We start from the raw sequence: 57,671 nt of genomic DNA on the forward strand, positions 1-57,671 counted from the left end.
AGTCGCTTTAAACAAGATCAACCCGATATGGGTCTGTGCTCCATCCATGTCCTGCTCGTCTGGTAGCACCTCCTTTTCATCACCAGGAAACAGAATGAAACTCGCATAAGTGACAGCGATGGCAATCAGGAAAGTTTCCAATATGAGCCAAGGTAAGTAGGTGACGGCGATATGAAACTGTAGGTTGACGGTAAACGTGATGACAATAAACAAAAGCAGAAACGTCGCCAGCATATCCTTGGGATCATTATGGCTGCGATAGAAGCTCCAAAACAGCGCCAACCAACAGAACAGACCAAAGCCAGTAGGAGAGTCCACCAGCACTTGCCCAACAAGAAGAACGCCTAAACTCGTTACAGCGATTAACACAAACAATTTAGCCATCATACTCACTGGCGGTCTCATCGGCATGATGGTCAAAAATATCACCACAAACAACGGGGCAAGAACTGGTAGAACAGCCCCTTGTGCAATCTGATAAAAGAGCAACAGAGTCGGTGCAATGACTAACCGAATGATCGGGTTCGCGGTACTATGAAACATAAGTCCAGATACTCACGACTCTCATCCAGATACCCGCTAGAAACTCTCCGAAGCCACTTTGCTCGGTATAAAATGCCACGGTAGCTTGAGAACCGTAACGAATGTTGCTGAGTTCCGAAAGATTATCGAACTCTATGTTGACAGGATAACGCTGAGGCGTTGTATTGCCTTGACTAGCATTCAGAAAGCCCGTTTCCGGATCGATGCTATTGCTTCCACCCGTGCCCCATCCGATGCTCTCGACTTTACCAGACAGCACTCGACCAGGAAGCGCGTCCAGAACAATTTTTACGCGTTGACCCGGCTTGATGTACTCCATCGAATTTTCACGCACAAGAGCAGACAACCAGACATTCCTCGGGTCGATAAACGTCAGCACGGGCGCACCAGAAGAAACATGCTGACCCGTGGTCAATTGCATGTTAGTCACAACACCTCTTGATGGCGCGACAACTTCCGTCTTCCTTAGGTCCAGTTCAGCTTTCTCTAAACTCGCCATTGCTGCCAAAATTTGTGGATTATTTTCACCTGTAGGACCGAGGTTTTGTTTCGCTTGAACTAACGAGGCTTGCGCCGCATCCAACGACGCTTGGGCGCGCTCTTTTGCTTCATTAGCGTTATCAAGATCAGACTGACTTAATACACCTCGAGCAGCAAGCTGCTTGGTTCGATTTGCTTGCTCTCTGGCATTATCTCTTGCAGCCAACGCATCGACGACTTTAGCCTGCGCAACCTCTACAGCAGCGGTGCTTGCGCCAATATTTTGCCCTGCTATTGCTAAGTTTGCTTGCGCCGATGCCAATGCAATCTCATAGTTTCGCGGGTCGATGCGAAACAACAATTCGCCTTGCTCGACCACTTGGTTGTCGTTCACATCAACAGAAACGATGTTGCCCGACACTTCTGGTGCGATTCGTACCAAATAGGTATGCACCTTAGAGTCTGTGGTAATCGGAGTAACACGATCCGACCATAGGCTGTATAACCAAACCGTAAGAACGGTACAAATGATATAGAGACTTAATTTACGTGAGGATTTTTCTGCAGAAGACATGGCAAACTCATCAAATTTAACTTGCCAATACTGTACTCTCAGAACAAATTTGTTGCCATTAAAAGGCATACTTTTAGCCTAAATAACTCGAAGTTGCCGTATTTTTTAATAAGAAGCCAAGTACATTTAGGGCGCGATTCAGTCAATCTACAACGAGCTGTTAGTGTGATATTGAAAGCGATAAAGATTGGAAATTTTGGAGCGTACTGCGGGAATCGAACCCGCATCATCAGCTTGGAAGGCTGAGGTAATAGCCATTATACGAAGTACGCATAGAAATGATGTTGCGATGTCTTGGAGCGTGCAGCGGGAATCGAACCCGCATCATCAGCTTGGAAGGCTGAGGTAATAGCCATTATACGATGCACGCATCATCGTGAAGACAGTTTCAATATGCCACAGATAACTGAAAAGAAAAGTCTTTTTTGACGTATTTGGTTTGACTGGTGATTTGATCACCACTTCGGTCTATATTTGACGTCACTCTGCTGATTTTGTTTTCACTGACAAGATCTCAGCCAATTGAGTGAGGCACCTTCCACTAGGCGGAAGGTGCCAGCGTGAATTAGATGTTCGCTGCTGCGATGTACTGATTCAATTCTTCGTTCGATACTGTCGTCACATGTTGATCATTTAGGTAAAACGCAACGCTGTCACTTGCCTTTTCACCGCGAAGGACTTGAGTCGTACCATCGATGTATGAGATGTCCATCTGCATGGTATTTTCATCGATTTGATGCATAGTCGCTTTTTCGATGTTGCCATTGTTCGCCAGCGGTACTGTGGTTAGTGAGCTGTCGAGTTGATCATTGACCTTGATGTAGTTTTTTGTCGGCATATCCACTACCGCAGGAGACTTACCGGTAATTGGGTTTTTGCCCGTCCAGAACTCAACTGCGTTAAAAATAAATAAGTCTGCTGCACCAGCGATACCGTAAACCGGTGAAAGAAGTAGGAACATGCCTTCACGACCATAACGGTTATCAACCACTTCTAGGTTGAATTTAGAGACCATACCCGTGATGCCCATTTGACCCATACAACCCGTTAGTGAGGTTAATCCAAGGCCCGCAACAACCGCCATTTTAATAGCATTCGATTTCATAATATTTACCCTTAATTAAGATGGCGCGCATCCTACTCCTCAATCATTTATAATCAATCTCCCCCACTCCACATTTGACAGAAACTTAACTGTGTTAAGGCTCTGTTTTTAATAGCTTATTTTGCAACCAACCCAGACAAAATCGCTCATTCACCCAAGAAATCTAACTCATCATTAAAACATCACCCAATATGCATCGGGTAACACATTTGTTATATACAAATCACTAATAAATACGCCAAAAAACTGGCTGTTATCTGGTCAAATTATAAACAGATAGTTTTATCAACCATGCAAATGTTAAAAATAATGCATCACACCAGCGGCTTGTGATTGGTCTATATCTCTACATAAACACATAAAAGCAGCGAAAAAGTTTAAAATTACCGATCATTGTTAGTAAAAATCAGAACTGTTTTCTAAGTCATGTTTTCCGACAAAGATGTTGCGAACTAATAGATAAAATGAATAATAGCAGTTGTTACACACATGTAACAAAACACAACATCATATAAATATTATTCATATAAACTTTAATGCACAGGCAGGAAAAGCATGACAAAGCGTATCTCGCTTGCCCTTTTGGCGAGCACATTTGCAGGTAGCGCTGCGGCTTCCAACTTGGATGACAAGATCAACGAAGTAGTAGCACCCATCGTCAACCCATTTGTAGGAATGATCTTCTCGACCATTCCTTTCCCTTTTACTGACGTACAGGTGCCGTGGATCGTTCTTTGGTTGGTTGTAGCAGCTCTTTTCTTCACGTTTTACCTTGGCTTCATCAATGTTCGCGGTTTCAAGCACGCGGTGCAGTTGGTGTCTGGTAAATTCTCTGATCCAAAAGCAAAAGAAGAGGGTGAAGTATCCCATTTCCAAGCTCTAACAACGGCGTTATCGGGCACCGTTGGTCTAGGTAACATCGCAGGTGTTGCGGTCGCTGTCTCTATTGGTGGCGCAGGTGCAACATTCTGGATGATACTTGCCGGCCTACTTGGTATGTCCAGTAAGTTTGTAGAGTGTGCTCTTGGTGTGAAATACCGAAACACAAACCCTGATGGCTCCGTTTCAGGTGGTCCTATGTACTACCTGAGCAAAGGTCTGGCGAATCGCGGCAATGCAGCATTTGGTCGTACTCTTGCGGTACTCTTCTCTGTGTTCGCAATTGGTGGTTCTCTTGGTGGCGGTAACATGTTCCAAGCAAACCAAGCGTTCAAACAGGTTGTAGGCGTAACGGGTGGCGACGCTTCATTCTTCGCAGACAAAGGTTGGTTGTTCGGTCTGATCCTAGCGGTTATCGTTGGTATCGTTATCATCGGTGGTATCAAATCTATCGCGAAAGTGACTGAGAAAGTTGTTCCATTTATGGCAACGATCTACGTTGGTGCAGCGCTGGTTATCCTACTGATTAACTTTGATAAGATTGATGACGCATTTGGCGCAATCTTCCACGGTGCATTCACTGGTGAAGGTATTGCAGGTGGTGTTATCGGCGTGCTTATCCAGGGCTTTAAACGTGCAGCGTTCTCGAACGAAGCGGGTGTCGGTTCTGCGGCGATTGCTCACGCAGCAGTAAAAACCAAAGAGCCAATGTCTGAAGGTTTTGTCTCTCTATTAGAACCTTTCATCGACACGGTTGTTATCTGTACCATGACCGCATTGGTTATCATCATTACCGGTTACCTTGATACTGACCACGGCCTTGCGGGCGTTGAGCTAACTTCAGCGGCATTTGGTAGCGCAATTAGCTGGTTCCCATACGTTCTTGCCATTGCGGTTGTTCTGTTCGCCTTCTCTACCATGATCTCTTGGTCATACTACGGCTTGAAAGCGTGGACTTACCTATTCGGTGAGAGCAAAACAGCAGAGCTTATCTTCAAGGTGAAATTCTGTGTGTTTGTTGTTATCGGTGCGGCAATGAACCTAGGTCCTGTTATCGACTTCTCAGATGCAATGATCTTCGCGATGGCGTTGGTGAACATTGTTGGTCTATACATCTTGGTTCCTGAAGTGAAACGTGATCTAGCGGATTACCTAGAGCGTTTCAACGCGGGCAAAGTGTACAAAGTACAACAGAAGCAAAACTTAACGGAGCAGCCAGAGTCTTAATGGCAAGCTCTTAGCAAAACAGCAGGTCTTGGCCTGCTGTTTTTGTTTTGACGAGTTTGATTTTATTTACTGGCAATACTTTCGATTACAGGCAATAACTCTATATCTATTGAACCCAAAAGCTTCAAACTGGCACTTCCTGCTGACAAATCACTTAATGTAAATCGTGATTTACTCTCTCCCTCAAGACAAAATTAAGCACAATTTAACATATTGGTTACACTTACCTTAAACCGTAGATACCAATATTCATTGCTAGATTGTTGTGTATTGGCAGTTGAAAAGTACGTGGTGAGAATCATCTTTGGTAATTTGTTTCAAATGAGACCTCCACGACTCACTCAAAGGTATCTACCTTGGCTAAAGCCGAAACATGGCGTTAGTCAGCTATGCGTTTGATTTGGTGCGATCCACCGGACAAAGGCGATGAAGGAGATTCCGATGAACGTACAAGCTCTACCCATGCTGCGATTTATCGACCATTTGGGTGAATCTGTCAATCAATTACCAAGCTGGGCAGATTCCGCAACCTTAACGCAGTACTACAAAGACATGGTAATGTCGCGAACCTACGACAACAAAGCCGTCGCACTCCAGCGCACTGGCAAACTGGGCACCTACCCCTCTCACTTAGGCGCCGAAGCGTATGGCGTTGCCATTGGTCATGCCATGCACCCAAACGACGTGTTTATCCCCTACTACCGAGATATGCCAGCGATGTGGGTGCGCGGTGTGCCAATGGAAAAAAATTTGCAGTATTGGGGCGGTGATGAACGAGGCAGTGATTTCAACGCCAAAGATGGAACACCCAGTGCAGATTTGCCTTTCTGTGTCCCGATTGCCACTCAATGCACCCATGCCGTTGGCGTCGCTTCCGCGCTGAAAATCGAAGGCAATCACCGAGTTGCTCTTGTCACCTGTGGTGATGGCGCAACCTCCAAAGGCGACTTTTTAGAGTCCATCAACTGCGCAGGAGCATGGAATTTACCCTTGGTCTTTGTCGTCAACAATAACCAATGGGCCATTTCCGTCCCTCGTCAGCTCCAGTGCGCGGCCGATTTTCTTGCCGAAAAAGCCAAGGGCGCAGGTATCGAGGGTATCACGGTTGACGGCAACGACATTGTCGCTATGCATGATGCCGTACTTACCGCCTTAGACCGAGCAAGAAAAGGCAAAGGCCCGACTTTGATTGAAGCGATCAGTTATCGCCTTAGCGATCATACCACCGCCGATGATGCGACTCGCTACCGCAGCGACGACGAACTCAAGCAAGCGTGGCAATATGAACCCATTTCGCGCCTCAAACAACACCTGTCCCAAACGGGGGCATGGGATGAAAGCCAAGATGAGTCGTGGCTCAAAGCATGCAAAGAAACCGTTGAGCAAGCCGTTGCCAACTACTTGAGCATTGTCCCCGAGGCACCAGAAACCGCGTTTGACTACCTTTATGAAACCGCCCCTGTCGAACTCAATGAACAGCGAGACGCTTTGATCAACAAGGCAATGCGAATGCAAGGAGGTCATCATGGCTGAAATGACTCTCGTTGAAGCGGTCAACCTCGCCCTCCACCACGAAATGGCAAAAGATGCCAACGTGATTGTGCTTGGCGAGGATGTCGGTGATAACGGCGGCGTATTTCGCGCAACCGTAGGCTTAAAAGAGAAGTTCGGCTTACGACGCGTGATCGACTCCCCTTTAGCAGAAGCGTTGATAGGTGGCGTAGCTGTGGGAATGGCAACCCAAGGTTTGCGCCCTGTTGCTGAGTTCCAGTTTCAAGGATTTGTTTTTCCGGCTATGGAACACTTAATGTGTCATGCAGCCCGAATGCGCAACCGAACTCGTGGCCGACTCACCTGCCCTGCGGTCTTCCGTGCTCCCTTTGGCGGTGGGATTCATGCCCCAGAACATCACTCTGAAAGTATCGAAGCCTTGTTCGCTCATATTCCGGGCTTCAAAGTTGTGATTCCTTCTTCGCCCCAGCGCGCTTACGGTTTGTTGCTCGCCTCTATTCGCAGCAATGATCCGATTCTCTTTTTTGAACCCAAACGCATCTATCGAACCGTCAAGTCAGAGGTGGTCGACAGCGGCGAAGCGCTCCCGCTCGACACGTGCTTTACGTTAAGAAAAGGGCGCGACATCACACTTGTCACATGGGGCGCGTGCGTTGTTGAGTCGTTGCAAGCGGCCGAAACCCTATCCAAACAAGGGGTTGAGGTTGAAGTCATCGATCTGGCAAGCATCAAACCTCTCGATATGGACACCATATTAAAGTCACTGGAAAAAACCGGACGACTGCTCGTGGTACATGAAGCGAGTCGAAGCGGCGGCGTTGGCGCAGAGATCATTACTCGGGTGGCGGAAAAAGCGTTGTGTATTCTCAAAGCGCCACCAAAACGGGTCACAGGGATGGATACCATCATGCCCTATTACCGAAATGAAGATTACTTCATGATTCAAGAGCAAGACATTGTCTTAGCAGCCAAAGAGCTAGTGGAGGGCTGGAAATGAAACGCTTCTTACTACCCGATTTAGGCGAAGGATTAGCCGAATCAGAAATTATCGAATGGCATGTCAACGAAGGCGATCATGTCGAGTTGGATCAAACCGTATTAACAGTGGAAACAGCCAAAGCGGTTGTCGAAGTTCCTGCGCCTTATAGCGGCACGATCATCAAGCGATACGGTAACGAAGGCGACGTCGTCAACATTGGCGCGTTGTTGTTGGAAATTGAAGAGAGCGAAGCCGCGGTGTCGGTTGCCTCGACTCAAACGGCAGACGCAGCAACGGTTGTCGGCAATGTTTCTCAAGCGGCTCACCACGTTGCCGTGGACAATTTTTGGGTCGGAAATGACAGCAACCATAATGATTCATCACCCGTGATCGCCATGCCCTCGGCACGCTTATTGGCGAAAAAACTCGGCGTGAATATTGATAGCATTGAAGGTACGGGTGATAAAGGCTTGATCACCGACGATGATATCTATCATGAGGCAGGAAGGCAGCAGCCCGGTACCGAAGTGCTCAAAGGGGCGCGTCGCACTATGGTTTCAACCATGACAGAATCCCACCACAATGTTGCTTCCGTCACCATCACTGAGGAAGCCAATTTAATCAATTGGCCAGAAGGCGAAGACATCTCCTCTCGGTTGATTCAAGCTGTGGTCTACGCGTGCCAAAAAGAACCCGCTTTGAATGCCTGGTTTGATGCCGATACCATGACGCGCTGCGTGTATAGCACCGTCAACATCGGGATCGCTGTCGATAGTGCTCACGGTTTATACGTTCCGGTACTTCGTCACGCTGATACGCAGAATCCAGAGCAAGTCCGGCAGTGGCTTAATGAAACCGTCAAAGGCATTCGAGAGCGAAAAATAGGCAGAGAGCAACTGCAACACGCTACTATTACGTTGTCAAATTTTGGTGCCATCGCGGGTATTTACGCTACGCCCGTTGTTTCGCCGCCACAAGTTGCTATTGTTGGCGCTGGCCGAATCATCGACAAACTCACTCTGGTTAACAACCAGCCTGTGATGACTAAAGCAATGCCACTTTCTATCACCTTCGACCATAGAGCCTGTACCGGAGGAGAAGCCGCGCGCTTTACCAAAAAGTTGGTGGAACACCTCGAGAAATAGCACTGCAACCCAAAAAAACGCCGAATCAAAATTCGGCGTTTTGCTAACGGTTAGATTTTGAAGTTGCCCACCAACCCATCGAGTTGTTTGGAAAGCTGCATGAGATGTTCGCTGCTGGCGTTCAATTGTTCAGCGACCTGAGCGGTTTCACCCGTGAACTGATTGATTTCTTCAACGTTGCGATTAATTTCACCCACCACGCTCGATTGCTCTTCGGTTGCCGTTGCCACTTGAATATTTTGATCACTGATATGAGTGATGTGCTGCTCTATCTGCTGCAATGATTCGTTCGCTTCAGCCGCACTGGTGACCACAAGCAAGCTTTGATCTCGACCATTTACCATTGCGCTCACCGCACGATTGGACTCACCCTGCAAGCGGTCAATCACGCCTTGAATTTCCTCAGTCGAGTCCGCCGACAAGCTGGCTAACTTTCGTACTTCATCCGCTACGACAGCAAATCCTCGACCTTGCTCACCCGCGCGGGCGGCTTCTATCGCAGCATTGAGTGCCAGCAAGTTCGTTTGTTCTGAAATTCCGCGAATCGTATCCAAAATCGAACTGATATCTTCAACTTGATTGGCGAGGGACGTCACCACTTCGCTCGCCTGCTCTAGCTCTCGTTTTAGCTCGCTAATTTGCTCACCCGCACTGCCAACAACGTGCGAACCCGATTGCGCTTGGCATGTCGCTTCTTTGGCGACTTCGGCGGCTTGCGCTGCATTGGTAGCAATTTCACTCACTGTCGCCCCAAGCTGATGAATCGCTGTCGCGACTTGTGTCGTTCTATCGCGCTGGTTGGTGCAATGCCCTTGCGTAAGCCCTGCATGTTCAGAGACTTGTCGCGCGGTCATCGCCAGTTGTGTAGAGTTCATCGCCACATCTTTGATCGACTCATGCACGCGGCTTACAAAGGCGTTAAAACTGGCCGCTATCGATGAAAGCTCATCTTTACCGTCTAGCTCTAAACGTGTATCCAACGCCATGTTATCCGCAGCATGGGAAATGGAGTTTTGTAAGTAGGCGACACGACGCTTTAGGCTCAACACAGTAACAGCGGAAATAATCAATGAAATGACTAACCCCATCCCGATGATGGTGAACAGCTGGGTTTGGCCAACACTGTAATCTTGTTCACTCTGCGCGTATTGGGCCTCGGCCTGAACCAGCAAGGTATCGAGAATCTTGTTGGCGTGATTTTTCAGCACACCATAAGTTTTCGCATATTTCGCTTTGTAGATTTGGCGAGCACTTTCGAGATCATTGTTTTCCAGCACGGCAAGCATCGGCGTAAGCTCCTCTGCGACCATACGTTCAAACTCACGTAATAATTTGCTCACCTCTTGCTTAAGCTCGGGTGTGGCTTGCGCTTGTACCGCGTATTCAATCGCTTGGCGCATTTCGGGGATGTCTTCTTCTCGCGTTTCCTTCACGCGAGTTAATACACCTTTTTTGTCACGTAGGGAGCTATCTTGCAGCAGCATCATATCGATACCCACACGCATTCGCGGGATCCGCGAGGCCACTTCAGCCATGGATCGCATCGGCGCAGACGTGTTGAGGAAGAGTTTCTCTGATTGGAGCTGAATTCGAGACATACTGTTGAAACCCGTGATGCCGATGATAATCAGTGCTAAACATGGCAGAAGTACCGCAAAAATAAGGCGGCTTTGTAGGGTAAACTTATTGGCAAACATTGTCGTTCCTTCTTACAACTTTATTATTATTGTTACAATTTATACTTTTGATGATAACGACATGCTTGGGTATGAGACACCTTTCTTAATGCTGTTTATGTCAATCAATGACGTTTATGGTTTTTATGTACAAAAGCCTTGAGGCGACCTCCAAATCGCGCTCAAGGCTTGCGGTGAAAAGCGCTCTGTTAGTGAGCCAGTAAATTGTTGAGTTTGGGCAATATTTCAAACAAATCGCCGACCAAACCGTAATCCGCCACCTCGAAAATCGGCGCATCTGGGTCACTGTTGATTGCAACCACCACCTTCGATGCCTTCATGCCTGCAACATGCTGAATCGCCCCGGAGATTCCCACCGCGATGTAGAGATCCGGCGCAACAATCTTACCAGTTTGACCCACTTGCAGATCGTTGGATACGTAACCCGCATCGACTGCGGCCCTTGATGCGCCAATCGCAGCATGTAAGCTATCCGCAAGGGATTCAACTAGGGCAAAGTTCTCTTTACTGCCAACACCTCGACCGCCGGACACAACCACACTGGCTGACGTCAAATCCGGTCTAGCACTCTCTGTTCGTTGCTGCCCCACCAGCTCAGTGTTAATCACGGGCAGGCTCACCTCGACAGGGACAATTTCACTGTTTGGTTGAACGCCAAGTGACACCTTATCAAACGCGGATTCACGCACCGTGATCACCACTTTGTTATCCTGAGAGGTCACTTTAGCCAGGGCATTGCCGGCGTATATGGGGCGTATCACCGTTCTAGCTGATTCAATGGCAATCACATCAGACAACTGCCCGACATCAAGCAGCGCGGCGACACGCGGTGACAAATCTTTGCCAAATGAGCTTGCCGGCATCAATAAATGAGAATAAGGCTCCGCCACTTTGGCAACAATGGGCGCGAAACACTCGGCGAGTGGTGTACCTAGCGCTGGGTGAGCCGCAGCCAAAACTTTATCGACCTGTTCAATGCTCGCTAATGACTCACCAAGTGACGTGTGGTTTTCACCCAGCAACAGAACATCCACGCCAGAGCCTGAGATATGCTTTGCGACTTGACGCGCGGCTTCAATGGCCGCGAGCGTGCCAGAAGAGATAGACTGACCATCATGTTCAGCTACAACCAAAATTCGTTCACTCATGATGCCCTCCTTACTCGATCACTTTGGCTTCGTTGCGCAGTTTGTCGACCAGTTCCTCGACGGAGCTCACCATCACACCCGCCTGCTTAACGGGTGGTGCCATCACAGCTTCGATGGTTTGTGTCGGTTGATAGCTAACGCCTAAAGCCTCAAGACTAAGTACCTCCATTGGCTTACGTTTGGCTTTCATGATATTGGGTAACGACGCATACCTTGGTTCATTTAGGCGCAAGTCGGTGCTCACAATTGCGGGTAACGTAAGCCTAAGCTGCTCTAATCCTCCATCGACTTCTCGTTCGACTTCCACATAATCACCGTCGATATTCAACTTGGAAGCAAAGGTCGCTTGTGGACGCTGTGACAAAGCCGCTAACATTTGTGCGACTTGATTATTGTCAGTATCGATAGATTGTTTGCCCAGCAAAACCAGTGCTGGCTGCTCTTTACTCATCAGTGCGTTCAGTATTTTCGCAACGCCAAGTGGCTGACATGTGTTATCAACCTGAACATGAATGGCTCTGTCTGCGCCCAATGCTAAGGCTGAGCGCAACTGCTCTTGGCACGCCTCATCCCCCAGCGATACCACGATCACCTCACTGGCGTGTCCAGCTTCTTTGAGTCGTATCGCTTCCTCGACGGCAATTTCGCAAAATGGATTGATGGTCATTTTTACATTTGTGTCTTCAACACCGCTTCCATCGGCTTTTACCCGAACTTTGGTGTAGGGGTCGATAACTCGTTTTATGGCGACTAGTACTTTCATATACCCTCCGGCCAAGTGCGTTAATTTGAAGCTTAGTAAAGTTTACGTTTACGTCAACTGTAACTATATTTACTCCAAGCTGCCGATTTTCGAGTAACCCTTGTGGTCTTCAAGCGGCTTGTTGTCATGAAACCAAGTAAAGGTGAAATGCGATGGAAAGAGAGAGTATGGACTTTGATGTCGTCATCGTCGGCGCTGGCCCTGCGGGGTTATCAGCGGCGTGTCGGCTGGCTCAATTGTCTCAAGAACACGAGCATCCGCTTTCCATCTGCGTTGTCGAGAAAGCTCCCGAAATTGGCGCGCACATCCTTTCCGGCGCAGTATTTGAAACCACCGCACTTGATGAACTACTACCCAATTGGCGACAAATGGAGGCGCCGCTCTCAACGCCAGTCACGCAAGAGCACTTGGTTTATCTGACCACCGAGCACAACCATCTATCGATTCCCGAGTTTCTTACGCCCGAGGCGATGAAAAATGGCCCAGAGAACAGAGTAATGAGCCTGAGTAAAATGTGTCGCTGGCTTGCTGATCACGCTCAGAATCTTGGCGTCGAAATCTTTCCTGGTTTTCCGGCTAAAGAGTTATGCTTTGATGCTCAGGGGCAAGTGACAGGAATCATTACCGCCGACATGGGGTTAGATAAATCAGGGGCAGCCAAAAACACGTTCCAACCCGGAGTCGTACTTAGCGCCAAGCAAACCATATTTGCAGAGGGGGCTCGAGGTCACCTTGGAAAGCAGCTCCTAACTCATTTTTCGCTTGATAAGGACTGCCAACCTCAACACTACGCTCTGGGCATTAAAGAAGTGTGGCAACTACCCAATGGCGACCCGCGTTATCAACCTGGTCTTGTGCTCCATTCGATTGGTTGGCCGCTCAGCGAGAGCGACACAACTGGTGGCGGGTTTTTATATCACCTTGAAGATAATTTGGTTACCGTTGGCTTAATTACAGACCTCAACTATCAAAACCCTTACCTCAGCCCATTTGATGAGTTTCAGCGCCTTAAGCACCATCCGCAATTTTGTCAGTACCTTGAGGGGGCTGAGCGCATCGCATACGGTGCACGTGCGATCGCAAAGGGCGGACTGCTTTCATTACCCAAACAACAATTCCCTGGCGGGTTACTGATTGGGTGTAACGCGGGTACACTCAACCCTGCGAAAATCAAAGGCTGCCACTGCGCGATGAAGTCCGGTATGTTGGCTGCAGAGGCCATATTCAGTGCACTGCAAAATAATCAAGACGAAGCCGATTACCACAGTTTATTTCGTGACTCTTGGCTTTACCAAGAACTTGACCAATCGCGTAACTTTGCGGGAATGGTGAACAAGTTTGGTCCTATATTGGGCGGTGCTCTCTCCTTATTTGAACAACAAGTTTGGCAACGAATGACAGGTGGAACAAGCCAATGGAATGTAAGCGACCTACTCGCAGATCATGCCCAGCTGTTAGCCAAAACCAAGTTTCAACCCATCGACTACCCTGCGCCAGATGGCATCATCAGCTTTGATAAGACCTCTTCGGTGTACCTATCATCCACCTTTCATGAAGAGAATCAGCCTTGCCATCTGCACATTGGCGACCAGCTCATTCCGATCAAACTGCATCTGCCCATGTTTGATGAGCCGAGCCAACGCTACTGCCCAGCTGGAGTGTATGAAATCATTGAGGTGGAGGGGCAAAGCCAGCTTCAAATTAACGCGAGTAACTGTTTGCACTGCAAAACCTGCGACATCAAAGATCCGTCCCAGAATATTACGTGGGAGCCGCCAGAGGGTGGCGGCCCCAATTACTCCATCATGTAACGTGACTAAAGGGAAAAGTCTTGAAGTACTTTTTGATGAAACATCATGCTTCGATTGAGCACATTAACGAGGTTTTGTTGCTCTAGCACCGTCAAGTCGCTCACCGTCAGGTTGTCGTTGATGTGTCTTAAGTCACTGTACTCAATCACCTGATTCATAAAACGCAGATGCCAAATGTGATCAAAGATGTAGACCATCTCTCGGTACGTTCTGGCATCTATTTCCTGCGCGGCAAACAACCCTTTCAACCGTTCAATGGTGTTGCATTCACGAATGTCGTGTTTAAGCGCATAGAGACGGCAGAAGATTTCCATCGGTCTTAAGCAATCTTTTAGATTGATCATCGCTCGCCCTTCACTCTTTTCCGTCACCAATTGGCCATCGCTATCTAGAGGGATCGCATGGTTCATACAGTTTTGCGCATACACATTGATAAACTCGGGGTTCTGCTTAAGTAGATGCTGGATATGGCTCTGAATGTTATCCGCCAGAGCGAACTCTCCAAATGTAGAGCGTATATCGAAAAACACGTTGAGCTCCAAAATGCCCTCAGGTGTTGCTTGCTCAATCCAGTGAGAGAAGTTGGCTTGCCACTCCTTTTCACTCAAACACCATTGATGATTCGACGCCATGATCAAGCCATCACAATAGCGATAGCCCGCTTGGTTCAACATCGCGCACACCTTTTCTGCTAGGTGCAGGAAGTAGCGTCGCGTTGCCTTGAGATCTTGGTCATCGGGCGTTTCAAAGACGATGGCGTTATCTTGATCGGAGAACAACGTCATGTCATGGCGGGCATTACTCCCAAAAGACAAAAACGAGAACGGCACGGGTGGCTCACCAATCTCTTCAATGGTTAACTCAATAAAACGGCAGATTGCCGCGTCGTAGGTTTGCCCTATTAACCGTCTTAGATGATCAGGTCGCGTCCCAGCAGCAATCATTTCACGAATCAGATCGGTTAATCGGTTAAGTGATTCAACCACATGGCTATGACTTTCTCCTTGCTCAATATCCGCCACGATACTGCTACTGGTCTTGCGATAGTCAGAACTGGCCGTCATCGAGTGGAAACTAGCGCCATAGACTTTGCGCACAATCGGACGAAATGAAATCACGTGACCGAGCTTTTCGGAAAGGAAAATGCGTGAAGTGCTAAGGATAATGTCAATTTCACGGCCACTTTTGGTCACGATTTGCGCTTCAAACTCGTTGGGCTCGGCTTCATGGCTAAATAGCTTAAGGAGATGTTCAAGAACCTGGGAGTTTTGTTCCGCTGTCGAAAACAGCTGCTGCCAGATCGTTTGTGATTTTAGCTCGGTGTCGGTGTAGCCAAGCAGTTGGTGCAGCCGAGTATTGGAAAAGACAATCTTGCCATCGGCCTCCAAAATGTAGCCCTCATTCGATGACTCGACCAAAGCTTTATAACGGTTTTTCGCTTCATGCAAGGCAACTTCGGCGCGCATTTTGCGTTTTTCCATCGCTTTCGACTGGGCGATGACGTAGAACATGATAAGGGCTAAGCCGAGGGTAATCGCAACGAAAACGCGATACAGCGTGCTCTCGAGATGATCAATTTCCTGTTGTACATCTTCTAGGTAAACCCCAGTCCCAACGACCCACTGCCACTCTTCAACCCCTTCAACGTAGGTCATTTTGGGAGCAGTGATCGTGGCGTCATCTTTCCACTGCCAGAGGTATTCCAAATACCCTTCATGAGAGCTTTCGACCAGCTTTACCAACTCGACAAAAATAGGAAAATCCGAGCTTTTTTCGCTTTCGTAGTAATGGGTTAAATCTTGGTTGGTCAAGTCGCTGCGGTAGGGGTGCATGATCATTCTTGGATGCATGTCAGTAATGAAAAAGTAGTCCTTGTTTTCCGGACCGTAGCGCATCGCTTTTATGTCTAGCGCCGCTTTACGTTGCGCCTCTTCTAAACTGATTTCACCGCGTTTTTCCATCTCGACGTAGCGGTCAACGACACTCACCGCAGTGGAGGTGAGCTCTTTGAGCATCTGCTGCTTTTGTCCCACCATTGACGCTTCCACTAAAGGCAGGATGAGATAAATGATGGCGGTGACAAACAGGATAATGGCACTGATGGTTGGCAGCACAATTCTCAAACCAAAACGGCTTAAAGGGGAGTCTTGCTCACTTTGCACTGCGCTTAAGCCGCTGAAATAGTCAGCCAGTTCGGATTCATCAAGCACGTCGCCAAGTTGGGCGTGGTGGCTAGTATCGTGGTATTTCGCGGTGAAAGAGCCGTTTTCAAAATCCGCTCGGGTCGGTAGATAGCCGTGGTAATCGTCACGTATATGAGTTTCGAGCACATCTTTGATCTGTTGGCTGGTGTACTTATCACCGAACTCTTGGATCGCTTCTGCGAGTGCTTCTTTGCAATGACGAAAACGACGATGGGAATAAGGATCGAAATCGACTTTTTTCGCCATCGTCTCGTTGTGGCCTTGACCACTGTAATCGAAAAAACCGTCAATCCAACGGTGGATGTCTTCCGCTCGTATCCCATACAGATGCTCTGTGCGATCGGCGTGTTCTGAAATTTTCATGCAGTATTAGCCACTTTCTTGCATATTGATAAATTAGTCAAAAATGTGTGGTGCGTAGCATTTTTATTACGAAGTAATCATCGTACCAATGACACCGAAGCATTATTTAATCGAAATCAATAATCACGTCATACCCCTTTCTTAGTATGAGGCCAATGTTTCGAAGTGATTTTTGACAAGATGCCCAAGAGTTGTCTTGTCTTCACCAACGAAGTGAACCTATGTTAGTCCCGCCTTTTCAATAAGATAAGGCTCTTGGTAGCGTCTGGGATGTCGTCTCGTACTGATCGAAGGTCAGTATACCAAGTGCAAGTGGAGCACTCATTGACATGGTTCAACTTCGTCTCATTACAAAGGAAGACGAAATGTCTAACAAAAGTAAAACCTTTTATAGGGATATGCGCAAGAAAGCGCATGAGTTTGAGAGCCGTGAAGAGTTTCTCAATCATGATCTAAAAATCATGAACTTCCGCCGCTGGGGTATTCATTTACCGTCACGCGATTACAGTGTCGAGCTTGAAGACTTAGTGCCAGCATTGGCGGCAACCATTGGTAAGGTGGTGATGGTGACGGCCATGGTCGCGGTATTTGCTGCACAATTTGGCTTATCTCCGGAGTTTGTCGCAGAAAACGTTCGCTATGAACTGCTGATCGCAGGTGCGCTGTTCGTTATCCTTTTCTCTGCAATTTTAAACCCTAACTCAAACTTGGCGGGCACTCATGGCCCGATGATTCCGTTAATCCCCTTGATTGCCGCAGCCGGTGGACACCCGCTCGCTTTGGGGATCATGGTCTGTATGTTCGGTTTTATCCTCGCCTATACCAAAGGGGGATCAAAGCTGATGACGCTGACAGGTGTTGGCGTTCGGGGCGGTTTGCTTATCTACCTTGGGGCGGTTGGTCTGATTGGTCAGATCAATAAAACCGAAGCGTGGGCAGCCAGTACCGATCAAGGCTACATCTCGTTTGCAGTCATTGGTGTCACCCTAGCCGTTTACGCCTATCTTGCGAAAATCAACAAGCGTTGGTTGGCGATTCCACTATGTTCACTGATTGCTGGTATTGTTGCTTATGTGCTAGGGGCAGAGTTCGCCTTTACTACAGAGCCGGGTCTGCCGCACTTCAGCCCATTCTACTGGTGGGGTGAAGACACAGGTTGGCAACTTGGCTGGCCAAATCTAGAACACTTTATCGCGGTAACTCCGTTTGCGTTGCTTGCAGTCGCGATGTGGTCGCCCGACTATCTTGGTCACCGTGTTTTCCAAGAGCTGAACTACCCGAAAGAAGCCAAAGGCGTTCTTATGGACGTTGATGACACTATGATGGTGGCTTCGATTCGCCAAGGTATTGGTTCATTCCTTGGTGGTGGTAACCTAGCCTCTTCTTGGGGTACGTACATGATTCCAGCGGCTATCGCAAAACGTCCGATTCCGGGTGGCGCGCTACTCACAGGTATTATGTGTATCGCCGCAGCTGTCATTGGTTACCCAATGGATCTGGCGATGTGGGAACCGGTTCTGCGCGTTGCCTTGATCGTTGGTGTATTCTTACCTCTTCTTGAAGCAGGTATGCAGATGATTCATAAGCACAAAGACTCTCTCAGCGCGGGTATTTGTATCTTTGCGTGTGCTTTCGTTAACCCTGTATTTGGCTGGGCAACCACCATGCTGCTCGATAACATGGGTCTAATTGGCGACCATGAACGTGCAAAAGAGCTGTCAGCGAAAGATAAGTACCTGATCCCTGGATTGGCGTTCGTGATTTGTGTCGGCTCACTGGCGATTGTTGGTCAATTGCCTGGAATTCCAGCACTCATTGGCTAAGCCATAAATCACTCTGAATCCATCAAAAGCGCAGGCCATTTGGTCTGCGCTTTTTTATTGTTCGCGCCCTTCTTCTGATTGGACAAGAAACATCCAATTATCGGTTATTCTCACCGCTTTCTACTCATCAAATCTATCAATAGAAATCGTTTTCGCTACAAAAAATCAACAATATTTGAAAAATATACGATTAAGTTGAAAAAGAGATTCCAATCACATTTTATTTGGTTATAATTCGCGCCCATTGCGCTTTATGTTGATAAACGCAAACTTAATTTGAATTAATCGACTGTTAACCCCTCCTCTCCCCAGAGGACAACCGAGAATAAAAATGAGCAAGATTGATAAAGCTATGCGCATCCTGCTAGCAGGTTTCTGTATCAACCTTTGTCTTGGCATCCTGTATGCTTGGAGTGTATTCAACAAAGCACTAGTGACTGAATCAGGCTGGACGGCTGCTGAAGCATCTGCGCCTTACGCGACTGCAACTATCACTTTCTCTATCTGTCTTCTTGTTGCAGGTATTCTTCAAGACCGTATGGGTCCACGTTTGATTCTTATCCTAGGTACTGTTCTAACAGGTCTAGGTATGATCGCATCGGGCTTTGTTAACTCTCCACTGATGCTAAACATCACTTTCGGTGTGATCACGGGTGCAGGTATCGGTTTTGGTTACGCGTGTCTTTCACCTTCTGCGATGAAGTGGTTCCACGCATCGAAGAAAGGTATGGTTAACGGCATCATCGCCGCAGGTTTTGGTCTTGCTGCTATCTACCTAGCGCCTGTGACTTCTGCGCTGATCGACAGCATGGGCATCCAAACAAGCTTCTTAGTGCTTGGTGTGGGTATTCTTGCTATCGCGGTTCCTCTAGCAGCGACAATCAACAACCCACCAGCGGATTACACGCCAACTGAACCTAAAGTCAAAGAAGGCCAAGCACCTAAGGTTGTGAAGAAGTCTGACGACCTAACTTGGAAAGCAATGCTGAAAACGCCTCAGTTCTACTCTCTATGGATCATGTACGCGTTCGCCGCTTCTGTTGGTCTTATGATCATCGGTAACATCACAACGATTGCAAGCGTTCAAGCGAACCTGCCAAACGCGGTTTACCTAGCGTCTATCCTTGCAGTATTTAACTCAGGCGGTCGTGTAGCAGCAGGTATGCTTGCAGACAAGATTGGTGGCGTTCGTACACTTCTTCTAGCGTTCGTTCTACAGGGCATCAACATGGTTCTGTTTGCAACGTTCAAATCTGAATTTACGCTGATCATCGGTACTGCAATTGCAGCGGTTGGTTACGGTACGCTTCTAGCAGTGTTCCCTACTCTAACGGCTGAATTCTACGGTCTGAAGAACTACGGCACTAACTATGGCGTGCTATACACAGCATGGGGTATCGGTGGTGCAATCGGTGCTGCTGTGGTTGGTTTCTCAATGACTAACGGTGACGGCTACGGTCTTGCTTACACGATCTCAGCAGCGATGATGGCGGTTTGTATTGTGCTAGCGTTCATCACCAAGCCGCTGACTGAAGCGAAAGTCGCGCAGCTGAAAAACGCATAATCGATTGAATTACGATGAGAAAGGCTTAACCTAAGGGTTAAGCCTTTTTTATTGTCTATTGGTTATGGAAAACACGGTCGAGCTCGCCCCAGATTACTACCTGGATAACTTTTTCAAACTCACTCATCACGCCACCCAGTGGTACAGCGATTTACTTAGCCAAGATGAACATCAATGGCTTGCGACGTTCGACGCGATCAGCAAAGGGGCTCAATGCCTGCTTGTTCGTCTTTATAGCCGCAAAGGGCATTGGTTTCGTAGCGACAAACTCAACTATCCAGAAATCGATACTATCCAGTCGGCTTTGGCTGAATTGGCCGCTCATGATTTTGTCTCGCTCTCCCCTGAGCTCACAAACCAAGAATTAGCCGTAAATCTACTAACCAAACCTGAGATCCTAGCGCTTTATCCTCAGTATCCGAAATCCCTCAAGAAAGACGCATTAGTTGCGTGCCTAAGCGAAGAGAATTTTGACCAATTTGAGGCGCTTGAGTTTACCGTGATCAAACTCAACTCCGCCCACATGATTGATCTCTTGCTCACGCTCTTTTTCGCCAATACCCATCAAGATCTGAGTCAGTTTGTGCTGGATGATTTGGGCTTGCATAAATTTGAGCAATATCAGCTAAGTAAAGCTCGACGTTTTTTCGAGAGCAGAGAACAAATCGATCGCCTTATCGAACTCAGCCAACTGTCTAACCTCTATTGGCAGTGTGACAGAAAAAACAAAACCAATCTCGACACCTTAATCGGAGCTATGCCCGCTCCTGTTGAACACCGATACGTCGACCGTAAACGCGAGCACATGATCAACGATATCGCCCGTGATTACGAACGGTTAAACGAATTTGAGACGGCTCTTACCCTGTTTGAGCAGACCAAACTGACACCGAGTAGAGAACGCCGCGCTCGCATCTACGACAAGCTAGAACAGAACGACTTATTTAGTGACATTGTCACAGAAATGCTTACCTCCCCTATCGATATTGCTGAGCTTGAAATCGCAGAAAAGTTAAAACAACGCGTTATGCGCAAACAAGGTTTTAAAGTCCCACGCGCAAGCAAACCAACGTGCAGTGAGTATCGAGTTGAACTGGATCTATCCCAACAACGTGTTGAACTGGCGTCCAAAGCCTATTTTGAGAACCTAGGTTGGACGGTTTTCTACAGCGAGAACATATTGTTAAACAGCTTGTTTGGATTGACGTTTTGGGAGGCGATCTTCGCGCCAATTGAAGGGGCATTTATCAACGCCTATCAGCACCGTCCACTCGACTTGTACCATTCGGATTTTGCTAGTAAGCGGCAGCAAGCAATCAATGACGCACTCGAGAAAATTCGATGTGGGGATACGCAATCGCTGTTTGACACTTATCGAGCCAAATTTGGCATCAGTAACCCATTTGTCCATTGGGGTCTGTTCGATGAGGCGCTGTTAACCATGGCGTTAAGCCACATTCCAACTAACATGCTCGCTGAGTTGTTCACCGTCATGTTGAGCGATCTAAAACTTTTCCGCAGTGGTATGCCAGATCTTATCGCCTTCAAAGACGGGACCTTTGAGTGGATTGAAGTAAAAGGACCTGGCGACAAGCTGCAAGACAACCAGTGGCGATGGTTTAATGAATTTGAACGATTCGACGTCCCATTTTCGGTCTGTTACGTCAATCAATAAATGAGGTTAGTTCGTTGCATCTTGGCCTTGGCGCTGATTTCTGAAATATAACCTCGATTGGGCGATAAACTTGTTCGGGTCAACAAACTGGTGAAAAATCGGGTGTTCGGTTGTGTAACCTGTCATCCAATTGCTACGCCCACTTGTTGGGTAGTCAGACGGTGATCCGAGCCGTATCGAGAAGTGCAAGTGTGGCACTATACCAATACCATAACCTTCATCCGTTTCTGCAATAAATCCAATGAGCTGCCCTTTGGTCACAGAGGCTCCCTTTTCAATCAACCATCGTCTCGCCGACACGTGACCATACAAAGAGTAAGCTCCTTTGGGAGTATGTTCGATGATAATCACGCCGCCATACGCCGCCTCATGGTCCGAGAAATAGACCGTTCCATCAGATATTGCATACACTTTCGTACCGGGAGCGGCAAAGTAATCCACCGCTGAGTGATAGAGATTCGGAAACAACGACGCCTGACCAAATTCTGCGAAATCTTGGAGCACGCCAGTTTCCTCCAGTGGCCATTGATAAGGCCCATTAGAGGTCGCAATGATATTCTCCAAAATCGGGGCGACGTTTTGCTCTTGGCGCTCTACCGCTTGCTCTTTTTTGTCGCTTATCAGCTTTGCTAGCCAAAAAGTCACCATGAGCAGTAGAACAAAGAGATAAGGAAACCATTTTCCGCGTTTAATCATTTTATTTTCGCCAACGGGTTGTTTTGTCACAGCATAACTAACCCAAGTTGGCGAGCAATAGGAGCCATCCCATAAGGTGAAAAGTTAATCTAACATTAATCATACAGCGTACTTATTAATGCCTTATCCCATCAAACTCGGAGTTTTATTTGATTCTATGTCGACTTTCTGCTGCAATTTAGCCTCCATAAGACTTGAGCACTTATAAGCATGAATTTACGGACATTTTTTGTAATGGCTGCGGTCACTCTGTTCGCAGGGTGCGCGACCTACGCAGGGCTAAATTTCGACCAACTGTTTGGCGAAGCCGAAGTGGTTGAGCGCCGCGTCGACGCACAAACTCATGAAGGCGTGTTCTTTCTTGACGAAGTTAAACCGATTATTGATAAACGCTGCGTCGTTTGCCACGCCTGCTATGATGCCCCCTGCCAACTAAAAATGTCTTCTGTCGAAGGCATCGACCGCGGCGCGAGCAAAGAATTAGTCTATCAAGGTACGCGCTTAACAGCGGCAAAACCGAGTCGACTGTTTGAGGATGCGCAATCAACACAAGAGTGGCGAACCATGGGATTCCACCCAGTGCTCAATGAACGCATGCAAACGCCAACCGCCAATCTAGAAGCGGGCTTGGTTGCAAAGATGTTGATGCAAAAAGAAGCCCACCCACTACCAAACGAGACTCAACTGACTGGTTTTGATTTTTCCGTCGATCGCGACCAAGTGTGCCCAACCATTGAAGAATATCAGCAGTATCAAAATGACTACCCGACGTGGGGGATGCCCTACGGAATGCCAAACCTGACCAAACACGAATACTCAACACTGATCAATTGGCTTCAAGACGGCGCCATCATGAACACGCCACTGCCCCTGACGCAAGCGCAGCAACGCCTTGTCGACGAGTACGAAGTGTTACTGAATAAGAGCTCACGCAAAGTTCAACTTGCCGCACGTTACATTTATGAGCATCTGTTTCTGTCGCACCTTTACTTTTCTGATCTAAATGAGCCAGAGCCAAGATTCTTTACGTTGGTGCGATCTAAAACGCCACCTGGCGAACCTGTAGAGCGCATTGCGACCCGCCGACCGTATGACGATCCCAACGTAGAGCGCGTCTACTACCGCCTAATACCAGAACAAGGCACAATTGTTGACAAAACGCATATGCCGTTTGCGCTTAACAAAGAGCGGATGCTCAACTGGAAAACATGGTTTATCGACGCTGACTACACAGTTGCTCAACTACCAGGCTACGAGCCAGAGGTTGCCGCTAACCCAATGACAGCGTTTATTGACTTGCCAGTTAAAGCGCGATTTAAGTTCATGCTTGATAATGCGCAGAACACCATCAACGCCTTTATTAAAGGTCCGGTTTGCCGGGGACAACTGGCGCTTAACGTTATCAATGACCGTTTTTGGGTGTTTTTCCTCGACCCAGATAAGTCCGACATACCAGAAGTCAACGAGTTCTATCGCTCTCAGGCTGACAACCTTAAGCTACCGGCAGAGCTAGAGAGTAATACCCTACCGATAACCAGTTGGGTCTCCTATTCACGCCAACAAGCGCGTTATTTAAAGGCAAAATCGGAGTTCGTTAATGAGTGGTTTAAAGATGGTAAGCACCTGACCACCGATGTCATTTGGACCGGAAATGGCACCAATCCGAACGCCGCATTAACGGTGTTCCGACACTTTGACAGCGCCTCGGTGGTGCAAGGTTTGGTTGGCACGCCGCCTAAAACAGCTTGGGTGCTCGATTATGCGTTAATTGAACGTATCCACTACTTATTGGTTGCCGGTTTCGACGTTTATGGCAACTTTGGTCATCAACTTATGACACGCATGTTCATGGACTTTTTGCGCCTAGAGGGTGAAAGTAATTTCGTGGCGTTGCTGCCAAGAGATGTGCGCCATCAAGAGCAGTCAAGTTGGTACCAAGATCAAAGCCCGCAACTGAGCGACTTCTTACAGCGTAATGTTGCGCCATTTGATCAACCGACCCAAGTCGCTTACCAAACCGATAACCCGAAAGCAGAGCTCTACGATATCCTCCGCACCCAGCTTGCGCCTGTCCTCAACAATCGCTATGACATAGAGCAAACTGGCTTCTCTATCGCCAATGAACAGCGATTAAGAAGCATCAATCACATTAAGGGCGAAGGTCTACTCTATGTACCGCAAATTAGCATGGTGATGATCCGCTCTAAGCAGGGAGACGACCAGCTCTTCACCCTACTTCATGACAACGCGCATACCAATATATCCAGCCTGTTTGATGAAGAGAGCAATCGCGACCCGAAAAACGATAGCCTTACTCTAGTGAGAGGAGTGATCGGCAGTTACCCAGCCGCGTATCTATCTCTCGAGGAGTCCGACATTCCACAATTTGTAACTTTGCTTAGTAACATTGAGAGTGAAGAAGACTACGTTAAGTTATTGGATAGATTCGCTGTTAGACGCAGCTCTGATGAATTCTGGCCCTTTAGCGACCGCGTTCATCGCTGGTATCAGCAAAATCAACCGATCGAATTTGGATTGCTAGACTATAATCGTTTTGAAAATAGGTAAAACCAACTAACAAGCAGTGCCGCTGCTCATGGGAGGTATTATGGGAATTCAAGATAGCATTAAGATTTTGGAACAGCAGATCTATGTGGCGTGTTCGGAAGGAGACTACGACACAGTCAAAATGCTAGAACATCAATTGGATAACTTACGCACCAAAGCGGAACACCCATTTGATGAAGACCCGTATGCTCCAGAGGGAAAGTTCTTCCCGGAGGATGACTGGTACTAATACCAACACCCCACAATCATGTGGGGTGTTTTGTTTTTGCGTCAGTGAGCATCAGTCCGTTTGATAGTAGGATGATTTGTCGCTGTACATGGCAGTGTCGGCTTTTTTGAGTAGCTGACGTAAACCTGAATGGGATTTAATGTCTCGAGCAATACCAATAGCGACGGTGACCTCAACCTCCTCGCCGTTGGATCTCTTTACACAGACGGTCGACAATTGAGATTTAAGCCTCTCTACTCCACTCAAACCGAGCCGGCTGATGACAATAAACTCGTCACCACCGACACGATAGGCGTTTTCCTTCGTCAGGCGTTTAATCTGCTTGGCAACCGCTCGCAATACTTCATCACCGAAATGGTGACCGTACGTGTCATTAAACTGTTTGAAACGATTGATATCGAGATAGAGAACCGTCCCATTTTCCACCGTTGATTTAGCAAGGTATCGATCTAACGCTCTTCGGTTTTTCAGTCCAGTAAGCTGATCGGTGGTGGACTGGTGATTCAAATAGAGCAAAGCGCAAGTGGCAAACAAGACAAACATCACGAACAACACCCTAACTTGGATATTGAATTTTTGCTCGGCGCTGTACAAATTACGCCAAGCGGGCTGAATGTTGTACATGTTGGCAATAGATTGAATATCAATGATATCCTGCACTTGCGAGAAGGCTTCTGCCAAAAGTCTCCCTTCCTCAGTTCGATTAAAACCAAATGCAATGTTGGACTCAAAGAACACACCTAAGCTGTCGTCTTCCTCAATGTTCAACAACTTATCTTTTCGTAGCATTCGATTCAAAGCGGCGCGATCAACCACAATGTAATCCACTTCACCGGCAACCAAAGCATCAATCAGAGCTTGCTGATTGTCGACAAAGTAAAACTGCTTTTGGGGCAAAGCGGCTTGCAGTTTTTTGACCGCATAATCCTCTTTCACTACCCCGATCCGCTCTGTAATAAGTTCCGATACATAGCGATAGATGCCATCTTTGTAGCCGGAACGTTTCACCAAAATGGTCATAGCCCGGTAGTGTGGCTTCGCAAAGTAGGTATACGATTCACGTGACGGAGAAACATGTATCGGCGCAATCACATCGATGTTCTGCGCTTTGAAATCAGTGTACATGCTTTGCCAAGACTCATCAGCCCGGCTCGTCACCTTACAATTGAGCTCGAGCATTTGACACGTTTGCTGCAAAATCGTGTAAGTCACCCCTTTGATTGCCCCGCTGGTTTGATAAATCACGTAGGGATACACAGGCTCCAACTTGACTGAGAGAGGTTTTGTTTGGTCTAAGCCATGGCGAACGAGGTTTTTCTTAATCGCAGTCAAGCGGATTTGTTTTTGATAGTGGATCATGGAGTCATGGAGCAACCGTTGGACAGGCTCTGTCTGTGCATAACGAACAAACTGTTCAACCAATGTTACGTCGCTATCTTTTGCCACTGCAATGGTGACAGGAGGCGCACCAATTTTGTTGTTGATGACTTCCGCTTGAAAACCGGCACTGTTAAACGCTTTCAGATAGTTGATACCGGCAACAATGGCATCAACTTGGCCACCGTTGAGTAGCTTTTTCGCCTCTTCTACCGTTGAGTATTCATAGATTGCGATGCTGGGGTAATGACGCTTCACAAGGTCTACAAATATGGTTCGTACCGGTACGGCTACACGTTTGACGTGCTTAAAATCGATGTTGTCTTTGTAAAACAGGTAGGTGTATTCAATGTTGGTCGGGGCGGGCAAATGTAGGTATTTCGCCCGTTGTTCACTGTAAGTCGTGTTCGGTGCAAAATCACTCTCTCCCGATCTGATCGAATCGAGCACTTCGCCGAAGGTATCAAAATGTCGATAGGTAAACTGGAGACCAAACTCTTCACTTAATGCGCCAAAAAGCTGCTTGGCGACAAAATCATCGGCGGTAATGGCGACGTCATAGTTTTGCCGCTGCTGAGCAGGAGCGGCGGCGGCTTCTATGCAAAAAACACAGAGGCTGAGCAATAAAAGGTGTATTCCCGACTTCACTTATTTTTCTATTTATTATTAATTTTGGCATATCGTACAGTATCTTAAGTGAGATAAGCAATCAGTTGATTGGTGGTTCCTTTTCAGCCTTATCAGCTAATCGAGCTATAGAGTGGTGCTGTCCTCCGCGGATGTTCACCACTCTTAATCGGTTACTGACGCTATTTTCTATTCTTGCTACTTTGCACTTTTAAACGATTCTTTATCAATATCGTGCTTTTTCATGCGTAAATAGAGCTTTTTACGCGGCACTTTTAAATAATCCGCAGCGTCGCTAACTCGCCCTGAGTGAAGGAATAACGCATCTTCAATCACGCCCTTTTCAAAATCATCGACCAGTTCGTCAAGTGGCAGCATGGTTTCAGCTTGGGTGTAAATTTTGTCTTTTCCCGTCAACTTAACGATGCCTACCGCAAACAACTCGGCCACGTTTCTTAGCTCTCGAACGTTGCCCGGCCATAAGTGACCGCGTAACACAGAAAGGTAATTGGGCTCGACTTTTGGGATGACTTTGCCCAGCTTGAGACAGCTCTGTTTCAAAAAGTGGTGGAACAACACCACGACATCATCGGGTCTTTGGCGAAGCGGTGGCATCTCTATCACCCCCTGATTCAAAACGTAATAGAGCTCGGGGATGAGGCTTTGTTCAGCAATGAGCTGTTCTGGATCTTTGCCAAATATCGCAATCGCTCTAAACGCCTTCCCTTCCCTCTCGTTGGCGATCAAATGCTGCGCCAGCATTCGTTGACAGGGCTCAGAGAGTTGCTCTGCGCCATCAAGCAGCAAGGTGCCTACGGTCACTCTTGCGAGCATCTCGCTTAATTGTGACTCCGATAAATTAGGGTCAGCGTGTATCGCCTCGCATCTGTTTGGTTGTGAAGACATGGTATGCAATAAATTCGCCGCTAAGTGTCGCCCGCTTCCTGACTCACCCCAAATGACAACATGGTTTTCAAGCAACAAGTACTGAGAAAGGAGATGACGAATTTGCTCCAGTTGGGCGGATTTACCCACCAGCGACTTGTCGATCGTTGCCACCATTTGTTTCTTCTGCTCAACAAAGGCGCGGCGTAGGTCAAGGTGAGATTTTAGCATCTCGAGCAGTTCCGCTGGGTTAATCGGTTTCTCTATAAACTCGCACGCCCCTTTTCTGACAGCATCCACAGCCATCGGAATGTCACCATGTCCTGTAATCACTATCACCGGAATGCGATCATCAATCTGTTTGATCTTTTCCAGTAATTCCATGCCGTGCATTTGCGGCATATACATATCCAGCAATACCACACCGGGCCAGTCTCGTTTCAGATACCCAGTTGCCTCAGTCGGGTCAAGGAGTGCTTTTGCCGTTAAACCTGCAATATCCATCAAATGTTTATAGGAATCTAAAACATCCTGATCGTCATCCACAAGAAGAACAGAGTAATTAAGAGTTTGCATGAGGTAATTCCAATATCACAAGAGCGCCTTTGTCCAAACCAGAGGCTAAAACTATATTGCCAGCGTACTTTTCCATTAAAGATTGGCTGATGTTCAGACCTAAACCAAGGCCAACTTCTTTTGTTGTGGTAAACGGTGTAAACAGTTTATCGACGATATGACTATCAAACCCTTGACCACTATCGAACACACCAATCGCATGATGTGAACGGGTGCTGTAGAGACTTTCTACTCGAATCTGACGTAACGGGCCATTGTGCTCTGCAATCGCATCACAACTGTTGACCAGCAAATTGATCAACACTTGCTCAATCGCCAACGCATTGCCATGGACGCGCAGGTCTTCATCAAGTTGATTGTCTATCTCAACCATCTGACGTTTGGCTTTGGGGTTGACTATGGTGATCGCTTGTTCCGCAATCTCTTTTAGATTTTGTTCTTTGGCCTGCTGTTCACCATCAGATTTCTTGGCAAAGTTGCGCAAACTGGAAATGATCTTGCCCATTCGCATTGCCAAGCCTTCAATGTGCTCAAGCGTTTGATTCAGTGCCTTCTCGTCACCCGATTGCGCTGAAAGCTTGGCGCTGTAGAGGTAGGTCGACATGGCATTCAAGGGTTGATTCAACTCATGTGCCATACTGGTCATGGTTTGCCCAACCACCGCCATTTTCGCCGCTTGAATCAGCTCACCTTGAGTCTGTTTTAAGTTCTGCTCAGTGCGTTCACGCTCGACAATTTCTTCGGACAGACGCTGGTTTTTTTCAATTAAGTCCGAGGTTTTTTCTGCCACGCGTTTTTCTAACTCACGCGTATTGAGCTCTTGCTCGGTGATGTCTGTAATAGTGACAATCACTTTGTTGAGCTGTCCATGAGAGAAAAGATGGAAATCAAAATGGAGATAGCAGGCTTTTTGATCAGACACCGACAGTACAATCTCATCGTGCCCTTGATTAAACAGAGCACCGCCACGTCGAAACACTTTTGCCAACGCCCTTTGGCTACTGTTTTCAAATGAATCCCAGATCAGTTTTTTCTCTACGTCCCCTTGCACGGCTAACAAGCGACGCGCACTTAAGTTCGCTGATTCCACGTAGCCTGCTAAGTCACATGTCAGTAGGCTTGCCGAAGTATTGTTGATCAAACTGATCGCATTGGTTCGCTGTATCTCTTTGACGCTCTCGCCGTACTCAATCAGTTTTTCACTCAAACGACCAATCTCATCCGCTCCATCCACTTGAATCGGATGGCTGAGATCGCCCTTGGTGATCGCATCAATGCTCGAACTCAGTGCCGTTAAGCGAGCCACAATGCGGCGATTGATAAAGTAATAGGTCAAAAAAAGTGACATCAAGATTGAAACACTAAAACAGACGATCAATACATGGTTCCCGTACGAGACTAAACTCGCGGTTTGTGCTTTCACATTGAGGAAACTGTCGTCTGCCAAGCGAACCACGCCACCGATTTGTTGGTGGATATCGTCAAGTTGCTGATCGATGTTTGCTTTAAGCACATCAATCCGCTGGTTCAGCGCCACGTTGTCGAGCAATTGATGGTAAAACACCCCTTCAGGCGCCAACAAGGTGGACAACTCTTGGATCAATTGCTGGTAGGCGATGGACGAAGGCAACTCAAAGATCGGCTCACTGCTGCTCAGAAGCTCGTCCATTTTGTACTGAATCACTTTCGCTGCATTATGCACTTGCCCCAGTTGCTGCGCTTGAATCACTTCGCTGGTCATCGCAAACACATTCGACTCTACATCTAGTAGATGCTGAATGGTGCGCAATTGCTCCAGTGCGGTTGTTCGCTCGGTATCACTCTCATCTCGCTTAATAAGCCAATGCAGCTCTTGTCGAATCGGGGTTAACTCAGAGCGCACATCTTGGTGGAGCCAATGAATCTGCTCTTCCAGCTTGTTGACCCGTCGACTTTGCTCAACGCGTTGCAAGACAAGCGCGCTGTATTGCCTGAGTGTTTCGCCCAATACAAGATAGCGCTCAGCCAAGGTGGTCGTTTCTTTGTCTGTCAGAGCTCCGGTTTCTTGGTGATGCAGCGCGAGATTGATGCCCTCTAACTGCTCCGAAAGCTCTTCAATTTGGCGGTTTAGCTCAACTTTGTTAGTGAGTCTAGAGAGCAACTGAACGCGATAACGAATCTCACTGCTTCGGCTTTCCAGTAAGTAACTGGTATTGTATTTGGGCACACTGTTTTCAAGCAGTTCACTCACTTGATCGTCTAGACGATTCCAAGTGAGCCACGCGACCGCGCTGACCACCGTTAACAGAATGGTTGACCCCGTAAAAGCGATGACCAGTTTTGCGCCAATGGTACTCCACTTATTCATAATGGTGACTCAACTTGAAATGTGCGCAGCTCGCGAGCAACTTGGTTGAGGTTGGCTTCGAACTTTAGTCCAAAACGGTAGCTAAACTCGGCAAGGATCGCTTGTTCTAACCCATTGGATTGGCCGTCAAACTCGACTCGAGAAACGATCGAGTCACCAAGCTGTTCAATTTCTTGTTCGCTGACAGGGATGGTAAACAACTGCTGTTTTAACTCTCTCAACTGTGTGAGTTTTTCAACATCAGCCCCATGACCTTGTTCTAACTGCGCCAAGCTGTGCCAAATATCTTGCAGCTCAGGGAGGCGCTTTGTGATCGCTTCATCAAAGATGATGTTGACCAACTTCTCACGCTGCATCAGCTTAGCCAAATTGAGTGCGGGGTTCTTGTCACTGAAGAGCGAATCATCATTGATCGAGTGCTTGGCAAAATTGGTGTCCACCATACTTTTTTGGACATCTTGCGAGAGCAGCAAGCGAATAAAACGATCGGTCGCGGCATTATCGCCCGATTTTTTCAAGATACCGATGTAAGTCGGCATCAGGGTAAAATCCGAGTCGTAGGCAAACTCCACATACTGGAACTGTTTGGGGAGCACCAGCGCGTAACTGTCAATCGTTGGGCCAATACCAAACTGCCCTTTCGCCACATAATCCGCCACACCAAAGCTGCGCGAAGAAATCGTGCCTAGATTTGCTCCTACGTTCAAAATGATCGCCCAGCCTTTGTCCCAACCATGCTTGGCAAGAATGCTCTCGATCATCATTTGTGTCGTGCCCGAGCGGCTTGGAGTACTCATGGTGATGTGGCCAAAATAATCAAACCGAGCAAGATCTTGAAACCGTGTTGGCGCTTTGAGGTTGTTCGCCATTAAGTAATCTTTGTTCCAAACCAATCCAGCTCCGGAGTAGCCAACGCTCACCACTTTATTGCGCTTGGGTAACACAAACGGCACCAACCACTGGGGCATTTCATTCCCGTAGGCAACCTTGGCCAGTTGGTTGCGCTTGTAGAGCTCTTCCATCAAAAACGGCGATGAGCTGAGTACCACATCGACATCTTGAATATAGCTTTTGTTCAACAGTTGAATTGCAGATTGAGTCCGACGGTGGATCAGTTTGATGTCCACCTTAGGGTTTTGCTGCTTGTACTCGAACATCAGCTCGGCAATCGGCTCGCTGGAGAAGGTGGTCAATATCACCAATTGCTCCTGACTGATCGCAGCCGATGAGCTCAATGTCAGCCATGCGGCAAGGATAGAATGGCGCCACGCGGTTAACTTTCTAATCAATCTCACTTCACAAAATCCCTTCGAAATGTGCGTCAATTCAAAAACTGGTGAAAACACCATTAATTTCTTTTTTGAGCAATTGGGTCACTGCTGACGCATCTTGTTATTTCACTAACTGTAATTCTATCAATTTCGCCACTGATAGATCGGTTAAAAGTGCCATTTTTAACCCAGCCCAATCGTTCATTTGAGTCACTTTTGTCTCAAAAAGTCACTTTTGAGCGTTTTCATTACCTTCTGCATGATGCTCCCGACAACTCATTTACCGTCACACATTCACGGAGTGAAACATTTATGTTTAATTTCTTTAAAACACGTCCGGACTTACCTTTGTCCGATGGTTCGAAAGAAGCCATGCAATCTCGCTTTAAGCGTTACCAATGGCAAGTATTTTTAGGCTTAGTCTTTGGTTATGCCGTTTTCTACGTTGTTCGTATGAGCTTAGGTGTCGTTAAGAAACCGATGCTTGATGCAGGCATCGTAACCATTGAAGAGCTGGGTATTATGGGCTCGGCGTTCTTCTTTACCTATGCGATAGGTAAGTTTTCAAACGGCTTCCTTTCTGACTACGCCAACATTGGCCGCTTTATGTCGTTTTCACTGCTCTTATCAGGTGCAACGGCCGTGGTAATGGGCTTGAACACCGCTGGTTTCTTCTTTGTTCTGCTTTGGGGCTTGAACGGTTGGTTCCAGTCGGTTGGTTCAGCACCATCATGTGTTTCCTTGTTCCAATGGTTCTCGCCAAAACAGCGCGGCTCTCGCTACTCTGTATGGGGCGGTTCACGTAACATTGGTGAAGGTATCACTTGGATCCTAACCGCAACGCTAGTGAGCTACCTAGGCTGGCGTGCAGGCTTCATTGGCGCAGGTATCGCGGCCATTGCAGCAGCACTTTGTATGTTCTTTGCACTTAAAGACCGCCCTCAAACGTACGGTCTACCAGATGCTGCAACAGCATTCGATGAAGAGCCAGAAATCAAGAAAGCAAACGATCCTAAAGAGACACGTCGTGCTCAGATGTTTGTTCTAAAACAGCCTGCGGTATGGCTTATTGCAGCAGCGTGTGCGGCTATGTATGTCTCTCGCTATGCTATGTCTTCTTGGGCAGTGCTTTACCTTCAAGAGTCAAAAGGCTACTCGCTGATTGATGCTGGTTTTGCGATGTCAACGTACCCTATTGCTGGCCTTGCAGGTGCTATTTTGTCCGGTATCGTGTCTGACAAACTGTTCAATGCAAACCGTCATATCCCAACCCTACTTTACGGATTGGCAAACATTGCAGGTATGTGTTTGATGTTCTTTGGTCCAGACAACCGCATTATTGATGCCGTCGCACTTGGATTGATTGGCTTCGCGATCGGTGGCCTTGTGGTCTTCCTAGCGGGTCTAACAGCTTGTGACCTAATGCCGAAGAACGCAGTCGGTGCGGTAAAAGGCTTCATTGGTCTGTTCTCTTATATGGCAGCCTCTGCGCAAGAAGTGGTATCAGCATCGCTTATCACAATCACTGAGGTTGATGGCGTTAAGCACTATGACTTCTCTCAAGCTCAGTACTTCTGGCTAGCGGCAGGTGTTGTGTCACTACTCTTAGCATTGACCGTTTGGAATGCGAAGAAAGTGGTCGATATCGACGAAGAGCAAAACCCTGAGCTAAAAGCTAACCCAGCAAGCTAACAACATACGGGGAGTTCGCTCCCCTTTGGCTGGCGGTCGTCATTCTACTGTGAATGCTCGTCTTAAAGGCTCATATCTATGACGAGTATCTGCCCTGTCAAGGAATACGACCATCAGCCTCCCCTTTTTTAATACCCAATTTCAGTTATGTTGTTAAAGGTAAGGTTATGAACAAAACAAAAATTGTCGCAACAGTTGGCCCAGCAAGCCAAAGCTCACCTGTGTTAGAAGAGATGATCCTCGCTGGTGTGAATGTCGTGCGCCTGAATTTCTCTCACGCCAACCCAGCGGATCACATCGCTACCGCAGCACGAGTGCGAGTGGCCGCCGCCAAATTAGGCAAACACGTTGGTATATTGGTCGACCTTCAAGGTCCTAAGATTCGCATTGCAGGATTTAAAAATGACGCGATTCACCTGAACGCTGGCGACACGTTTATTCTCGATGGGACGCTAGACTCACAATCAGGCGATGAGCAACGTGTCGGTTTGGATTACCCACAACTCATCAAAGACCTCTCACTTGGCAACCAACTGCTGCTTGACGATGGTCGAATCCAACTGGAAGTCTCTGCAATAAACGACGAGAAAACCATGGTCGAGACCAAGGTCATCAATGGCGGAAAACTCTCCAATCGCAAAGGGATCAATTTGCTCGGTGGCGGACTCTCTACCCCTGCCTTAACTGAAAAAGACAAACAAGATATTCAAACCGCCGCTGTGATTGATGCTGAGTTTCTCGCGGTTTCGTTTCCACGCAACGCAGAAGATTTACATGATGCCAGAAAGATCGCTCGCCAAGCAGGTTGCCAAGCGCAAATCGTCGCAAAAATTGAGCGCGCTGAGATCGTTGCTAACCAAGACGCAATGGATAAGGTGATTCAAGCGTCCGACGTCATTATGGTCGCCCGCGGGGACCTTGGCGTAGAAATCGGAGACGCTCGCTTACCACGCGTGCAAAAAACCTTAATTGGCCGTGCAAAACACTTTGGCAAGCCAGTCATTACCGCCACACAAATGATGGAATCCATGATAGAAAACCCGCTGCCAACCCGCGCGGAAGTTATGGATGTCGCCAACGCAGTCATCGACGGCACCGATGCTGTGATGCTCTCCGCTGAATCGGCCACTGGCGCTTACCCTGTCGAGGCCGTAAAAGCGATGGCACGTATCGCGCGCGGCGTTGAGCTGGAAACCGAATGCTCAAGCCAGTGCTGGGAAAACGTTCAACAACTGTGCAGTAGCAGCAGTAAGAGCTTTGCCATCTCTTCGATATTGCTGGCCGCGCGCTCACAACAAAACCTTGGTGTTGCGGTGTTCACAAACAGCGGTGAGACTCCTCTGCTCATGTCTCGTTGCCACAGCAAAGCGGTGATTTGGGCGCTCAGCAATGATGAAAAGCTATTAGCTCGCCTGTCACTGCTGCGTGGTGTCGAGCCCGTTTACGCCTCGGTAGAGGACCGCGACCTATCCGATACGGTATTGGATATCCTCGATAAGCCGATCCGTGATAGCGGCATTCATTCGCTGCTGATCTCGCGTTTTGAGTCCGTTGAAGGTTCAGGCGACATCAACATCAGCCGTTTGATTACGATTGCCAACAAAGAGTCGGTTGCCGCTTAAGATTTCTCCTCCTTAGATATTTATATCTAATCACCCTCCCCCATCCTTGCTCCACAGGGAAACTTAGGGATTTGGCCTACCTTTACGGTAGGTCCTTTTTTTCTCGGTGCTGTCTCTTTACGTTCCATCATGGTCCGATTTCAGTTAAAGTCGACATCAAACTAAAACTATCGCTTTACAACGTACTATTTAACGTTATTATCCTTCCGCAAACGTTTGCCTTACTATTTGTGTGTGTTTTTAGAGGGTTTTATGCTGTCCGATATCGAGATCTGCCGTACGACATCACTGCTGCCTATATCTGAGGTTGCTCAACAAGCTGGTTTACTAGAATCAGACTTCCACAGCCAAGGAAAATACAAGGCCAAAATTTCCCTTGATAGCCTGAAGCGCCTGTCAAACCGCGATAGCGGAAAGTTGGTTCTTGTCACCGCCATTACCCCCACGCCACTTGGCGAAGGTAAAACGGTCACAACCATTGGCCTAGCTCAGGGCATTGCCAAATTAAATCACTCAGTGATGGCGTGTATTCGCCAGCCCTCGATGGGCCCCGTTTTTGGCGTGAAAGGCGGTGCAGCGGGCGGTGGTTACTCGCAAGTCGCCCCGATGGAAGAGCTAAACCTGCACCTTACTGGTGATATCCATGCCGTGACTGCGGCGCACAATTTGGCTGCGGCCGCAATTGACGCGCGCATCTATCACGAACAACGCCAAGGCTATAAAGACTTTGAGCAACGCACGGAGATGAAAGCGCTCAAGATCGATCCAAAACGCGTCGTTTGGAAACGCGTGATGGACCACAATGATCGTGCTCTACGCATGGTCACTGTGGGTCGCAACGAACCTAATAAAACCATTAACGGTTTTGAGCGTGAAGATGGCTTCGATATTTCCGCTGCATCTGAGCTAATGGCTATCCTTGCCCTTGCCTCTGACCTAAAAGATCTTCGTGCTCGCATTGGCCGTATTGTTGTCGCTTCCGATATTGATGGTAACCCGATTACAACGGAAGATTTGCAAGTCGCCGGTGCGATGGCAGTAAGCATGAAAGAGGCGATCGAGCCAACGCTCATGCAAACGCTTGAAGGCGTACCAACATTAATCCACGCTGGTCCATTCGCCAACATCGCCCACGGCAACTCTTCAATTATCGCCGATAACATCGCGACCAAGTTGGGTGAATTCACGGTCACTGAAGGCGGCTTCGGCTCCGACATGGGCTTTGAGAAAGCGTGTAACATCAAAGCGCAAATGTCACAGAAATCGCCAGATTGTGCGGTTATCGTCGCAACCCTTCGCGGCCTAAAAGCAAACTCCGGTCTTTATGACTTAAAGCCTGGCCAACCAATACCTGACTCTCTATTTAATGACGACCAAGATGCACTCGTTGCAGGTTTCGAAAATCTTAAATGGCATATCAACAACGTCAGCAAATATGGTGTCCCTGCGGTGGTCGCGATTAATCGCTTCCCGCAAGATAGCGATGAAGAGCTGCAAGCCCTTAAAGCGATGATCGAGTCGTTACCTAACGAGGTTGAAGTGGCTATCAGTGAAGGTTTTGCCAAAGGTGGAGAAGGAACGGTAGAACTTGCCAAGAAAGTGATCGCCCAATGCGAAAAACAGGTCACATTCACTCCTCTGTACGCATTCAGCCAAACCACGGAAGAGAAACTGATGGCGGTAGCTGAAGTGGGTTACGGGGCAGCCGGTGTGACACTTAGCTATCAAGCTCGCAAACAGCTTGATGAACTCAAAGCGCACGGATTCGATAACCTAGCAGTTTGCCTTGCGAAATCGCCACTATCCATTTCAACCAATGGCAGTATTAAGGGCGCGCCATCAGGGTTTGATGTGCCAATCCGCGAACTTCGTCTATGTGCAGGCGCCGGCTTTGTTTATGCGCTGTGTGGCAACGTCATGACCATGCCGGGCTTGCCAGAAAAACCCGCCTTTATGAACCTTGATCTTGATGATGACGGCAACATCATTGGCTTAAGTTGATTACAATTTAAACCGCAGTTCGAGGCTAAGTAGTTAAAACTTAGCCTCTTTTTTATCCTCATTTCCGCTCTCTCCATGCAGTTGGCCTCGATATCATGTACCATTGGTACATCACTTCGCGAAAAACTGGAACTCTTCATGGAAGCAGAACTACTGGAAATCAAAAACTTCCTCGCCCAACACCCGCCTTTCGACGAACTTGAAGATGACGTACTTAATTTCGTCACTAAGCATGTTGAAATCTCTTATTTCCGAGAAGATACCCCTGTGATTCATTTTGGTGATGAAATCCATGACCTTTATATGGTTCGCAGCGGAGTCGTCGAAGTGTATCGACGCAAAGGCGAGCTCTACAATCGACTTGATGAAGGGGCGTTGTTCGGGCAGATGGGACTGCTAACCAACAACAAAGTCCGTTTTCCCGCAAAAGCGATTAAAGACACGCTGCTTTACTGTATTCCAGAAGCGGTCTTTCAAGAGTTGTATGAAAAGCACGAAACCTTTGCCGACTTCGTCGAAGTTGAAGATAACGCCCGATTGCGCCAAGCGGTATCGAGCAATAACGAGCAAAATGACTTAACGACGTCTAAAGTGCGCACCCTACTCAGCGGTGAAGCGCCTTTTGTTATCAAAACAGAGTCGATCCAAAATGCGGCTATTAAGATGGCGGATGAAAACGTCTCATCTTTGCTCATTATCGACCCAGATGTTCTCGAAGATGACGAAGATGACAACAATCCGCTCGTCGGCATCATTACTGACCGCGACCTTTGTACCCGCGTGCTTGCACAAGGTTTAGACCCGAATGACGAAGTTTCGAGCGTCATGACCACCGAAGTGATCTCGCTCGACCATAACGCTTACGTTTACGAAGCCATGCTCACAATGCTTCGCTACAACGTGCATCACCTTCCAGTATTAAAAGACAAAAAACCGATTGGTATCATTGAAGCTACCGATATAGTTCGCTACGAATCACAAAACTCACTGCTGTTGGTCAGTAGCATCTTCCAACAACAATCGATAGAGGAGTTGGCGGCACTCTCTGAACAAGTAAAAGACAGCTTTGTCCGATTAGTAAACGAAGACGCCAACTCTCACATGGTCGGCAGCGCAATGTCGGTGATTGGCCGAAGCTTTAAGCAGCGCATCATTGAACTTGCAGAAGAAGAGCTGGGTGAACCACCCATCCCATACTGTTTTGTTGCTTTAGGGTCGATGGGACGCGACGAACAATTGCTGGTCACGGATCAAGATAACGCCATCATTCTTGATAATACCTTTGTCAAACAAGAACACGATGCCTATTTTGCAGAGTTAGCCAAACGCGTTTGTGATGGCTTAGACAAATGCGGCTATACCTACTGTACTGGTGACATCATGGCGACCAACCCAGATTGGCGCATGACACGCACCGAGTGGGAAGAGTGCTTCGCCGATTGGATTGACAACCCGAACCCGAAAGCGCTGCTCAACGCTTCAATTTTCTTCGACCTTGATGGCGTTTATGGTCGCCTTAAATGGGCAGAGCAGCTGAACGGATTTATTGTCCGCCGCGCTAGAAAGAACAATCGCTTCCTCGCGTGTTTGGCTCGAAATGCCATGAACCGAACGCCGCCTTTAGGCTTTTTCAAAGACTTTGTCATGGAAAAAGATGGCCAGCACAAAAACTCTATCAATTTGAAACGACGTGGCACCGCCCCACTGGCGGATCTTATTCGCGTTCACGCGTTAGCGGTTGGCTCACGCTCTAAGAACTCGTTCGAACGCTTAGACGACATTCAGGAAGCAGGCATTTTGCCGAAAGGAAAAGCTCGCGACCTGAGCGACGCGCTGGAGTTTATCTCCATGGTGCGTATTCGCCACCAAGCATTCGATGTTGAGAATCAGATCGATCCGGACAACAACATAGAGCCTGAAAACCTGTCTGATTTCGAGCGTCGTAACCTTAAAGACGCGTTCCAGATCTTAAGCAATGCGCAGAACTTCCTTAAATTCCGCTATCAAGCCAGTAACAACTTCAAGTAAGAGGCGACAATGATCAAACGAATTATGACGCCGCCGAGTATAGACTGGCCAATGAAGTTCAAACGCAAACTGGAATCGGTTCAGCATCCCGAACTGCGCGAATACTATCAAGCCGGTGTGGTTGACGCGCAAACGCCTCTCGACGAGGTCACTTTTTTGGCAATGGATTTTGAAACCACAGGGCTAGATTCTGAGCAAGATGACATCATCACCATTGGTACGGTCCCTTTCACGCTCAACCGAGTGTTGATTAACCAAGCCAAACACTGGACGGTTCGTCCTCGGAAACAACTTGAAGAAGACTCAGTGATCATCCACGGCATCACCCACTCAGATGTCTTGGATGCGCCTGATTTAAGTGAAGTGTTCGCTGAGATATTGGCGCAAATGCAAGGGCGAATTGTGGTCGTCCATTATCAGCGAATAGAGAGAGAGTTTTTTAACCGAGCGCTACTTACCCGTATCAATGAAGGGATCGAATTTCCCGTCGTTGACACCATGCAACTCGAAACCTTAGTCCAACAAAAATCCAACGGTGGGCTTTTAAATCGATTAAAGGGGCGCAAACCGGCTTCAGTTAGACTTAGTGCGAGCCGCTCTCGCTACGGTTTACCACAATACACTCCGCACCATGCGCTCACAGATGCCGTGGCCACCGCTGAGCTATTGCAGGCACAAATCGCTTATCACTACGAGCGTAACACGCCAATCAACCATATTTGGCTTTAACCCACTCTGCCAAGCAAACCGTTCGATTGCTTGGCAGAACGAAGAGCGTTAGCTAAGCGCCATGTTGGTTGCCATCGCAAGCAAGAGTGCCGCGAAGATTTTCTTAATAACCGCAACGGGCAAGGATTGCGTTGCTTTCGCCCCAAGCGGCGCAGTAAACCAAGAGGTACAAACGATGCCAAACAGTGCTGGCAAGTAGACAAAGCCCGCAAACCCATCGCTAAGGGCAAAGTCAGCACTGCCTGAGGTGATATAGCCAACAGAACCGCTCAGCGCGATGACAATCCCACACGCCGATGCGCAGCCAATGGCTTTTTTCATATCGACAGAGAAAAAGGTTAACAAAGGCACCAACAACGCACCGCCACCGATCCCAATCATTGCCGACAAACCACCAGTCAACGTGGTTAACACCGTCAGTAACCCTTTATTTGGCATAGCGCGCTCTGTCGAGTTGTCCCCTTTGCCACCAAACAACATTTTAAGGGCGATAAGCACAACGCTGACAGCAAATACAATGCGCACCACCTGCTCAGGTAGTAGCGCGGCCAGAAAACCACTCACAAGCGCACCAAGAGCCACACCAGTCATAATCCACGGCGCCAATTCCCATGGCACATTACCATTTCGATGATGGGCAAGCGCCGAAGAGGTGGAAGTAAACAGAATCGACGCGAGGGAGGTTGCGATCGCACAGATCACCACCTGCTCTGCAGGCAAGACTTGGAAGTGCAACAAAATCACGCTCAGTATCGGCACAATCACTAACCCACCGCCAATACCGAGTAATCCGGCTAAGAAACCTACGCCGCTGCCTAACAACGCACACATCACCACTAATAACACTATGTCATTCACTGCTTCACCTTTATTTGTTTATCGCGGCGACGATTAAAACGATTCCATTCGCCGTTTGTAGCACATCAATATATCCCTTCACGGTTCGGAATAAACATGAATTTTTCTCATATTGAATGTGAAGGATTTCCGCTGTTATTAACCTGCTGTTCAACGGTATAACTCAATCAACGCTCAAAATACCCATGACGCTCAATAGAATCACCAAACAAAATACGGGTAGAGCGCGAGAAATATAACAAGGAATATCTCGCAGCGAGCAAAATTATAAATCAGCTTTCATCTCAGGAAATAGGATCGCAGACCGCCATGAGTACAGATTTCAACTTTACGATTAAAAGCATCAGCCTTGACGAACATTATCAACCAGCAGATAGCACTCGAATCACCACCAATTTTGCCAACTTGGCACGTGGGGAAAGCCGCCAAGCCAACCTTCGTAATGCGTTAAAGATGATCGATAACCGTTTCAATGCCTTAGCACACTGGGATAACCCAAACGGTGACCGTTACTCAGTGGAACTCGAGATTGTCTCTGTCGATATGGACGTGGTTGAAGGCGACGAAAGTTTCCCTTCAATCGAAGTGCTAAAGACATATATCGTCGATCATAAAACCAATGAGCGTATTGAAGGCATCGTAGGAAATAACTTCTCTTCCTACGTTCGTGATTACGACTTTAGCGTTCTTCTTCTCGACCATAATAAAGATCAACCGCAATTCACGGTGCCAGATAATTTCGGCGACCTCCACGGTAAGCTGTTTAAATATTTTGTCGACTCTTCAACTTACAAGCAGCACTTTAATAAACCGCCAGTCATTTGCTTAAGTGTTTCAGACAATAAAACCTATTTCCGCACTGAAAACCAGCATCCAGTATTGGGTTACGAGTACCAACCTAACGAATCTTCGTTAACGGAACAATATTTCCAAAAAATGGGGCTGCAAGTGCGCTACTTTATGCCACCAAATAGTGTTGCTCCGTTTGCATTCTACTTTTTTGGTGACTTGTTAAATGACTACACGAACTTGGAGTTAATCAGCACCATCAGCACAATGGAAACATTCCAAAAAATCTATCGTCCAGAGATCTACAACGCGAATGCGGTTGCGGGGAAATGCTACAAACCGAATCTGAAAAACTCAGACCACTCTGTGACTCAAATTGTCTATGACCGAGTAGAACGAAGCCAGTTGGCAGTGCAACAAGGCAAGTTCGCTGAAGAACATTTCATCAAACCTTACCAATCGATCCTCGAGAATTGGTCGGCAAACTACGCGTTATAACTCATTTACGGTGGCATTGATTATGAAAACTCTATTACCAACTTCAACCGCGGGCAGTTTGCCAAAACCCTCTTGGCTGGCTCAACCAGAAACGCTTTGGTCTCCTTGGAAATTGGAAGGCGATGAACTCGTTAGCGGAAAACAAGATGCGCTCAACTTATCACTGCACGATCAACAACGCGCAGGGATAGATATTGTCAGTGACGGAGAGCAGACTCGACAACACTTTGTCACAACCTTTATCGAACACCTCGACGGCGTAGACTTCGAGCAGCGCAAAACCGTGACGATTCGCAATCGCTACGAAGCCAGCGTACCTAGCGTGGTTGGCCCGGTATCAAGGCCAAAGTCGGTGTTTGTTGAAGACGCAAAGTACTTGCGTCAGCAAACCGATAAACCGATCAAGTGGGCGCTTCCTGGCCCTATGACGATGATCGATACGCTCTACGATGATCACTATCAGAGCCGCGAAAAACTAGCATGGGAATTTGCAAAAATTCTCAACCAAGAGGCCAAGGAACTAGAGGCGGCTGGCGTTGATATTATCCAGTTTGATGAGCCTGCCTTTAACGTCTTTTTTGATGACGTCAACGACTGGGGCATTGCTTGTCTGGAGCGCGCCATTGAAGGCTTGAAGTGTGAGACCGCGGTGCATATCTGTTACGGATACGGCATTAAAGCCAATACGGATTGGAAGAAAACTCTAGGCTCAGAATGGCGTCAATATGAAGAGGTCTTTCCGAAACTACAACAGTCCAACATCGACATCATCTCTTTGGAGTGTCACAACTCACGGGTTCCTGTGGAGCTACTTGAGCTAGTGCGTGGTAAGAAGGTAATGGTTGGCGCGATTGATGTCGCGACCAACGAAATTGAAACGCCCGAGGAAGTGGCAAACACACTGCGCGAAGCACTCAAGTATGTAGATGCCGACAAACTTTACCCATGTACTAACTGTGGTATGGCGCCCCTTGCTCGCGACGTTGCCTCGGCGAAACTCAGTGCACTCAGCGAAGGTGCCGCCATCGTGCGCAAAGAGTTAACGGAATAGAAAAACAATCGCACTTATCGGGATAAAAAATGCCAGTTCAATCATTGAACTGGCATTTCATTTTAGGGTTGTTTATCTAAGCGAGAAACACTATTTGCGCAATGCATTTAACTTCGCTTGCGCGATACCGAAAATGGTGTCTATTGGATAACTGCCCTCCTCACTCGGCTCACCCGCAGGTTTGCCCATAAAGAGCTCAATCGCCTCAGTGACATGGTCAATCGCCCAAATGTGGAACTCGCCCTTCTCGACGGCTTTAACTACGTCTGGCCTTAGCATCAAGTTATGCATGTTTGAACGTGGAATGATCACCCCTTGTTCATTGCTGCGACCTTTAATGCCACAGACATCAAAGAAGCCCTCGATCTTCTCATTCACCCCACCAATCGGTTGAGACTCGCCAAACTGGTTCATCGAGCCAGTAATTGCAATGTCTTGGCGATTCGGTTGTTTGGAGAATGCCGATACCACTGCGCAAAACTCCGCCATGCTCGCGCTATCACCATCGACGCCACCGTAAGACTGCTCAAACGTAATGGTGGTATTGAGCGGCACTTTGGCCGTTTTACCAAACACCGATGACAAGTAGGCACTTAAAATCATCACCCCTTTCGAGTGAATACTGCCACCCAGATCGACGCTGCGTTCAATGTCTATCACATCACCGTCGCCATAACAGGTCGTCGCGGTAATTCGGTTTGGTGCACCAAACATGTATTCGCTGGTACTGAGCACCGACAACGCATTGACTTGACCGACCGCTTGCCCCTCTGTTTGTAGAAGCGTTGTTCCGTTAATGAAACCTTCCATCACGGTATCTTTCAAACGGCTGACTCGCAGTTCCTGATTGGACAATGCTTCTTCAACATGATTTGAGCGAATCATGTTTGAGTTGGCTTGCCGAGCGACGTAGTTTGATTCACGCAGTAAGTTAGCGATGTTGGCAGAATGCAAAGAGAGCTTAGTCTGGTCACCTGCAAGGCGAGAACTGTGCTCAATGATGCGTGCAATGGCTTTCTTATCGCAATGCAGCATATTGTTGTCATTGACGACACTAGATATAAAGCGCGCATACTGAAGCTCAGCCTCAGGACAACGAGGCATTTCATCCTCGAAGTCTGCCGTCACACGAAATAGCTCGCTGAACTCTGGATCATAGTGCTGCAGAAGTTGGTAGGTACGATAGTCACCAAACAAGATGATTTTCACATCCAATGGGATCGGTTCAGGGTCCAGTGAAACCGCCCCTGTTAGCGTCACCTCTTTCTCCAGTGAAGAAAAACTTAACTGACGCGCACGCAGCGCTCGCTTTAAGCCATCCCAAACATAAGGCTGCTCAAGCACCTTCTGAGCATCCATCAGTAATACTCCGCCATTGGCCTTATGCAAGCTACCGGGGCGAATCAGTGAGAAATCCGTAAACACGGTGCCTTTAAAGGTTGCCGTTTCTACGTAACCAAACAATGAGTGATAGTTCGGGTTCTCTTCTACAACAATAGGAAAATCGCTGTCTTTACGGCTTACAAGGACGTTAACCTTGTATCGGCGCGGTAATTTCTTATCCAAAGAAGCGGTCGCTACTTCACCTTGCTCTGCGCTTTGCTCAAGAAAAATATCAGCGTTATCGACAATATCTTGCTGCAGTTCAGTCAGGTAAGTTTTGATTTCTGAGTAGCCAGAGTAATCTTTTTTGAGCTGCTTAATAAAATGAGTGATCACGTCTAGCGTCACGTCATCATTCAACTTTTTGATTTTCTCGCTGTAGGCTTCTTCCCATTCCGTCAACTGGCGAACCATGTTGCGCAGTTGCACTTCAAGATCGTCAATCGCGGCGCCAAAGTGCTCTTGCTCTTTTTTGCTTAATGCATCAAACGATTCTTCGCTGTGCAGTTCTTCGCCATTCATCGCAACAAACTGGTAGTCACCTTGGCTGGTGATGGTCAGACTGATGCCTTTGGCTTTTGCCTCTTTAGTGATTTGTGCGAGCTCTGCCTCTTGTTTGGTCGCCAACTGGTTTTTTAGACGGTCAGCTCGGCTGTAGTAGAGTTCATTGTCGAACGCGAGTGGCATCGCATTGAGCAGCTTCGAAACTAACTTTTCAATGTCTTGCTTTAACTTGCTGCCAACACCGCAAGGTAATTTCAAGACCTTCGGAGTTCGAATATCTTCAAAGTTCGCCACGTAACACCAGTCGAACAGCTCGTTCGCATCATGTTGGTGTCGGTTTAAATAACGTAAGATCATCGTACGTTTGCCAAGACCATTTTGGCCGATCGCGTAGATGTTGTAGCCCTTTTCCTTAATGGACATAGCAAATTCTACCGCTTTCTGAGCACGTTCTTGACCTACAATTTCATCGATGGGTGCCAACTCTTTGGTTGATTTGCTCGGCAGGGTTTCTAACTCTGCGGCATGGTATAGCTGGCTCGCTTCTAGTCGCTGAATCGCCATATCCTCGTTCCTTGTTGTTGTTCTTATTGGGTCTCTATTGCCTTAGTTTAGGACATATTTAGTTATAATTTAGTGACTTAGGCAGAAATTGAATCTGTTCGGTCAAATAACCATCAATCATAAGCCAACATTGCGATCAAATGATAATTATTTGCAATCGTAAATAAATTGCATTTAAATATGCTCCATCAAGAATTTGGTGGAGTAAACACACATGGATCTACAACAATGTTGGACGCATTACCTAAAAGCGGAACAATTGCTGGAACAAGGCCACTGGCCAGAAGCCCATTATCTGTACGATCAAGTGCTTTCTCATTTGCCCCACCATATTCAATCTGCAATGGACTGCGAAGAGACCAAGCCCTGCCAATTCAGTTGTTTGCTCACTGGTTTGCGAGACGCTGCAGTGTCCCAGTCAGAGATTCTCAACAAAATGGGCCAGCATCAACGTGCATTTGACCTATTGAACCAGAGCTATGCGCTCCTTCAGTTTATGTCCATTGAAACATCCGATTTGGTGAAAGCGACTCACCATATTTTGGAAAAAAATAGCGATGAGCTTCTTCGTCACATGGGGGCATTTTGCACCGCGCAACGCAATGCGCAGTGGATGCTTGAGTATGAACAAGTACAAAAAGCACACCATCACTTCGCCGCGTTGAAATCTTTTCATGGCGCTTCGGAGAGCTCTCGCGTCATAAATTAAAACTATAAAGGAATACACATGTCACAGACGCCAATACTAAAGGTGAAGAACCTTTCAGTTAGCTTTACCACCAACGATGGCATCGTTGATGCGGTTAAGGATGTGAACTTTGAACTGTTTAAAGGTGAAACACTGGCCATTGTTGGGGAATCCGGCAGCGGTAAATCCGTTTCATCCAATGCACTGATGCAATTATTGCCGAACAATTCGATTGTTCATTCACAATCAAGCATCGTGTTTGAAGGTGAAGAGCTGCTTGATAAATCGGAAGTCGCGATGCAATCCATTCGTGGCGATCGTATCGGTATGATTTTCCAAGAGCCAATGACCTCGCTAAATCCATACATGCGCGTCGGTATCCAAGTAGCCGAAGCGATTATGTGCCATCGCCCTGTCTCCCGCTCTCAAGCAAAGGCGAAGGTTCTTGAGCTATTTGACTTAGTTCACCTGCCAAATATCGAGCAAGCCTACACCAAATACCCTCATGAGTTTTCTGGCGGTCAGCTGCAACGCATCATGATTGCGATGGCGTTGATCAACGAGCCAGACATCTTGATCGCCGACGAGCCGACCACCGCTCTTGATGTGACGGTTCAGGCAGAAGTGCTTAATCTGATTAAAGAGATTCAAAGCAAACTCGGCATGGCGATCTTGTTTATCACTCACGACCTCGGTGTCGTAAAACACCTTGCGGATCGTGTGGTGGTGATGTGTAAAGGTGATGTAGTCGAAGAAGGTGAATGCCAAGCGCTATTTGCCAATCCACAGCACGACTACACCAAAATGCTGATCAATTCGATCCCTCGCGGCGGCAAAGACCCAATTGAAGACAACGCGCCGGCTCTACTAAAAGCCGACGATATTCGCGTCAAGTTCTTAATTAAGTCGCACTTTATTCAGAGCAAAAACCAGTACTTCGAAGCGGTAAAAGGCATTTCACTCGAACTTAAGCAGGGTGAAACCTTGGGTATTGTGGGTGAGTCTGGTTCAGGTAAATCTACGTTAGGGCGTGCCTTAATTGGCCTACTCCCAAGTAGCGGGACGATTCACTTTAAAGGGCAAGACGTCGGTCAATTGAGCGAAAAGCAACGTTTTGAGTTAAAGAAAGATGTGCAGATGGTGTTCCAAGACCCATACGGCTCGCTTTCTCCTCGTATGACCATTGGTGAAATCATCACTGAAGGGCTAACCGTCCACCAGCCAACCATGACAAAGTCAGAGCGAATGCAACGTGCACGTAAAGCGCTGGAAGAAGTACGTTTGGATCCTCACTCCATCAACCGCTACCCTCACGAGTTTTCCGGGGGTCAACGCCAGCGTATTGCGATTGCACGCGCGCTGATTCTGGAGCCTTCTTTCATTCTGCTTGATGAGCCAACATCTGCATTGGACCGCTCTGTTCAGTTAACGGTGATTGACCTGCTTAAAGACATTCAGAAGAAGCACAATATCGGTTTCTTGTTTATCAGCCATGACTTGAGTGTGGTCAAAGCACTTTCTGATCGCGTGCTCGTGATGCAAAAAGGTGAGGTTATGGAACAGGGAACTGCGGATGAAATCTTCCACCATCCGAAAAACGATTACACCAAAAAGCTGATTGCGGCATCATTTGACTTGGACGAATCCGAAGAAGCCGCCTAAGCTTACTCTATCAGTTCGGTTTGGCCGCCGACTTATCGCCGATGCATGGATGCATCGGCGTTTTTCTTTTCAGGGCTGATTAAAAGTAATGTGAAATAGCTAAATAGCGTGCGCGGATATGTTCAATCAGCAGTTTTACTTTATTGGGGGGTTGACGGGTAAACGGATAGACGGCGTAAATGCCTAATCGCTTTCCTACCTGCTCTGGAAACAGATCCACCAGTTGGCCATTGCGAATGTCGTGATACACCAAGCATCGTGGTACATAAGCAATGCCATGGCCACCCAAAGCAGCTTTCCTCAGTGCGGTGGCGTTGTCTGTTGAAAACGAACCGGACACGCGAACAATGTAATTGCCCTCTTTTCCTTTAAACTCCCATTCACTCGCCCCTGTGGTTTGGTAAGCGTATTGCAAACAGTTGTGCTGAGTTAAGTCTTCAGGTTTCACTGGCTTACTGTTTCGTGCCACATACGCAGGCGACGCGCACACTACCCATTGCGAGTCGAGAATATGTCGAGCGATCAGGCTTGAGTCTTCCAAATACCCTGTGCGAATCACCAAATCATACCCGCCCTCAACTAGGTCGACGAAACGGTTATCTAGTGACATATCAACGCTCAGGCCAGGGTGCGTGTTGCAAAATTCGGCGACCGCATCGGCTAAAATCAAATCACCTGAAATGGTCGGCACCGACATCTTGATGTGACCGCTGATGTTTTCACCAAAGCCTGAAACCGCATCCATAGCCTCCAAAGTGGCTTGCTTCACATTTTTAGCCCCATGCGTCAGCGCTTTGCCCGCCTCAGTCAGCGTTAATTTACGCGTTGTGCGATATAATAACTGAACGCCCAACTCTTCTTCCAAACGTGCTATTCGTTTGCTAACTACCGAATTTGTAAGGTTATTTGTTTCAGCTACCTTACTAAAGCTGCCCATTTCCACGACTTGAGAAAACAGAATTAAGTCATCTGCGCGCATTGATTATGTCATTTTTGGAATTAATTATTTTCATTATTTCCCTATATCAATAAAAAATAAAGGGGTAAATTCACCTCGAATTAACACAATTATCACAAATATAAAATCTAAGAGACTCTTTAGAGCCCGGATTTAACAAGTCATCCCTAGCAAAACGTGAAGGGATTATGCCTGTACGAGGATGTACCAATGAGTGAAACTTTACTTGCCCTAGTGGCCTTCTCACCAATCGTGGTGGCTGCCATATTACTTGTCGGCCTTAATTGGCCAGCCAAACGCGCGATGCCTGTCGCATTTGGATTAACCGTTATCATTGCCCTATTTGGGTGGGACATGTCGACCACACGCGTTTTAGCGTCTGTTTTTCAAGGGCTAGGCATCACTGTCGCGGTCTTATGGATTGTGTTTGGCGCCATCTTCCTACTCAATACGCTTAAACACACCGGCGCAATCACCACCATTCGCAACGGGTTTACTAACATCTCACCTGACCGCCGTGTTCAGGCCATCATCATCGCTTGGTGCTTTGGCTCGTTTATTGAAGGCGCATCAGGTTTTGGTACGCCAGCAGCGATTGCGGCGCCACTGTTAGTCGCGATCGGATTCCCAGCTCTCGCCGCGGTTTTAATGGGTATGATGATTCAATCGACGCCTGTTTCCTTTGGCGCAGTAGGCACCCCTATCATCGTTGGGGTAAACAAAGGTCTTGATACGCACAATATCTCTGAAGCGCTACTCGCGAATGGCTCCACTTGGGATGCCTACTTACAACAAATTACCTCAAGCGTTGCGATGATTCACGCCACCGTAGGTACGCTAATTCCAGTACTAATGGCAATGATGCTGACGCGCTTCTTCGGCAAAAACAAGAGCTGGACAGAAGGGCTAGACATTCTACCGTTTGCTATTTTTGCGGGCTTAGCCTTTACCATTCCGTATGCACTAACGGGTGTTTTCCTCGGTGCGGAGTTCCCATCACTGATTGGCGGTTTGGTTGGACTTTCTATCGTCGTATCTGCGGCAAAACGTGGCTTCTTGGTACCTAAAACAACATGGGACTTTGAGAAAGAAGATAAGTGGCCAGCAGAATGGTTGGGCTCACTGAAGATTGATCTAGAAGACAGCAAGAGCAAGCCGATGAGTATGGTCATGGCGTGGTTCCCATACGTGCTATTGGCTGTGGTCCTGGTTGCGAGCCGCGTCAGCGCCGATTTCAAAGCGATGCTAACCAGCGTAAGCCTATCGTTTAGCAATATTTTGGGCGAAACCGGTATCAGCACTGCCATTCAACCCCTTTACCTACCAGGTGGCATCCTAGTCTTCGTCGCGCTTATCGCTGTATTGCTTCAAGCACGTAGCGCTGCTCCGCTTGCAAAAGCGTTTGGCGAATCGAGCAAAACCTTGATTGGTGCAGGCTTTGTATTGGTCTTCACTATTCCTATGGTGCGCATCTTCATCAACTCTGGCGTCAATGGCGCTGACTTAGCCAGTATGCCAGTCACAACCGCCAACTTTGCCGCTGGCCTCGTAGGTGAAGCCTTCCCAGCGTTGAGCGCGACCGTCGGTGCATTAGGCGCTTTCATTGCAGGCTCAAACACGGTGTCCAACATGATGTTTAGCCAGTTCCAATTTGAAGTTGCGCAGACACTCTCTATCTCTAGTGCGGTTGTAGTAGCACTTCAAGCGGTTGGCGCAGCAGCGGGTAACATGATCGCGATTCACAATGTGGTTGCTGCATCAGCAACGGTGGGACTACTGGGCCGCGAAGGTGCGACGCTACGCAAAACGGTTATCCCAACGTTCTACTACTTAGTCCTGACTGGCGTCATTGGTTTAATTGCCATTTATGGCCTAAACATTACGGACGCACTGGTTAAATAAATCCACGGCGTTAATACTCATCCCCTGACAAGAACGGCACTAGTGTCACTCCAAGCGAGTATTAACGCCACCCTAAACAGTTTGACTCTAGCCTTCAAAGAAAGGCCCAAATACACCATTTGTAGGATTGAATTATGATTATCTCTGCCTCTACTGATTACCGCAAAGCGGCGAAATCAAAGCTCCCACCTTTTCTTTTCCATTACATTGATGGCGGCTCTTATGGTGAGCATACTCTGAGACGCAACACAGAAGATCTTGCAGATATTGCGCTTAAACAGCGTGTGTTGAACGACATGTCTGAGCTTAACCTCGATACCGAAATCTTCGGCGAAAAGATGGCGCTTCCTATCGCACTATCTCCAGTCGGTCTAACCGGAATGTATGCGCGTCGTGGCGAAGTACAAGCCGCAAAAGCCGCCGAGAAAAAAGGTATTCCGTTTACCATGTCGACGGTGTCAGTTTGCCCCATTGAAGAAGTCGCACCAGCGATTGAGCGCCCGATGTGGTTTCAGCTCTATGTGCTGAAAGATCGCGGCTTTATGAAGAACGTTTTGGAACGAGCAAAAGCCGCAGGCGTGACAACCTTGGTATTCACGGTTGATATGCCTGTTCCGGGCGCCCGTTACCGCGACATGCATTCTGGTATGAGCGGTCCGAATGCCGCAGCAAGACGTGTATTCCAAGCAATGCGCCACCCACAATGGGCGTTTGATGTTGGCTTGTTTGGCAAACCGCACGATCTGGGCAACATTTCAACTTATCGTGGAGAGCCGACCAAACTCGAAGACTACATTGGTTGGTTGGGTGAAAACTTCGACCCTTCAATTAGCTGGAAAGACCTTGAATGGATTCGTGACTTTTGGGATGGACCAATGGTGATCAAAGGCATTCTGGACGTTGAAGATGCAAAAGACGCCGTGAAATTTGGCGCGGACGGCATTGTTGTGTCAAACCACGGTGGTCGCCAGCTCGACGGCGTTATGTCTTCTGCCAAAGCTCTTCCTGCTATTGCAGATGCAGTGAAGGGAGATATGAAAATCTTCGTCGATTCCGGTATTCGCACTGGGTTAGATGTCGTGCGTATGCTCGCACTGGGTGCCGATTGTGCCATGCTTGGTCGTTCTTACATCTACGCGCTGGCTGCGCAAGGTCAAGCTGGCGTTGAAAATCTCTTAGATCTGTATGAAAAAGAGATGCGCGTTGCGATGACACTAACAGGCGCGAAAACCATTCAGGATCTGAACCGAGATTCACTGGTCAGCATCTAATCGATTAATTTAATGGGTGTCACGGCTTTTAAGAACAAGATGTGACACCTTTGACTCACGGGAAGAGAGAACAACCTCACAATAATCAGAAAGACGCCCTACCCGTGACATCAGCACAAGGAAGCAATGATGGCCAACACAATTTCGAAAGCCACTTACGAGCAGCTTGAAGCCTTGCTTGCTCTACAAATTGACCCCGAACGCATTGTTACCCAAGAAGCAAAGCGTTTAGCTTACGGCACCGATGCGAGTTTTTATCGCTTGGTGCCGCAAATCGTTTTACGCCTTAAAGATCTCAGCGAAGTCATCTACGCGATACAAAGCTGCCGAGAACTTGGCCTCCACTTTACCTTCCGTGCAGCGGGCACGAGTTTGTCTGGTCAAGCGGTCTCTGATTCCGTCCTAATCACTCTCACCGATGATTGGCGTGGACACGATATTGTTGACGATGGGCACAAAATCATTCTTCAGCCGGGGGTTATTGGCGCCGATGCAAACAAATATCTGGCGCCTTTCAAGCGCAAAATTGGCCCCGACCCTGCGTCTATAAACACCTGTAAGATTGGTGGCATTGCAGCCAACAATGCCAGTGGGATGTGTTGTGGAACCGCGCAAAACTCCTATCGAACGGTAGACAGTGTCAAAGTGGTTTTCGCCGATGGCACCTTGCTCGACACCTCAAGCAAAGCCAGTATCGATGCCTTTAAAGTGACCCGCCCTGACATTTACCAAGGGCTTTCAAATCTTGTAGCGCAAACGCAAAGCAATGCAGAGCTCACTGAGCGCATTCGACATAAATATCGATTGAAAAACACCACGGGCTACGCACTCAACGCACTGGTCGACTATTCTGACCCCATTGAAGTGTTGGAACATTTGCTTATCGGCTCTGAAGGCACGTTAGGGTTTATCGCCGAGATCACCTACAACACGGTCATCGAGCACGAGTTTAAAGCCTCAGCATTACTGGTGTTCGCCGATATCGAAGAAGCAAGCCGAGCCGTTGCCACATTGGCGAAAACGCCAGTCGCAGCCGTCGAGTTGATGGATGGTCGAGCACTGCGTTCAGTCGCAGACAAGCCCGGCATGCCTGAATTTATGCCAAATTTGGATATAGAAGCCGCGGCACTCTTGGTTGAAACGCATGCCAGCTCTCAAGGAGAGTTAGATAGCCAGTGTGAAGCCATTTTAGGCTCACTCGGCGAGTACTCGATCATTGAATCGGTTCCCTTTACCACGGATGCTAAGACTGTCGTGACGCTGTGGGGAATTCGCAAAGGTATGTTCCCAGCCGTCGGCGCTGTTCGTGAAGTCGGCACCACCGTCATCATTGAAGATGTCGCGTTTCCAGTAGAGAATCTCGCCAATGGCGTTCGAGATCTGCAGGCACTGTTCGATAAGTATCACTACAGCGAAGCCATCATTTTTGGCCACGCACTAGAGGGGAACTTGCATTTCGTCTTCACCCAAGGATTTGACTCACAAGAGGAAATTGATCGCTACGGCGGATTCATGGACGATGTCGCTGACCTTGTCGCTGTCAAATATCAAGGCTCATTGAAAGCAGAACATGGCACAGGCCGTAACATGGCGCCTTACGTCGAGCTTGAATGGGGCAAAGATGGCTACGCACTGATGCAACAAATTAAAAAGCTGTTCGACCCTGAAGGATTACTCAACCCTGGCGTAATCATCAATGACAACCCGCATTCACATATTGAGAATTTAAAACCGATGCCGGCAGCCGACGACATTGTTGATCGCTGTATTGAGTGTGGTTTCTGTGAACCGGTTTGCCCTTCCCGCACGCTTACCTTATCACCAAGGCAACGTATCGTGCTTTATCGAGAGCTACAACGCAGAAAAGCAGCAGGAGAAACCGTTACCGCAAGTGAATTAGAAAAAGTCTTCGAATACCAAGGGCTCGATACTTGCGCGGCAACTGGGCTTTGTGCTGACCGCTGTCCGGTGGGTATCAACACGGGTGATTTGGTCAAACAACTGCGCACCGCGAAGTACAAAAAGTTTACGCCAATTGCCAAGTGGACTGCGGATCACTTCTCAACCACCACAACACTCACTCGCGCCTCTCTCAAAGCCAACCAAATTGCGGTGAAAGTGATAGGTGAAGATGGTGTCTCTAAGTTGACCAATGGCGTGCGTAGCCTCACCAAGAACAAGACCCCGATTTGGCTTCCTGAGACACCTCAATCAAACAGCCATAATCTAAAAAAGTCTTTGGAACTGCTGGTTAAGTCCGACAAAAAAGTGGTGTACGTCCCGTCTTGTGCCTCTCGCACTATGGGGCAACAAACCAATGCTTCTGATCAGCGCAGCTTAACTGAAGTGACAATGTCACTCATCAAGAAGGCTGGATTTGAAATTATCATCCCTGAAGGTATTCATGACCAGTGTTGTGGAATGCCCTATGACAGCAAAGGCATGACAGATATCGCCACGCAAAAAGCGGCTCAGTTAGAGCAAGCTCTCTGGGAAGCAAGCTACGAAGGCGAATATCCTGTTCTCATGGACACCAGTCCTTGCGCTAAACGCAGCATCGATAACTTTACTAAACCGCTGGAAATACTCGAGCCTACGGGTTTTGTTTCTAAGTATCTGCTGCGTCATTTGGAGATCAAACCGATTAATGAGACCGTGATGCTGCATGTCACCTGCAGCTCTAGGAAAATGGGATTGGAAAACAGCATGTTGACCCTAGCTCAGCGCTGCGCCAGCCACGTCGTGATACCTGAGCATATTGCTTGTTGTGGATGGGCTGGAGACAAGGGTTTCACTACGCCAGAGCTCAATGCGGCGGCGGTTCATCCACTCAAAGAACAAGTGCCTGAGAACTGTCATCGTGGCTTTAGTAACAGCCGAACCTGTGAAATTGGTCTATCGCATCATAGTGGCATCCCTTACCAGTCAATTCTTTACCTAGTGGATGAGGCCAGCGTGCCACAATAGTTCTATATCACTCCCAAACCTAACTGGAGAGTTTGTACGCAGAGTATGATTTGAGAAGATCTATCTCGCAACTCTCCAGTTATCTCACCCTTGCTATGTAACAAAAGTTATTATTAATCAAATAGAAAGTTTTGATACGCCAGTAAGGAAGATCTATGGAATTCGAACTATTTGTGTGTGATACCTTCACTCAAGAAAGATTTAAAGGTAATCCCGCGGCTGTTGTCCCACTCACCGATTGGCTGAGTGACGACATGATGCTTAAAATCGCCCAAGAGAACAACCTGTCTGAAACCGCCTTTATTAAACAAATCGCCATCGACCACCATGAGATCCGTTGGTTTTCCCCTATTTGCGAGATCGAGTTTTGCGGTCATGCGACGCTCGCCTCTGCCTTTACCTTGTTTCATTTCTTCAATGCTGGCGAGCGAATTGTCTTTGAAACACGGTTTGTTGGACCAATCGAAGTCGAAAAGGATCGATCTGGCCGTATTCTGATGGACTTCCCACACCAAATGCCGAGCGCCACTGAGGCACCTGTAGCACTTCTAGAAGGGCTCTCTATCCCGCCTCTACACGTTATGAAAAACCCACAAGCCTACTTTGTGTTTTACGACAACGAACAAGATGTGTTGGACTTGAAGACCAAAAGCGACTTCCTGACGCAGCTAGCCCCTTACGATGTTGTTGCAACGGCGCCCTCCAAAGATTATGACTTTGTATCTCGATACTTTTGGCCTGCCAATGGCGGCGACGAAGACCCTGTTACTGGCTCAATTCACTCTGGATTGGCACCGTATTGGTCCGAAAAGCTTGCTAAGGATCACATGATCGCCTACCAGGCATCAAAGCGCGGTGGCACACTTTACTGCCATGTTTCACCTGAAAAAGCGACCATAGGTGGCGACGCCGTACTCTACTCGCGAGGCAAATTTTACATCTAAGCCTTAACCTTTGGGTGTCTCATGCTAACTATTACTGCTGGTGACCTTCATCTCAGCCACCAGCGCACCGCTTTCTTACTATTCCCACTATCTATTTCTCACGCCCAAACTATTTAGCATGCAAACACCGCCATCGTTAGTGCTGTTTCGTTATTTGGAATAGCGTACAAACATTCAAATTTCACTGGATTCCCCGCAATAAAACACCGTATTATTAGAGCAACGTTTGCCGAGGACACCCTATGAAAATCATCATATTGCATGGACTCTATATGCATGGAATGGTCATGCAGCCTCTGAGTCGAAAGCTACGCAGTTATGGCTATAGAACAAAAGTCCTGACCTACAATAGCGTTGCGATCAATCAACACCGTTTGTTTAGTATGATCGACAATGCGCTCAGTCCAACAATGCCAAATATACTTGTCGGACACAGCCTTGGTGGCTTAGTGATCAAACAGTATTTACAATCTCGCCATCCAAGCACCACCAAGATTTCACACGTAGTGACCATAGGATCGCCGCTTAGAGGCGCCTCGATTGTGACTCGCTTACAAGAACTTGGCATGGGTACATTGCTAGGCAATTCCCCTCACTTTGGACTCAGCGAACATCATGACGAATGGTCTTATCCGCAAAAGCTCGGCAGCATTGCTGGAACCTTGCCTATTGGTGCTCGAGCCCTACTGTTGATGGACAGACGGCTTCCTTCAGACGGTACGGTCACGGTCGAAGAAACCAAGATCCGCGGAATGACGGATCACATAGAGACGCCAAAAAGCCACACTAGCTTGATTTACAGTACTTTCGTACCAGACCAAATTCACCACTTTATTGAAAACGACGTATTTCAGCACTAACGCGTTGAAATCGCTTCAGATTAGATGTCGACTGTCGACATGATTGAAATTCAACAGTATTAAAAATGGTAAAATTATTTATGCGTAAAGACGTTGTCATCGGGTTGTTGTGTATGGTGTTCAGTTTGCTTGGTGTCATTTTCGTGCTCGCCGGTGATTCGCAAACGCCGGTCTCGCACTGGCCACTAGAAGCATTTGAAGGGCTGGTATTTTCTCTCGCGTGGGGGCTAGGTCTGTCTGACCTCAATGCTATTGTGTTAAGCCTCATGCTTATAAACCTGTTTGCCTTTATCGCCTTTGTGGTTGGACGTCAGCTTTCAAGAAAACTATAAATAAAAACAGCCGCTTTGCGCGGCTGTTTTTGATTCACACTACTTTGTCTCTGGCGTTAGCGTGTATTTGGTCTTTACACTATCGCTGCCAAACGCTTCGGCGATTCGATGCTTAAAGTCCGCCAGTGAGATCGAATCAATCATGGCATCCACATCTTTGATCGCTTTAACCCCATAACCGTGAATTGAGTAGCGAGCATAAAACCAAGTACGATCAACTGGCTCATCTTTCAAAGGATAAAGAGCGGTTGAAAGTTGCTTGGCGACCAGTTGAAAGTCTTGCTCACTCACGTTGGTTAC

The 57,671-nt window shown here is 47.7% G+C and carries 41 protein-coding genes and 2 tRNA genes (2 of these 43 cut by a window edge); 25 read left to right on the top strand and 18 right to left on the bottom strand.

Annotation, left to right across the window (positions count from 1 at the left end; translation table 11 throughout):
- The 5 genes from RJ47_RS01575 to RJ47_RS01595 all read right to left on the bottom strand — a co-directional run.
- Window positions 1-543: the 5' portion of a DUF2955 domain-containing protein gene (locus RJ47_RS01575; RefSeq protein ID WP_039480760.1), read on the bottom strand. It extends 462 nt beyond the left edge of the window; the window shows 543 of its 1,005 coding nt (coding positions 1-543); the start codon lies at window positions 541-543; its stop codon lies beyond the left edge, outside the window.
- Window positions 533-1,597 (bottom strand): HlyD family secretion protein, encoded by a 1,065-nt coding sequence (locus tag RJ47_RS01580; protein WP_039481632.1) that lies wholly within the window; start codon window positions 1,595-1,597, stop codon window positions 533-535. The genes RJ47_RS01575 and RJ47_RS01580 overlap by 11 nt, the downstream gene beginning before the upstream one ends.
- Before the next feature lie 197 nt (window positions 1,598-1,794).
- Window positions 1,795-1,869, bottom strand: a tRNA-Gly gene (locus RJ47_RS01585).
- Between the two features lie 23 nt (window positions 1,870-1,892).
- Window positions 1,893-1,967, bottom strand: a tRNA-Gly gene (locus tag RJ47_RS01590).
- 195 nt (window positions 1,968-2,162) lie between these two features.
- Window positions 2,163-2,702, bottom strand: a complete 540-nt coding sequence (locus RJ47_RS01595; RefSeq protein ID WP_038193035.1) for a DUF3332 domain-containing protein — start codon at window positions 2,700-2,702, stop codon at window positions 2,163-2,165.
- Between the two features lie 555 nt (window positions 2,703-3,257).
- Here RJ47_RS01595 and RJ47_RS01600 point away from each other — a divergent pair.
- The 4 genes from RJ47_RS01600 to RJ47_RS01615 all read left to right on the top strand — a co-directional run bounded on the left by RJ47_RS01600 (window position 3,258) and on the right by RJ47_RS01615 (window position 8,444).
- A complete protein-coding gene (locus RJ47_RS01600) occupies window positions 3,258-4,808 on the top strand; it encodes an alanine/glycine:cation symporter family protein (RefSeq protein ID WP_038193037.1) in 1,551 nt (516 codons plus the stop codon).
- Window positions 4,809-5,249: 441 nt separating this feature from the next.
- Window positions 5,250-6,341 carry a pyruvate dehydrogenase (acetyl-transferring) E1 component subunit alpha gene (pdhA, locus tag RJ47_RS01605; protein WP_005473690.1) on the top strand — a complete coding sequence of 364 codons (1,092 nt, stop codon included), beginning with the start codon at window positions 5,250-5,252 and terminating at the stop codon, window positions 6,339-6,341.
- Window positions 6,334-7,317, top strand: coding sequence for an alpha-ketoacid dehydrogenase subunit beta (locus tag RJ47_RS01610; RefSeq protein WP_038193042.1), 984 nt, complete (start codon window positions 6,334-6,336; stop codon window positions 7,315-7,317). Before pdhA ends, RJ47_RS01610 begins: the two co-directional genes overlap by 8 nt.
- Window positions 7,314-8,444 carry a dihydrolipoamide acetyltransferase family protein gene (locus tag RJ47_RS01615; protein ID WP_039480762.1) on the top strand — a complete coding sequence of 377 codons (1,131 nt, stop codon included), beginning with the start codon at window positions 7,314-7,316 and terminating at the stop codon, window positions 8,442-8,444. Before RJ47_RS01610 ends, RJ47_RS01615 begins: the two co-directional genes overlap by 4 nt.
- Before the next feature lie 50 nt (window positions 8,445-8,494).
- Here the strand turns inward: RJ47_RS01615 and RJ47_RS01620 are convergent, their stop codons facing one another.
- From RJ47_RS01620 to RJ47_RS01630, 3 genes are all read right to left on the bottom strand, one after another.
- Window positions 8,495-10,141 carry a methyl-accepting chemotaxis protein gene (locus RJ47_RS01620; RefSeq protein WP_039480765.1) on the bottom strand — a complete coding sequence of 549 codons (1,647 nt, stop codon included), beginning with the start codon at window positions 10,139-10,141 and terminating at the stop codon, window positions 8,495-8,497.
- 188 nt (window positions 10,142-10,329) lie between these two features.
- Window positions 10,330-11,289 carry an electron transfer flavoprotein subunit alpha/FixB family protein gene (locus tag RJ47_RS01625; RefSeq protein ID WP_039480769.1) on the bottom strand — a complete coding sequence of 320 codons (960 nt, stop codon included), beginning with the start codon at window positions 11,287-11,289 and terminating at the stop codon, window positions 10,330-10,332.
- 10 nt (window positions 11,290-11,299) lie between these two features.
- Window positions 11,300-12,052 carry an electron transfer flavoprotein subunit beta/FixA family protein gene (locus RJ47_RS01630; RefSeq protein ID WP_005473613.1) on the bottom strand — a complete coding sequence of 251 codons (753 nt, stop codon included), beginning with the start codon at window positions 12,050-12,052 and terminating at the stop codon, window positions 11,300-11,302.
- A 152-nt stretch (window positions 12,053-12,204) separates the two neighbouring features.
- On the opposite strand from RJ47_RS01630, the gene RJ47_RS01635 reads away from it, so the two are divergent.
- A complete protein-coding gene (locus tag RJ47_RS01635; protein WP_039480772.1) occupies window positions 12,205-13,863 on the top strand; it encodes an electron transfer flavoprotein-ubiquinone oxidoreductase in 1,659 nt (552 codons plus the stop codon).
- A 5-nt stretch (window positions 13,864-13,868) separates the two neighbouring features.
- On the opposite strand, the gene RJ47_RS01640 is transcribed toward RJ47_RS01635, so the two are convergent.
- Window positions 13,869-16,430 (bottom strand): DUF294 nucleotidyltransferase-like domain-containing protein, encoded by a 2,562-nt coding sequence (locus RJ47_RS01640; RefSeq protein WP_039480775.1) that lies wholly within the window; start codon window positions 16,428-16,430, stop codon window positions 13,869-13,871.
- Window positions 16,431-16,795: 365 nt separating this feature from the next.
- Here RJ47_RS01640 and RJ47_RS01645 point away from each other — a divergent pair, with 365 nt between their 5' ends.
- The 3 genes from RJ47_RS01645 (at window position 16,796) to RJ47_RS01655 (ending at window position 21,492) form a co-directional block, all read left to right on the top strand.
- Window positions 16,796-18,253: a DUF3360 family protein gene (locus RJ47_RS01645; RefSeq protein ID WP_038136561.1), complete on the top strand. Its 1,458-nt coding sequence runs from the start codon at window positions 16,796-16,798 to the stop codon at window positions 18,251-18,253.
- A gap of 331 nt (window positions 18,254-18,584) precedes the next feature.
- The gene (locus RJ47_RS01650) at window positions 18,585-19,817 is read left to right on the top strand and encodes an OFA family MFS transporter (protein WP_038216582.1); all 1,233 of its coding nucleotides are present in this window, start codon (window positions 18,585-18,587) and stop codon (window positions 19,815-19,817) included.
- 64 nt (window positions 19,818-19,881) lie between these two features.
- On the top strand, window positions 19,882-21,492 hold the full coding sequence (locus tag RJ47_RS01655) for a VRR-NUC domain-containing protein (protein ID WP_039480778.1): 1,611 nt from the start codon (window positions 19,882-19,884) through the stop codon (window positions 21,490-21,492).
- Window positions 21,493-21,498: 6 nt separating this feature from the next.
- Here the strand turns inward: RJ47_RS01655 and RJ47_RS01660 are convergent, their stop codons facing one another.
- Window positions 21,499-22,188: a M23 family metallopeptidase gene (locus RJ47_RS01660; RefSeq protein ID WP_039480782.1), complete on the bottom strand. Its 690-nt coding sequence runs from the start codon at window positions 22,186-22,188 to the stop codon at window positions 21,499-21,501.
- Window positions 22,189-22,398: 210 nt separating this feature from the next.
- On the opposite strand from RJ47_RS01660, the gene RJ47_RS01665 reads away from it, so the two are divergent.
- Window positions 22,399-24,756, top strand: coding sequence for a fatty acid cis/trans isomerase (locus RJ47_RS01665; RefSeq protein WP_039480784.1), 2,358 nt, complete (start codon window positions 22,399-22,401; stop codon window positions 24,754-24,756).
- Between the two features lie 40 nt (window positions 24,757-24,796).
- A complete protein-coding gene (locus RJ47_RS01670) occupies window positions 24,797-24,985 on the top strand; it encodes a hypothetical protein (protein WP_005473708.1) in 189 nt (62 codons plus the stop codon).
- 51 nt (window positions 24,986-25,036) lie between these two features.
- Here RJ47_RS01670 and RJ47_RS01675 read toward each other — a convergent pair whose 3' ends face one another.
- From RJ47_RS01675 to RJ47_RS01690, 4 genes are all read right to left on the bottom strand, one after another.
- Window positions 25,037-27,010 (bottom strand): GGDEF domain-containing protein, encoded by a 1,974-nt coding sequence (locus RJ47_RS01675; protein ID WP_052237893.1) that lies wholly within the window; start codon window positions 27,008-27,010, stop codon window positions 25,037-25,039.
- A 177-nt stretch (window positions 27,011-27,187) separates the two neighbouring features.
- Window positions 27,188-28,450 (bottom strand): sigma-54-dependent transcriptional regulator, encoded by a 1,263-nt coding sequence (locus RJ47_RS01680; protein ID WP_039480787.1) that lies wholly within the window; start codon window positions 28,448-28,450, stop codon window positions 27,188-27,190.
- Window positions 28,437-30,797, bottom strand: a complete 2,361-nt coding sequence (locus RJ47_RS01685) for an ATP-binding protein (protein WP_039480789.1) — start codon at window positions 30,795-30,797, stop codon at window positions 28,437-28,439. Before RJ47_RS01685 ends, RJ47_RS01680 begins: the two co-directional genes overlap by 14 nt.
- On the bottom strand, window positions 30,794-32,092 hold the full coding sequence (locus tag RJ47_RS01690; protein WP_231565923.1) for an ABC transporter substrate-binding protein: 1,299 nt from the start codon (window positions 32,090-32,092) through the stop codon (window positions 30,794-30,796). The genes RJ47_RS01685 and RJ47_RS01690 overlap by 4 nt, the downstream gene beginning before the upstream one ends.
- A gap of 288 nt (window positions 32,093-32,380) precedes the next feature.
- Here RJ47_RS01690 and RJ47_RS01695 point away from each other — a divergent pair, with 288 nt between their 5' ends.
- From RJ47_RS01695 to RJ47_RS01715, 5 genes are all read left to right on the top strand, one after another.
- Window positions 32,381-33,760 carry an MFS transporter gene (locus tag RJ47_RS01695; protein WP_039480791.1) on the top strand — a complete coding sequence of 460 codons (1,380 nt, stop codon included), beginning with the start codon at window positions 32,381-32,383 and terminating at the stop codon, window positions 33,758-33,760.
- Between the two features lie 167 nt (window positions 33,761-33,927).
- Window positions 33,928-35,382 (top strand): pyruvate kinase, encoded by a 1,455-nt coding sequence (gene pyk / locus RJ47_RS01700; RefSeq protein ID WP_039480794.1) that lies wholly within the window; start codon window positions 33,928-33,930, stop codon window positions 35,380-35,382.
- Window positions 35,383-35,634: 252 nt separating this feature from the next.
- On the top strand, window positions 35,635-37,383 hold the full coding sequence (locus RJ47_RS01705; protein ID WP_039480797.1) for a formate--tetrahydrofolate ligase: 1,749 nt from the start codon (window positions 35,635-35,637) through the stop codon (window positions 37,381-37,383).
- Between the two features lie 138 nt (window positions 37,384-37,521).
- Entirely contained in the window at window positions 37,522-39,411 is a 1,890-nt protein-coding gene (locus tag RJ47_RS01710) for a DUF294 nucleotidyltransferase-like domain-containing protein (protein ID WP_039480799.1), read from the top strand.
- Window positions 39,412-39,420: 9 nt separating this feature from the next.
- A complete protein-coding gene (locus RJ47_RS01715) occupies window positions 39,421-40,140 on the top strand; it encodes a 3'-5' exonuclease (protein ID WP_039480803.1) in 720 nt (239 codons plus the stop codon).
- A 48-nt stretch (window positions 40,141-40,188) separates the two neighbouring features.
- Here the strand turns inward: RJ47_RS01715 and RJ47_RS01720 are convergent, their stop codons facing one another.
- Complete coding sequence (locus RJ47_RS01720; protein WP_005473680.1) at window positions 40,189-40,971, bottom strand: sulfite exporter TauE/SafE family protein; 783 nt, start codon at window positions 40,969-40,971, stop codon at window positions 40,189-40,191.
- 336 nt (window positions 40,972-41,307) lie between these two features.
- Between RJ47_RS01720 and RJ47_RS01725 the strand changes: the two genes are divergently transcribed.
- Window positions 41,308-42,285: a DUF1852 domain-containing protein gene (locus tag RJ47_RS01725; protein ID WP_038188856.1), complete on the top strand. Its 978-nt coding sequence runs from the start codon at window positions 41,308-41,310 to the stop codon at window positions 42,283-42,285.
- A 22-nt stretch (window positions 42,286-42,307) separates the two neighbouring features.
- A complete protein-coding gene (locus tag RJ47_RS01730; RefSeq protein WP_038136528.1) occupies window positions 42,308-43,336 on the top strand; it encodes a methionine synthase in 1,029 nt (342 codons plus the stop codon).
- A 90-nt stretch (window positions 43,337-43,426) separates the two neighbouring features.
- On the opposite strand, the gene RJ47_RS01735 is transcribed toward RJ47_RS01730, so the two are convergent.
- On the bottom strand, window positions 43,427-45,787 hold the full coding sequence (locus tag RJ47_RS01735; protein WP_038216613.1) for a Lon protease family protein: 2,361 nt from the start codon (window positions 45,785-45,787) through the stop codon (window positions 43,427-43,429).
- Between the two features lie 214 nt (window positions 45,788-46,001).
- On the opposite strand from RJ47_RS01735, the gene RJ47_RS01740 reads away from it, so the two are divergent.
- Window positions 46,002-46,496 (top strand): hypothetical protein, encoded by a 495-nt coding sequence (locus RJ47_RS01740; protein ID WP_005473676.1) that lies wholly within the window; start codon window positions 46,002-46,004, stop codon window positions 46,494-46,496.
- Window positions 46,497-46,514: 18 nt separating this feature from the next.
- Entirely contained in the window at window positions 46,515-48,137 is a 1,623-nt protein-coding gene (locus RJ47_RS01745; RefSeq protein WP_039480805.1) for an ABC transporter ATP-binding protein, read from the top strand.
- Window positions 48,138-48,216: 79 nt separating this feature from the next.
- Here RJ47_RS01745 and RJ47_RS01750 read toward each other — a convergent pair whose 3' ends face one another.
- The gene (locus tag RJ47_RS01750; protein WP_005473630.1) at window positions 48,217-49,116 is read right to left on the bottom strand and encodes a LysR family transcriptional regulator; all 900 of its coding nucleotides are present in this window, start codon (window positions 49,114-49,116) and stop codon (window positions 48,217-48,219) included.
- 189 nt (window positions 49,117-49,305) lie between these two features.
- Here RJ47_RS01750 and RJ47_RS01755 point away from each other — a divergent pair, with 189 nt between their 5' ends.
- From RJ47_RS01755 to RJ47_RS01780, 6 genes are all read left to right on the top strand, one after another.
- Window positions 49,306-50,997, top strand: coding sequence for an L-lactate permease (locus tag RJ47_RS01755; protein WP_038136521.1), 1,692 nt, complete (start codon window positions 49,306-49,308; stop codon window positions 50,995-50,997).
- A 134-nt stretch (window positions 50,998-51,131) separates the two neighbouring features.
- Window positions 51,132-52,268: an FMN-dependent L-lactate dehydrogenase LldD gene (gene lldD, locus RJ47_RS01760; protein ID WP_039480807.1), complete on the top strand. Its 1,137-nt coding sequence runs from the start codon at window positions 51,132-51,134 to the stop codon at window positions 52,266-52,268.
- 129 nt (window positions 52,269-52,397) lie between these two features.
- Window positions 52,398-55,235 carry an FAD-binding and (Fe-S)-binding domain-containing protein gene (locus RJ47_RS01765; protein ID WP_419831517.1) on the top strand — a complete coding sequence of 946 codons (2,838 nt, stop codon included), beginning with the start codon at window positions 52,398-52,400 and terminating at the stop codon, window positions 55,233-55,235.
- Window positions 55,236-55,390: 155 nt separating this feature from the next.
- Complete coding sequence (locus RJ47_RS01770) at window positions 55,391-56,179, top strand: PhzF family phenazine biosynthesis protein (protein ID WP_039480813.1); 789 nt, start codon at window positions 55,391-55,393, stop codon at window positions 56,177-56,179.
- A 242-nt stretch (window positions 56,180-56,421) separates the two neighbouring features.
- Entirely contained in the window at window positions 56,422-57,039 is a 618-nt protein-coding gene (locus RJ47_RS01775; RefSeq protein WP_005472388.1) for a cob(I)alamin adenolsyltransferase/cobinamide ATP-dependent adenolsyltransferase, read from the top strand.
- Between the two features lie 65 nt (window positions 57,040-57,104).
- Window positions 57,105-57,371, top strand: a complete 267-nt coding sequence (locus RJ47_RS01780) for a hypothetical protein (RefSeq protein WP_156137187.1) — start codon at window positions 57,105-57,107, stop codon at window positions 57,369-57,371.
- A gap of 39 nt (window positions 57,372-57,410) precedes the next feature.
- Here the strand turns inward: RJ47_RS01780 and RJ47_RS01785 are convergent, their stop codons facing one another.
- Window positions 57,411-57,671, bottom strand: the end of a protein-coding gene (locus tag RJ47_RS01785; protein WP_052237894.1) for a M16 family metallopeptidase. Its footprint extends 2,493 nt past the window's final position; 261 of the gene's 2,754 nt are visible here — the last part of the coding sequence; the start codon falls outside the window, past its right edge; it ends in the stop codon at window positions 57,411-57,413.

The organism is Vibrio sinaloensis, assembly GCF_000808535.1.
In the GTDB taxonomy this organism is placed as follows: Bacteria; Pseudomonadota; Gammaproteobacteria; order Enterobacterales; family Vibrionaceae; genus Vibrio; species Vibrio sinaloensis_D.

Excerpts from the sequence above, each read along its gene's own strand:
- RJ47_RS01580 (WP_039481632.1), bottom strand. The coding sequence starts at position 1,597 with ATGTCTTCTGCAGAAAAATCCTCACGTAAATTAAGTCTCTATATCATT.
- RJ47_RS01595 (WP_038193035.1), bottom strand. The coding sequence starts at position 2,702 with ATGAAATCGAATGCTATTAAAATGGCGGTTGTTGCGGGCCTTGGATTA.
- RJ47_RS01600 (WP_038193037.1), top strand. The coding sequence starts at position 3,258 with ATGACAAAGCGTATCTCGCTTGCCCTTTTGGCGAGCACATTTGCAGGT.
- pdhA (WP_005473690.1), top strand. The coding sequence starts at position 5,250 with ATGAACGTACAAGCTCTACCCATGCTGCGATTTATCGACCATTTGGGT.
- RJ47_RS01610 (WP_038193042.1), top strand. The coding sequence starts at position 6,334 with ATGGCTGAAATGACTCTCGTTGAAGCGGTCAACCTCGCCCTCCACCAC.
- RJ47_RS01615 (WP_039480762.1), top strand. The coding sequence starts at position 7,314 with ATGAAACGCTTCTTACTACCCGATTTAGGCGAAGGATTAGCCGAATCA.
- RJ47_RS01620 (WP_039480765.1), bottom strand. The coding sequence starts at position 10,141 with ATGTTTGCCAATAAGTTTACCCTACAAAGCCGCCTTATTTTTGCGGTA.
- RJ47_RS01625 (WP_039480769.1), bottom strand. The coding sequence starts at position 11,289 with ATGAGTGAACGAATTTTGGTTGTAGCTGAACATGATGGTCAGTCTATC.
- RJ47_RS01630 (WP_005473613.1), bottom strand. The coding sequence starts at position 12,052 with ATGAAAGTACTAGTCGCCATAAAACGAGTTATCGACCCCTACACCAAA.
- RJ47_RS01635 (WP_039480772.1), top strand. The coding sequence starts at position 12,205 with ATGGAAAGAGAGAGTATGGACTTTGATGTCGTCATCGTCGGCGCTGGC.
- RJ47_RS01640 (WP_039480775.1), bottom strand. The coding sequence starts at position 16,430 with ATGAAAATTTCAGAACACGCCGATCGCACAGAGCATCTGTATGGGATA.
- RJ47_RS01645 (WP_038136561.1), top strand. The coding sequence starts at position 16,796 with ATGTCTAACAAAAGTAAAACCTTTTATAGGGATATGCGCAAGAAAGCG.
- RJ47_RS01650 (WP_038216582.1), top strand. The coding sequence starts at position 18,585 with ATGAGCAAGATTGATAAAGCTATGCGCATCCTGCTAGCAGGTTTCTGT.
- RJ47_RS01655 (WP_039480778.1), top strand. The coding sequence starts at position 19,882 with ATGGAAAACACGGTCGAGCTCGCCCCAGATTACTACCTGGATAACTTT.
- RJ47_RS01660 (WP_039480782.1), bottom strand. The coding sequence starts at position 22,188 with ATGATTAAACGCGGAAAATGGTTTCCTTATCTCTTTGTTCTACTGCTC.
- RJ47_RS01665 (WP_039480784.1), top strand. The coding sequence starts at position 22,399 with ATGAATTTACGGACATTTTTTGTAATGGCTGCGGTCACTCTGTTCGCA.
- RJ47_RS01670 (WP_005473708.1), top strand. The coding sequence starts at position 24,797 with ATGGGAATTCAAGATAGCATTAAGATTTTGGAACAGCAGATCTATGTG.
- RJ47_RS01680 (WP_039480787.1), bottom strand. The coding sequence starts at position 28,450 with ATGCAAACTCTTAATTACTCTGTTCTTCTTGTGGATGACGATCAGGAT.
- RJ47_RS01685 (WP_039480789.1), bottom strand. The coding sequence starts at position 30,797 with ATGAATAAGTGGAGTACCATTGGCGCAAAACTGGTCATCGCTTTTACG.
- RJ47_RS01695 (WP_039480791.1), top strand. The coding sequence starts at position 32,381 with ATGTTTAATTTCTTTAAAACACGTCCGGACTTACCTTTGTCCGATGGT.
- pyk (WP_039480794.1), top strand. The coding sequence starts at position 33,928 with ATGAACAAAACAAAAATTGTCGCAACAGTTGGCCCAGCAAGCCAAAGC.
- RJ47_RS01705 (WP_039480797.1), top strand. The coding sequence starts at position 35,635 with ATGCTGTCCGATATCGAGATCTGCCGTACGACATCACTGCTGCCTATA.
- RJ47_RS01710 (WP_039480799.1), top strand. The coding sequence starts at position 37,522 with ATGGAAGCAGAACTACTGGAAATCAAAAACTTCCTCGCCCAACACCCG.
- RJ47_RS01715 (WP_039480803.1), top strand. The coding sequence starts at position 39,421 with ATGATCAAACGAATTATGACGCCGCCGAGTATAGACTGGCCAATGAAG.
- RJ47_RS01720 (WP_005473680.1), bottom strand. The coding sequence starts at position 40,971 with ATGTGTGCGTTGTTAGGCAGCGGCGTAGGTTTCTTAGCCGGATTACTC.
- RJ47_RS01725 (WP_038188856.1), top strand. The coding sequence starts at position 41,308 with ATGAGTACAGATTTCAACTTTACGATTAAAAGCATCAGCCTTGACGAA.
- RJ47_RS01730 (WP_038136528.1), top strand. The coding sequence starts at position 42,308 with ATGAAAACTCTATTACCAACTTCAACCGCGGGCAGTTTGCCAAAACCC.
- RJ47_RS01735 (WP_038216613.1), bottom strand. The coding sequence starts at position 45,787 with ATGGCGATTCAGCGACTAGAAGCGAGCCAGCTATACCATGCCGCAGAG.
- RJ47_RS01740 (WP_005473676.1), top strand. The coding sequence starts at position 46,002 with ATGGATCTACAACAATGTTGGACGCATTACCTAAAAGCGGAACAATTG.
- RJ47_RS01745 (WP_039480805.1), top strand. The coding sequence starts at position 46,515 with ATGTCACAGACGCCAATACTAAAGGTGAAGAACCTTTCAGTTAGCTTT.
- RJ47_RS01750 (WP_005473630.1), bottom strand. The coding sequence starts at position 49,116 with ATGCGCGCAGATGACTTAATTCTGTTTTCTCAAGTCGTGGAAATGGGC.
- RJ47_RS01755 (WP_038136521.1), top strand. The coding sequence starts at position 49,306 with ATGAGTGAAACTTTACTTGCCCTAGTGGCCTTCTCACCAATCGTGGTG.
- lldD (WP_039480807.1), top strand. The coding sequence starts at position 51,132 with ATGATTATCTCTGCCTCTACTGATTACCGCAAAGCGGCGAAATCAAAG.
- RJ47_RS01765 (WP_419831517.1), top strand. The coding sequence starts at position 52,398 with ATGGCCAACACAATTTCGAAAGCCACTTACGAGCAGCTTGAAGCCTTG.
- RJ47_RS01770 (WP_039480813.1), top strand. The coding sequence starts at position 55,391 with ATGGAATTCGAACTATTTGTGTGTGATACCTTCACTCAAGAAAGATTT.
- RJ47_RS01775 (WP_005472388.1), top strand. The coding sequence starts at position 56,422 with ATGAAAATCATCATATTGCATGGACTCTATATGCATGGAATGGTCATG.
- RJ47_RS01780 (WP_156137187.1), top strand. The coding sequence starts at position 57,105 with ATGGTAAAATTATTTATGCGTAAAGACGTTGTCATCGGGTTGTTGTGT.